Origin of the sequence: Paenibacillus pasadenensis, assembly GCF_023715725.1 — a bacterium.
Lineage (GTDB): Bacteria > Bacillota > Bacilli > Paenibacillales > Paenibacillaceae > Paenibacillus_O > Paenibacillus_O pasadenensis_A.
This window is the reverse complement of the sequence record NZ_JAMBOT010000003.1, coordinates 57,672-114,885: the sequence shown is the minus strand read 5'-3', so window position 1 is coordinate 114,885 and position 57,214 is coordinate 57,672. Positions and strand designations below refer to the sequence as shown.

The 57,214-nt window shown below is 54.7% G+C and carries 55 protein-coding genes, 1 pseudogene and 2 riboswitches (2 of these 58 only partly in view); of the genes and pseudogenes, 46 read left to right on the top strand and 10 right to left on the bottom strand.

All coding sequences use genetic code 11. The features are described from left to right. The 4 genes from M3223_RS09740 to rfbD form a co-directional block, all read left to right on the top strand. Positions 1–706, top strand: the 3' portion of a protein-coding gene (locus M3223_RS09740) for a sugar phosphate nucleotidyltransferase (protein WP_251561110.1). 38 nt of this gene lie to the left of the window's left edge; 706 of the gene's 744 nt are visible here — the last part of the coding sequence; the start codon falls outside the window, past its left edge; its stop codon occupies positions 704–706. 26 nt (positions 707–732) lie between these two features. After that, positions 733–1,278 (top strand): dTDP-4-dehydrorhamnose 3,5-epimerase, encoded by a 546-nt coding sequence (rfbC, locus tag M3223_RS09735; protein ID WP_251561109.1) that lies wholly within the window; start codon positions 733–735, stop codon positions 1,276–1,278. Between the two features lie 105 nt (positions 1,279–1,383). Further along, entirely contained in the window at positions 1,384–2,415 is a 1,032-nt protein-coding gene (gene rfbB / locus M3223_RS09730) for a dTDP-glucose 4,6-dehydratase (protein WP_251561108.1), read from the top strand. Between the two features lie 38 nt (positions 2,416–2,453). Beyond that, complete coding sequence (gene rfbD, locus M3223_RS09725) at positions 2,454–3,296, top strand: dTDP-4-dehydrorhamnose reductase (protein ID WP_251561412.1); 843 nt, start codon at positions 2,454–2,456, stop codon at positions 3,294–3,296. A 356-nt stretch (positions 3,297–3,652) separates the two neighbouring features. On the opposite strand, the gene M3223_RS09720 is transcribed toward rfbD, so the two are convergent. From M3223_RS09720 to M3223_RS09710, 3 genes are all read right to left on the bottom strand, one after another. Further along, positions 3,653–4,714, bottom strand: a complete 1,062-nt coding sequence (locus tag M3223_RS09720) for an acyltransferase family protein (protein WP_251561107.1) — start codon at positions 4,712–4,714, stop codon at positions 3,653–3,655. A 425-nt stretch (positions 4,715–5,139) separates the two neighbouring features. Continuing rightward, complete coding sequence (gene galU / locus M3223_RS09715) at positions 5,140–6,024, bottom strand: UTP--glucose-1-phosphate uridylyltransferase GalU (protein WP_251561106.1); 885 nt, start codon at positions 6,022–6,024, stop codon at positions 5,140–5,142. Positions 6,025–6,304: 280 nt separating this feature from the next. Further along, positions 6,305–7,183: an AraC family transcriptional regulator gene (locus M3223_RS09710; protein WP_251561105.1), complete on the bottom strand. Its 879-nt coding sequence runs from the start codon at positions 7,181–7,183 to the stop codon at positions 6,305–6,307. 252 nt (positions 7,184–7,435) lie between these two features. Here M3223_RS09710 and M3223_RS09705 point away from each other — a divergent pair. The 6 genes and pseudogenes from M3223_RS09705 to M3223_RS09680 all read left to right on the top strand — a co-directional run. After that, a pseudogene (locus tag M3223_RS09705) lies at positions 7,436–7,591 on the top strand (family 1 glycosylhydrolase); the annotation flags it as partial. Between the two features lie 76 nt (positions 7,592–7,667). After that, a complete protein-coding gene (locus tag M3223_RS09700) occupies positions 7,668–7,886 on the top strand; it encodes a family 1 glycosylhydrolase (protein WP_251561104.1) in 219 nt (72 codons plus the stop codon). Further along, positions 7,887–8,996, top strand: a complete 1,110-nt coding sequence (locus M3223_RS09695; protein ID WP_251561103.1) for a glycosyltransferase family 2 protein — start codon at positions 7,887–7,889, stop codon at positions 8,994–8,996. Positions 8,997–9,170: 174 nt separating this feature from the next. Continuing rightward, positions 9,171–10,598, top strand: coding sequence for an undecaprenyl-phosphate glucose phosphotransferase (locus tag M3223_RS09690; protein ID WP_251561102.1), 1,428 nt, complete (start codon positions 9,171–9,173; stop codon positions 10,596–10,598). Beyond that, positions 10,588–11,586, top strand: a complete 999-nt coding sequence (locus tag M3223_RS09685; protein ID WP_251561101.1) for a glycosyltransferase family 2 protein — start codon at positions 10,588–10,590, stop codon at positions 11,584–11,586. The genes M3223_RS09690 and M3223_RS09685 overlap by 11 nt, the downstream gene beginning before the upstream one ends. 116 nt (positions 11,587–11,702) lie before the next feature. Next, entirely contained in the window at positions 11,703–12,419 is a 717-nt protein-coding gene (locus M3223_RS09680) for a serine/threonine protein kinase (RefSeq protein WP_251561100.1), read from the top strand. 94 nt (positions 12,420–12,513) lie between these two features. Here the strand turns inward: M3223_RS09680 and M3223_RS09675 are convergent, their stop codons facing one another. Both M3223_RS09675 and M3223_RS09670 read right to left on the bottom strand, forming a co-directional pair. Then, positions 12,514–13,152: a DsbA family oxidoreductase gene (locus M3223_RS09675; protein WP_251561099.1), complete on the bottom strand. Its 639-nt coding sequence runs from the start codon at positions 13,150–13,152 to the stop codon at positions 12,514–12,516. 95 nt (positions 13,153–13,247) lie between these two features. After that, the gene (locus M3223_RS09670; protein ID WP_251561098.1) at positions 13,248–13,514 is read right to left on the bottom strand and encodes a hypothetical protein; all 267 of its coding nucleotides are present in this window, start codon (positions 13,512–13,514) and stop codon (positions 13,248–13,250) included. Positions 13,515–13,625: 111 nt separating this feature from the next. On the opposite strand from M3223_RS09670, the gene M3223_RS09665 reads away from it, so the two are divergent. From M3223_RS09665 to trxA, 4 genes are all read left to right on the top strand, one after another. Next, entirely contained in the window at positions 13,626–14,498 is an 873-nt protein-coding gene (locus tag M3223_RS09665) for a DUF72 domain-containing protein (protein ID WP_251561097.1), read from the top strand. A gap of 154 nt (positions 14,499–14,652) precedes the next feature. Next, positions 14,653–15,489 (top strand): aldo/keto reductase, encoded by an 837-nt coding sequence (locus tag M3223_RS09660; RefSeq protein WP_251561096.1) that lies wholly within the window; start codon positions 14,653–14,655, stop codon positions 15,487–15,489. A 318-nt stretch (positions 15,490–15,807) separates the two neighbouring features. Continuing rightward, positions 15,808–16,230, top strand: coding sequence for an RrF2 family transcriptional regulator (locus M3223_RS09655; RefSeq protein WP_251561095.1), 423 nt, complete (start codon positions 15,808–15,810; stop codon positions 16,228–16,230). 67 nt (positions 16,231–16,297) lie between these two features. Next, positions 16,298–16,612: a thioredoxin gene (gene trxA / locus M3223_RS09650; protein ID WP_251561094.1), complete on the top strand. Its 315-nt coding sequence runs from the start codon at positions 16,298–16,300 to the stop codon at positions 16,610–16,612. Positions 16,613–16,748: 136 nt separating this feature from the next. Here trxA and M3223_RS09645 read toward each other — a convergent pair whose 3' ends face one another. Further along, positions 16,749–18,092 (bottom strand): 5'-deoxyadenosine deaminase, encoded by a 1,344-nt coding sequence (locus M3223_RS09645; RefSeq protein WP_285891213.1) that lies wholly within the window; start codon positions 18,090–18,092, stop codon positions 16,749–16,751. Between the two features lie 44 nt (positions 18,093–18,136). Next, positions 18,137–18,235, bottom strand: a riboswitch (purine riboswitch). Between the two features lie 194 nt (positions 18,236–18,429). Here M3223_RS09645 and M3223_RS09640 point away from each other — a divergent pair. The 3 genes from M3223_RS09640 (at position 18,430) to M3223_RS09630 (ending at position 28,047) form a co-directional block, all read left to right on the top strand. Beyond that, a complete protein-coding gene (locus M3223_RS09640; RefSeq protein WP_251561093.1) occupies positions 18,430–18,591 on the top strand; it encodes a hypothetical protein in 162 nt (53 codons plus the stop codon). Between the two features lie 134 nt (positions 18,592–18,725). Continuing rightward, the gene (locus tag M3223_RS09635; protein ID WP_251561092.1) at positions 18,726–19,988 is read left to right on the top strand and encodes a stalk domain-containing protein; all 1,263 of its coding nucleotides are present in this window, start codon (positions 18,726–18,728) and stop codon (positions 19,986–19,988) included. Between the two features lie 214 nt (positions 19,989–20,202). After that, a complete protein-coding gene (locus M3223_RS09630; RefSeq protein WP_251561091.1) occupies positions 20,203–28,047 on the top strand; it encodes an S-layer homology domain-containing protein in 7,845 nt (2,614 codons plus the stop codon). A gap of 73 nt (positions 28,048–28,120) precedes the next feature. Here M3223_RS09630 and M3223_RS09625 read toward each other — a convergent pair whose 3' ends face one another. Continuing rightward, positions 28,121–28,267 (bottom strand): hypothetical protein, encoded by a 147-nt coding sequence (locus tag M3223_RS09625; protein WP_251561090.1) that lies wholly within the window; start codon positions 28,265–28,267, stop codon positions 28,121–28,123. Positions 28,268–28,456: 189 nt separating this feature from the next. Here M3223_RS09625 and M3223_RS09620 point away from each other — a divergent pair, with 189 nt between their 5' ends. The 6 genes from M3223_RS09620 to M3223_RS09595 all read left to right on the top strand — a co-directional run bounded on the left by M3223_RS09620 (position 28,457) and on the right by M3223_RS09595 (position 33,665). After that, on the top strand, positions 28,457–29,413 hold the full coding sequence (locus tag M3223_RS09620; protein WP_251561089.1) for a DUF6612 family protein: 957 nt from the start codon (positions 28,457–28,459) through the stop codon (positions 29,411–29,413). Positions 29,414–29,521: 108 nt separating this feature from the next. Beyond that, positions 29,522–29,734 (top strand): WYL domain-containing protein, encoded by a 213-nt coding sequence (locus tag M3223_RS09615; RefSeq protein ID WP_251561088.1) that lies wholly within the window; start codon positions 29,522–29,524, stop codon positions 29,732–29,734. 78 nt (positions 29,735–29,812) lie between these two features. Then, complete coding sequence (gene ychF / locus M3223_RS09610) at positions 29,813–30,913, top strand: redox-regulated ATPase YchF (RefSeq protein ID WP_251561087.1); 1,101 nt, start codon at positions 29,813–29,815, stop codon at positions 30,911–30,913. Between the two features lie 233 nt (positions 30,914–31,146). Next, complete coding sequence (gene prfA, locus M3223_RS09605) at positions 31,147–32,220, top strand: peptide chain release factor 1 (protein ID WP_251561086.1); 1,074 nt, start codon at positions 31,147–31,149, stop codon at positions 32,218–32,220. A 127-nt stretch (positions 32,221–32,347) separates the two neighbouring features. Beyond that, positions 32,348–33,409: a peptide chain release factor N(5)-glutamine methyltransferase gene (prmC, locus tag M3223_RS09600; protein ID WP_251561085.1), complete on the top strand. Its 1,062-nt coding sequence runs from the start codon at positions 32,348–32,350 to the stop codon at positions 33,407–33,409. Further along, positions 33,372–33,665 carry a hypothetical protein gene (locus tag M3223_RS09595; protein WP_251561084.1) on the top strand — a complete coding sequence of 98 codons (294 nt, stop codon included), beginning with the start codon at positions 33,372–33,374 and terminating at the stop codon, positions 33,663–33,665. The genes prmC and M3223_RS09595 overlap by 38 nt, the downstream gene beginning before the upstream one ends. A 440-nt stretch (positions 33,666–34,105) precedes the next feature. Here M3223_RS09595 and M3223_RS09590 read toward each other — a convergent pair whose 3' ends face one another. Further along, positions 34,106–34,942: a MurR/RpiR family transcriptional regulator gene (locus M3223_RS09590; RefSeq protein WP_251561083.1), complete on the bottom strand. Its 837-nt coding sequence runs from the start codon at positions 34,940–34,942 to the stop codon at positions 34,106–34,108. 183 nt (positions 34,943–35,125) lie between these two features. Here M3223_RS09590 and M3223_RS09585 point away from each other — a divergent pair, with 183 nt between their 5' ends. The 23 genes from M3223_RS09585 to M3223_RS09475 all read left to right on the top strand — a co-directional run bounded on the left by M3223_RS09585 (position 35,126) and on the right by M3223_RS09475 (position 56,427). Continuing rightward, positions 35,126–36,007, top strand: a complete 882-nt coding sequence (locus tag M3223_RS09585) for a cell division protein FtsQ (protein ID WP_251561082.1) — start codon at positions 35,126–35,128, stop codon at positions 36,005–36,007. Continuing rightward, a complete protein-coding gene (locus M3223_RS09580; protein WP_251561081.1) occupies positions 36,000–38,174 on the top strand; it encodes an ABC transporter ATP-binding protein in 2,175 nt (724 codons plus the stop codon). Before M3223_RS09585 ends, M3223_RS09580 begins: the two co-directional genes overlap by 8 nt. Further along, positions 38,149–38,958, top strand: a complete 810-nt coding sequence (locus tag M3223_RS09575; RefSeq protein ID WP_251561080.1) for an energy-coupling factor transporter transmembrane component T family protein — start codon at positions 38,149–38,151, stop codon at positions 38,956–38,958. Before M3223_RS09580 ends, M3223_RS09575 begins: the two co-directional genes overlap by 26 nt. A gap of 73 nt (positions 38,959–39,031) precedes the next feature. Continuing rightward, positions 39,032–39,880: a PHP-associated domain-containing protein gene (locus M3223_RS09570; RefSeq protein ID WP_251561079.1), complete on the top strand. Its 849-nt coding sequence runs from the start codon at positions 39,032–39,034 to the stop codon at positions 39,878–39,880. 214 nt (positions 39,881–40,094) lie between these two features. Beyond that, positions 40,095–40,883: a stage II sporulation protein R gene (gene spoIIR / locus M3223_RS09565; protein WP_251561078.1), complete on the top strand. Its 789-nt coding sequence runs from the start codon at positions 40,095–40,097 to the stop codon at positions 40,881–40,883. Positions 40,884–41,156: 273 nt separating this feature from the next. Further along, positions 41,157–42,302 carry an L-threonylcarbamoyladenylate synthase gene (locus M3223_RS09560; RefSeq protein ID WP_251561077.1) on the top strand — a complete coding sequence of 382 codons (1,146 nt, stop codon included), beginning with the start codon at positions 41,157–41,159 and terminating at the stop codon, positions 42,300–42,302. An 86-nt stretch (positions 42,303–42,388) separates the two neighbouring features. Further along, complete coding sequence (locus M3223_RS09555; protein ID WP_251561076.1) at positions 42,389–42,955, top strand: manganese efflux pump MntP; 567 nt, start codon at positions 42,389–42,391, stop codon at positions 42,953–42,955. Positions 42,956–43,014: 59 nt separating this feature from the next. Further along, positions 43,015–43,578 (top strand): low molecular weight protein arginine phosphatase, encoded by a 564-nt coding sequence (locus M3223_RS09550; protein ID WP_251561075.1) that lies wholly within the window; start codon positions 43,015–43,017, stop codon positions 43,576–43,578. Positions 43,579–43,708: 130 nt separating this feature from the next. After that, a riboswitch (ZMP/ZTP riboswitch) is annotated at positions 43,709–43,790 on the top strand. Between the two features lie 133 nt (positions 43,791–43,923). Continuing rightward, complete coding sequence (locus tag M3223_RS09545; protein ID WP_251561074.1) at positions 43,924–44,520, top strand: TIGR01440 family protein; 597 nt, start codon at positions 43,924–43,926, stop codon at positions 44,518–44,520. A gap of 55 nt (positions 44,521–44,575) precedes the next feature. Beyond that, complete coding sequence (gene glyA, locus M3223_RS09540) at positions 44,576–45,823, top strand: serine hydroxymethyltransferase (RefSeq protein ID WP_251561073.1); 1,248 nt, start codon at positions 44,576–44,578, stop codon at positions 45,821–45,823. A 201-nt stretch (positions 45,824–46,024) separates the two neighbouring features. Next, complete coding sequence (upp, locus tag M3223_RS09535; RefSeq protein WP_251561072.1) at positions 46,025–46,654, top strand: uracil phosphoribosyltransferase; 630 nt, start codon at positions 46,025–46,027, stop codon at positions 46,652–46,654. Between the two features lie 61 nt (positions 46,655–46,715). Beyond that, positions 46,716–47,861, top strand: coding sequence for a non-hydrolyzing UDP-N-acetylglucosamine 2-epimerase (gene wecB, locus M3223_RS09530; protein ID WP_285891212.1), 1,146 nt, complete (start codon positions 46,716–46,718; stop codon positions 47,859–47,861). Positions 47,862–48,048: 187 nt separating this feature from the next. Beyond that, positions 48,049–48,270, top strand: a complete 222-nt coding sequence (locus tag M3223_RS09525) for an AtpZ/AtpI family protein (RefSeq protein WP_251561071.1) — start codon at positions 48,049–48,051, stop codon at positions 48,268–48,270. After that, a complete protein-coding gene (locus M3223_RS09520; protein WP_251561070.1) occupies positions 48,263–48,643 on the top strand; it encodes an ATP synthase subunit I in 381 nt (126 codons plus the stop codon). The genes M3223_RS09525 and M3223_RS09520 overlap by 8 nt, the downstream gene beginning before the upstream one ends. Before the next feature lie 10 nt (positions 48,644–48,653). Then, the gene (atpB, locus tag M3223_RS09515) at positions 48,654–49,412 is read left to right on the top strand and encodes a F0F1 ATP synthase subunit A (protein ID WP_251561069.1); all 759 of its coding nucleotides are present in this window, start codon (positions 48,654–48,656) and stop codon (positions 49,410–49,412) included. 98 nt (positions 49,413–49,510) lie between these two features. Continuing rightward, the gene (gene atpE, locus M3223_RS09510; RefSeq protein WP_251561068.1) at positions 49,511–49,726 is read left to right on the top strand and encodes a F0F1 ATP synthase subunit C; all 216 of its coding nucleotides are present in this window, start codon (positions 49,511–49,513) and stop codon (positions 49,724–49,726) included. A 102-nt stretch (positions 49,727–49,828) separates the two neighbouring features. Beyond that, entirely contained in the window at positions 49,829–50,311 is a 483-nt protein-coding gene (gene atpF, locus M3223_RS09505; protein ID WP_251561067.1) for a F0F1 ATP synthase subunit B, read from the top strand. Then, complete coding sequence (locus M3223_RS09500; protein WP_251561066.1) at positions 50,308–50,847, top strand: F0F1 ATP synthase subunit delta; 540 nt, start codon at positions 50,308–50,310, stop codon at positions 50,845–50,847. Before atpF ends, M3223_RS09500 begins: the two co-directional genes overlap by 4 nt. A gap of 24 nt (positions 50,848–50,871) precedes the next feature. After that, the gene (gene atpA, locus M3223_RS09495) at positions 50,872–52,386 is read left to right on the top strand and encodes a F0F1 ATP synthase subunit alpha (RefSeq protein ID WP_251561065.1); all 1,515 of its coding nucleotides are present in this window, start codon (positions 50,872–50,874) and stop codon (positions 52,384–52,386) included. 75 nt (positions 52,387–52,461) lie between these two features. Further along, a complete protein-coding gene (atpG, locus tag M3223_RS09490) occupies positions 52,462–53,322 on the top strand; it encodes an ATP synthase F1 subunit gamma (RefSeq protein WP_251561064.1) in 861 nt (286 codons plus the stop codon). Between the two features lie 136 nt (positions 53,323–53,458). Beyond that, entirely contained in the window at positions 53,459–54,877 is a 1,419-nt protein-coding gene (gene atpD, locus M3223_RS09485) for a F0F1 ATP synthase subunit beta (RefSeq protein ID WP_251561063.1), read from the top strand. Positions 54,878–54,900: 23 nt separating this feature from the next. Then, on the top strand, positions 54,901–55,302 hold the full coding sequence (locus tag M3223_RS09480) for a F0F1 ATP synthase subunit epsilon (RefSeq protein ID WP_251561062.1): 402 nt from the start codon (positions 54,901–54,903) through the stop codon (positions 55,300–55,302). A gap of 327 nt (positions 55,303–55,629) precedes the next feature. Beyond that, a complete protein-coding gene (locus M3223_RS09475; protein ID WP_251561061.1) occupies positions 55,630–56,427 on the top strand; it encodes a tyrosine-protein phosphatase in 798 nt (265 codons plus the stop codon). A 121-nt stretch (positions 56,428–56,548) separates the two neighbouring features. Here M3223_RS09475 and M3223_RS09470 read toward each other — a convergent pair whose 3' ends face one another. After that, positions 56,549–56,902: a hypothetical protein gene (locus M3223_RS09470; protein WP_251561060.1), complete on the bottom strand. Its 354-nt coding sequence runs from the start codon at positions 56,900–56,902 to the stop codon at positions 56,549–56,551. A gap of 180 nt (positions 56,903–57,082) precedes the next feature. After that, positions 57,083–57,214: the final stretch of a YheC/YheD family protein gene (locus M3223_RS09465; protein ID WP_251561059.1), read on the bottom strand. 666 nt of this gene lie beyond the right edge of the window; 132 of the gene's 798 nt are visible here — the last part of the coding sequence; the start codon falls outside the window, past its right edge; its stop codon occupies positions 57,083–57,085.

Genomic DNA, 57,214 nt, shown 5'->3' with positions numbered 1-57,214 from the left:
GCTTTATCCATTGACTAAAGTTACTAACAAACATCTTCTCCCTGTTGGAAAATATCCTATGATTTATCATTCTATTGCTAAGCTTAAGCAAGCCGATATTACTGATATCCTCATTGTGACTGGTAAAGAGCATATGGGGGATGTTGTCAACTTGCTCGGGAGCGGACATGAGTGTGGTGTATCGTTGACATATAAAGTCCAGGACCAAGCGGGGGGAATTGCTCAGGCCCTGGGATTGGCTGAGCAATTTGTAGGAGAGGATCAAATGGTTGTCATTCTGGGGGATAATGTTTTTTCAGACTCTATTCAGTCATATGTCAATAACTTTAAAAGTCAAGGAGTAGGGGCTAAAATTCTTCTTCAAGAGGTTCATGATCCACAACGTTACGGAGTTCCTGAACTGGACAATAATTTAATTGTTTCAATTGAGGAGAAGCCGCAAGCACCGAAGAGCAATTATGCTGTTACGGGAATCTACATGTATGACCGCAATGTATTTAATATCGTAAGGACTTTAAAGCCATCGGGGCGTGGAGAGCTTGAAATAACAGATGTAAACAATGCCTATATCTCTCTGAAAAATCTAACATATGATATCTTGGAGGGCTGGTGGACTGACGCAGGTACTCATGCTTCATTAACTCACGCTAATGAACTTGCTAAGGATATTCTTCTGGGAGAAGAATTTGGTAAGTTGAAATTATAAAATTAATTTAAAAGGCAGGTGCAATCATGAAGGTCCATGAAACAAAACTGCCAGGTTTGAAATTGATTGAACCAGTTGTTCATCGTGATCTCCGCGGTTTTTTTGTAGAAAGTTATAACTGTAATCGTTATCGAGAGAACGGAATTCAGGAGCAATTCATTCAGGATAACCATTCGTTATCGATAGAGGCCGGCGTAATTAGGGGAATGCATTATCAGCTTGAACCGAAAGCGCAGAGCAAGCTTGTTCGTTGTACAGCAGGAGCAATTTATGATGTGGTCGTAGATATTCGTAAAGGCTCACATACCTTTGGTCAGTGGCAGGGTTTCATTTTAAGTTCATCGAATCACCATCAACTATTGGTACCATCTGGATTTGCACATGGGTTTTGTACGCTTGTTCCAAACTGTGAGGTCCAGTATAAAGTTGATCAGCTGTATTCTGCTGAACATGATAGGGGTATTTCCTGGAAAGATCCTGCATTAGCGATTGATTGGCCAGTGATCAATCCAATCCTATCTGATAAAGATCAGTATCATCCTAATTTGGCGGATGCTGAAATTAACTTTTAAGTATCGAGAATCTGAGATAGGGCTGTCCTTCTTTTTAGTATTCAGGATGCACTGATTCTCTAAATATCTGATACTACTCCTAAAGCAGAAGGGTGCGTAGATTTTGTGAAGTTGCTCGTAACCGGTGGTGCCGGGTTTATTGGAAGTAATTTTGTGCTTTATATGGTTGAGAACTACCCAAAATATGAAATTATTAATGTCGATGTCCTCACGTACGCAGGCAATCTGGAGAATCTCATGTCGGTAGAGAATCATCCCAATTACCGCTTTATCAAGGCGGATATTACCAATCGTGCAGAACTGGAGCCTCTGTTCAAAGAGGGAATTGACGTTATAGCCAACTTTGCTGCGGAATCGCATGTAGACCGCAGTATTCTGGAACCAGATGTATTCGTTAAGACAAACGTACTTGGCACACAGACTCTACTAGAGTTGTCTAAACAATACAATATTAAGAAGTTTGTACAAGTTTCGACCGATGAGGTATACGGAACCCTTGGCGAGACAGGCTTATTCACGGAACAAACTCCACTTGCAGCGAACAGCCCTTATTCGGCCAGTAAGGCCGGTGCGGATTTGCTCGTCCGGGCTTATCATGAAACCTTTGATCTGTCGGTAAATATTACCCGTTGCTCCAACAATTATGGTCCATATCAGTTCCCTGAGAAGCTGATTCCACTCATGATCCAGAATGCGCTTCAAAATAAGCCGCTTCCAGTCTATGGTGATGGTCTTAATGTACGGGATTGGTTATATGTTGAAGATCATTGTAGTGCGATTGATCTAGTCATTCATAAAGGTGTGAACGGTGAAGTCTATAACGTAGGCGGACGTAATGAGCGTAACAATATTCAGGTGGTTAAAACAATTTTGGAGGAGCTGGGCAAGCCAGAATCGCTCATTCAGTTCGTCAAAGATCGTCTCGGACATGATCGCCGATATGCTATCGATGCCGATAAAATCCGCAATGAGCTTGGCTGGACGCCAAAACATGATTACGAATCCGGCATCCGCGCGACCATTCGCTGGTACTTGGATAACGAAGAGTGGATGAAAGGCGTGCAAAGCGGAGCATATAAACAGTATTTTGAAACTCAATATGGAGACCGCCTTAAAGAGGCGGAAAGTGCAGAATGAACGGTTTTAATGCACAAGGAATCATAAGTACGGTGAATATGAAAGTTCTTGTCACGGGAGCAAACGGCCAATTAGGTCGGGAACTTACTTTATGGGAAACAGTTGAGGGTATTGAGATTGTCGGTATGGGAAGGAAAGAATTGGACATAACGTCATTAGAGCAGTGTAGAGAGGCTTTTGCAATGGTAGGGCCTGATGTCATTATTAATTGTGCGGCATATACGTCCGTGGATCAAGCCGAATCTGCTGTGGAAGAAGCGTATCAGATAAACGCTTCGGGAGCCAGAAATGTAGCAATCGCTGCTAGAGAAATCGGAGCTAAGCTGATTCATGTGAGCACAGATTATGTTTTTGACGGTAAAGGCAGTAAGCCATATCAGGAGTATGATGCGACAAATCCACAGACTGTATATGGAAAATCCAAGTTGGTTGGCGAGCATCTGGTACAATCACTGCATGATCGTTGGTTTATCGTTCGCACTTCCTGGGTATATGGAGCTTACGGAGTTAACTTTGTAAGCACAATGCTGAAGCTTGGAGCTGAGCGCGATAGCCTTAGTGTTGTTGATGATCAGGTTGGATCTCCTACATTTACGAAGGATCTTGCGGCGTTTCTCTTGGAGCTTGCTGAGACGGAAGCATACGGTATCTATCATGCCTCTAGCAGGGGGAGTTGTACTTGGTATGATTTTGCTAAAGCAATATTTCAAGAGGTAGGGATGTCGGTCAAGGTAAATCCCTGTACAACGGAGGAATTTCCACGTGCTGCCGCAAGACCAGCTTATTCAGTGCTGGATCACAGTGCGATTCGGGTGAACGAGTTTAATGATTTTCCTAGTTGGAATGATGCTTTGAAGAAGTTCTTTAAAAAAGGAGATTAAAATGATGTTATTCAGCAAATAGGCCTCATCACTGTGCTGATAACTGACTAGTATTGACCTCATAAAAGCACCTTCAAGAGAGTAAATTTAGAAATAGCCTCTTGAAGGTGTCCATGTCTCTACTAAAGGAATAAATAATCTCTTGCTAGTTTACAGCAAATTAATTTAATTGTAACAACTAAGCCGAGGTGGAAACAATTGATTCCGGAGGACTAGGTCCTGTTTCTCATTAAGAAAAAAACTGATGTGACGGCATTTAGTATTCTTGTACCTGTAAATTGCAAATCTGAATCCGATGAAAGGAGGATAATTCAAATCTGATGCAGTCAATACTGTCTTTTCTGAATTCTATAAGATTAAGCTTCATATGGGGGATTTACGGGTTTGTTCTCACCTGAAAATCTCCACTTTCTTATGATATAATCAGATAGTAAAGAAAGAGAGAATAATATAGTGAAATACAAGAAATACTGTACATATGTATTGAATGAATATTTCTCGCTGATTAGAAACTTGAAAAAATAACCAACGGGAAGGTTTAAAAAGAATAATTGCATAGACAAAGCGCCGATTCTTTTGAAAATGAATAAAGAAAGAATTTTTCGCGCGGTTAAAAAATTGTTTAAAAAAATAATTATTAATGGCAGAACGACTAAATCTGTTATTATAATGAAATCCAATGTACTTGTATATTCATTTTGATAAAATATTTTAATAGATAGAAATAACAATATAAGGGTTCCAAACATAGCTAATTTTCGGCTCTTTAGTTCATACTTTTGTGCAATTAAACTAAACATACATCCTGCAAAAAAGCCAGTCAATCCTCTTAACATATATCCATTTAAAATAGGATAGTTCCAACTATTTTTTAATGCTATTATTCCAATTAAAACTATCCCACAGTATAATCCAAAAGCCTGTTCCTCATCTTTATATTTGCAGATATAGAAAAATATGCAATAAGATAATAATAAGGGAGCTAGAAACCACGTACCCCCACCAGCTATATCAATACGAAAATCCCCAGTACCTAGGAAAAATCCGCTTTGAAGAAATGATAGATTGTAAAATATTTGATATGCACTGATGTATCCACCTTTTATAATAATATACAAAGAACATAAAGTGATATTAATAATTAAATATGGATATACAAGTTTAGTTCTTTTTCTGAAGTAGTCAAAAAAATCAATGCTCTTAATCTTATTGGAATAATTATATAACATTAGATATCCTGAAAAGAAAAAAAACATTTCTACTGGAATATATCCAATTACAGAAATAACTTCAAATATTTTATTGATGAAGTATAAAGAACTATCAGGTACCCCAATTAGCCCAATTATATGGTAAAGGGCTATAATTATCGCGCCGATTCCTTTCAACGAGTCTATATATCCGATATTTTTCTTCATAGGTGTCCTTCCTGCTAATTCGTCTATTGTTGTATTTGGTTTTATATTGTTTTAAAAAATGTTGGATATATTATTATGATTAATGAGTTGTTTCTATATATGTACATCCACCTATAACAGATAAACGCCCACTATTTTAAGTCGGTGAGTTGCTACCAATGTTTAGATATTTATCGTAAGTATAGTTCTTTAGGTTGATTCTGTAAATACTATTGTATTTAGTAGCCAATTATTAAACTCTGAGACACGACACTGAAAATCGGTCCATTTTCCTCTTTACTATTAGATACCGATCCAAAATGGAGCCTATAAATGAAAATTAACAAATGATTTTTGAACCATATCTTAAGTTTCTTTATGGCAAAATGAAAGAGGCTGTTCTGGAAATGATAGCTAGATCATTTTCAGAACAGCCTCAATTGGAATTAGCTTACAGCCGTTTTATGTGCACCTACAATCTCCCTTAAATATATCATTGTTTGCTCCCGAAGTTCCGGGTGTTGAAGCGCATAATGAATGGTTGTTTGAACAAATCCAAACTTTTCACCGACATCATGACGCTGACCCTCAAAGTTACATGCATATATATTTTGTTCATTACCCAGCAGAGCGATTGCATCTGTCAATTGAATTTCTCCACCTATACCGGCTTCCTGTTTACCCAAAATTTCAAAAATTTCAGGAGTTAGTATGTAACGCCCCATAATAGCTAAGTTTGACGGAGCGTTTTCGCGTGCCGGCTTTTCAATAAAACCATTGGCTTGGAAAAGCTGTGGAGCAAGTTTTTTACCATCTATAATTCCATACCTTGAAACTTCATTCCAAGGGACCTCTTGAACCCCAACTACAGATGATTCATATTGATCATACACATCAATAAGTTGTTTTAAGCAAGGAGTATCGGACTCGACTATATCGTCGCCAAGAAGTACTGCAAAAGGCTCGTTCCCAATGAACTTGCGAGCACACCAAATAGCGTGGCCAAGCCCTTTCGGTTCCTTTTGCCGAATGTAATGAATGTCAGCGATGTTAGAAGGCTTAGTTACGGAATCAAGTAGATCCCACTTATTTTTTGAAGCCAAATGATGCTCTAGCTCAAATGAATAATCAAAATGATCCTCGATCGCTCGCTTGCCTTTACCTGTGACAATTATAATATCTTCTATACCTGAAGCGACTGCTTCTTCAATGATATATTGAATAGTAGGTTTGTCCACGATTGGAAGCATTTCTTTCGGCATTGCTTTAGTGGCCGGCAAAAAACGAGTTCCTAAACCGGCTGCGGGAATAATGGCTTTGCGAATAGTCATGTTTGCAGCCTACTTTCTATGAATTGACTTTTGAATTATACCACAATTTGCGCCATAAGCATGATTGGTGTGGTGGGGAATATAGTTTATTCCATCATTTACATTTAGTATCGAATCGACAAGCAGTACTACAATAAATCCCAACAATGTAGCTCATAAAGTGAGGGAAGTAGAGGTACTAATAATTAATTTTTTTGCTAAATCAGTTTTCTTACTGCATGTTTGCCAAAACAGTTCTAGCTTTATTTAATCGGCGAGTTCCCTGAGGACTTAGCTTACTCTACTCCCGCCGCCGATAACTCCCCGGCGAAACTCCATATTTTTCCCGAAATATCCGATGCAAATACGTATATGTCCCCAACCCCGACTCCTCCGCAATCTGCTCCAGCGTCAGCTGGCTGTTTTCCATCAAGCGGAGGGCAAGCGCCAGCCGGACCTGTTGAGCGTACTGCATAATGGAGCTGCCGGTTTCCTTTTTGAACAGGTGGACAGCGCGCGTTTTGCTGACGCCGACATGAGCAGCCGCATCCTCCAGCGTGAACACCTCGGTAGCATGAGCCTCCACAAAATGTTTAAGCTTGATTGCCGTTAACGCAGCTGCTCCTCCTTGGATTGGAGCTTCCAATATGGCCCGCTCCAGGGAGAGGCATAACGCCTGCAACAGCGCATCTAATATAACGGGCTTTCCGCCGTCAAGCCGCTTGCTCTCCAGCGACAGCTGCTCCCAGATGCCTAAAATTTTGCCGTCATCGGCGATCCGCACACGCTGCGGCCGCGACTGTCGCTGCCACCAGCTGCCCATCCACGCGCCTGAGGCCATCAGGAAGTAGTCCGAGCTCGCTCCTAAGCGTGTACCTGGCCCCGGCGCTTGAATGGAGATTTCATAAGCTTCTCCCGGCGAAAATAGCAATAGATCGCCCGGAACGACGGTGGTCATCCGGCCGTCCAGCAGTACGGATGCCTCGCCTTCGGTCTGCAGCCGAAACAAATACGTTTCCAGCCCGCCGCGCATTGATTGCTGAAATGGCTCCAAATGCCGGGAAAAGCCACAAAGGATGACATTAGCCGAATGACGGTAAACCGCCATTTCATCATCAAGCTGAGCGCGCGGCTCGGACGTGAACTGACGAGGCAGAAGCTCTTTTTCAGTAGTGGACATAGATTGGTTCCTCCTTACGGTTTATGAACGGGATGAAGAGCCTCTATGACTAATCCGACCGTAATCATTAATTCTCAATGGTTAAAGTCTATCTATTCAAAATGAATCCATCATGAACAAAGATATGACCAGATTGTTGAGGTGAAAAACCATCTTGTTTCTAAAGATAGAGCGGATTAACCTCCTATAATGGATTCAATTGTACCTATTCATTCAGAAGGGATTATTATGGCGTGCAATTCTTTTCCGTGAGATTTTGTTTGGGGAACGTCTACGGAACCGTACCCAATCGAAGGGGCTTTTGATGAGGATGGACGAGGGATGTCCATCTGGGATACTTTCTCGCGCACACCTGGAAAAGTAGTGAACGGAAACACTAGCGATACTGCCTGCGACCGCTCTCACCGCTAAGAAGAGGAAATTGGCTGCTGAAGGTATCGGGCGCCGATAGATTTTATAGGCATCAACCTCTATACGGGCGGATATGCTTAGTATAATTATCCAGTGCCAGCTGCTGTTCGACCCCGGCATGCCGCTTAAAGGTTATTACGCCTGTTCGCTACTCAACAACTTTGAATGGGCGGAAGGGTATGCCAAACGTTTCGGAATTGCGTACACGAACGATGAAACACTGGAACGCTGGCCGAAAGACAGTTATTATTTTAATCAAAAGGTCATTTCGGAAAGCGGGTTTGACGTCTAAATGAATACCAAGGATTCGGCGGCGCAGCTTCCGCCGTCTCTGGACATCGGCGGCAGCGGGGCGGCAGGCTCCGCTGCCGCCCGTGTCCAGGGAACGGTAAGCGTCCATATCGTGACATATAACAGTGTGAAGGATATTGAAGGCTGCCTGGAGTGCGTCCGGGCCCAAAGTTATCCCATCGACAAAATTGTTGTCCTGGACAATGCTTCCTCCGACGGCACTCGTGAGCTCCTGCGCCGCATCGGCCAGGGGCTGACGGTCGTGGAGAGCCCGGAGAACACGGGATTCGCCGGAGGGCAAAACAGAGCTTTGGCTATGAGCGGCAGCGATTATGCGCTTGTGCTGAATCCCGATGTGCGTTTGCATCCCGATTATATAAGGCAGCTCGTTGAGCAGCTGGAGCGCCATCCTGAGGCGGGTAGCGCAACCGGCATGCTGGTGCGGCAGCCGGAGGAGGAAGTTGGCGGAGATATGGTGCCGGAACGTGGTGTTGAATCGGACCGCTCATCCGAGTCTATCCGGAGCTTGCCGCAGGCAGTCCGCGACTGGCTGGATCATTTGCCGCAGCATGCTGTCATCGACAGCACCGGGCTGCGGATGGATGTGGCGCGCCAAGCGTTCGACCGCGGCGCTAACGAGCCTGCGTCAGCCTGGCTTGCTGGCGGCGAGACGTTTGGCGTCTCCGGCGCCGCCGCGATGTACCGCCGCAGCATGATGGAGCATGTAAAGCTGCGCGGGGAGTTTTTTGACGAGACCTTTTTTGCGTATAAGGAGGATGTTGACACGGCTTGGCGCTCCCGCCTGCTCGGCTGGAAGGCGCTGTACGTGCCGGAGGCGCGAGCGCTGCATGCCCGGGGCTGGAAGGAAGGCGGACGTGCCGGAGTATCTCTGTTTGTGCGCCGGCACTCTTACGAGAACCGTATTTACACGCTGGTGAAAAACGAGAGAAGTCTGCTCAATCTTCCGGCTATTATCGCAATTGAACTATTAAAATTAGGGTATATCTTAGTAAAAGAACGGGATCTGCTTCCCAGCTGGTCTGCTATTTTTCGGCGGCTGCCGGAAATGAGGGCGAAACGGCGGGAGCTTCGTCAGAAGCCGGTTCGGTAGGGAATGGGCTCTTTTAATGAGGAAATTAATCCTAATTCCAACTATCAATCTGAAAATCCAGTCATTTCTAGAAACATTTTGACGCAAAATGCGTCTAAAAAATAGCTGGCTCTCTCCTTTTTTGGTACAATTAGTGAGAGATTGATAGACTATAACGTATTAGCGGTGATGAGAATGCTTCGAAGAAACCAGCGTTTTCTGACGCAAATGTATGTGCTGGCTGATCTAGTCGTGATGCTGGGCCTGTTTTTGGCGGCGTACTGGATCAAGTTTTACAGCGGGCTGCTGGTCCACTATAGCACGGTACCGTTCAAAACGTACCTGCTCTGGAGCACGGTTTATGCGTTTGCTGCTGTGCTGATCGGCTTTTATACGAGCTTTTACACGCCTAAGCGGCGCCAAAAGTTCTCGCGCGATGTGCTGAAGATTATCCAGGTCCAGACGTTTAGTCTGCTCCTTTTGCTCAGCCTTCTGTTTATTACGAAGGAAGTACATATTTCCCGGCAATTTATTGCGCTGTTTTTTGCGATGAACCTGTTTGGTTTGATTATTTACCGGTTTTCGGTCAAGCGCATGCTCACAATGGCGCGCAAAAGAGGTCTGAACAAGCGTTATGTGCTTGTGCTCGGAGCAGGCAGCGTTGGACGGAGCTTTCACGATAAGCTGCAGCTGTACCCGGATCTCGGCTATGACGTGTACGGATTCCTCGACGATTTCCAGAGCGAGCATGATGCCGCTATTCTTCACCAGTACAAAGGCAGGCAGCTGGCGCCGATCGTTGGCGATTTGGATGAGCTGGAAGGTATGCTGGCCGCCAATCCGACCATTGACGAGGTCATTATTGCGCTGCCGCTAGATGCACATTCCAAGTACGGCGACCTGATCAAAACCTGTGAAAAGGCCGGGGTCAAAACGCTCATTATACCGGATTATTTCGATCTTCTTCCGGCCAAGCCGTTTTTTGATAATTTTGCCGGCGTGCCGCTGATCAATATCCGCGACGTGCCGCTGGACGAGATGGGCAACCGTATCGCCAAGCGCACATTCGACATCGCTTTTTCGCTTGCGGCGCTTATTGTGCTCTCGCCGGTTATGCTGCTTATTGCGGCTGGCATCAAGCTGACCTCGCCGGGGCCGATTTTGTTCCGGCAGGAGCGGGTAGGATTGAACCGCCGCAGCTTCCATATGTTAAAGTTCCGTTCCATGCGCGTCAGCACGGAAACGGACGCCAGCCAGACCTGGACGGTGCAGAACGACCCGAGGCGTACCCGCTTCGGCACGTTCCTGCGCAGCACGAGCCTGGATGAGCTGCCGCAGTTCATTAACGTTCTGCGCGGCGAAATGAGCGTTGTCGGCCCGCGGCCGGAGCGTCCGTTTTTCGTGGACCAGTTCCGCGAGGAAATTCCGCGTTACATGGTGAAACATCATATCCGTCCCGGAATTACGGGCTGGGCTCAGACAAACGGACTGCGCGGAGACACGTCGATTGACGAGCGCATCCGCCACGATATTTTTTACATTGAGAACTGGAGCTTCTTTTTTGATATCCGAATCATATTCAAAACCGTATTGAAGGGACTTATTAATAAAAATGCATACTAATAACCAGACGGCTGCGGCAAACGAACGCTCCACTCCGGCAGTCTCTGGCTCAGAAGCAGCCGGCCCCGTGCCGGCTGCTTTTGCAGGAGACAAGGTTTCTGTCATTATACCGACGCGCAATGCCGGCTCGGAGCTTACGGAGCTGCTGGAGCGCCTTAGGACGCAAACGCTGCCGCCGCATGAAATCATTGTAATCGATACGGAATCTAGCGACGGGACGCCGGAGCGGGCCGTTCGCGGCGGCGCCCGGCTTTTTTCCATATCACGCGCGGAGTTTGATCATGGCGGGGCCCGCAACCGGGCGGCGAGGGAAGCAAGCGGCTGCATTTTAATGTTCATGACGCAGGATGCGATTCCGGACAATGCCCGGCTCATCGAAGAACTCGTTCGCTCGCTGAGCGACAGCGGCACCGGCTACGTTTATGCGCGGCAGCTGGCGCGCCGGGAGGCGGACGTGCTGGAGCGAATGTCGCGGGAATTCAATTATCCTGCGGAGTCGAGGCTTAAAAGCCGTGAGGATCTGCCGCAGCTCGGCCTAAAGACCTTTTTCTGCTCCAATGTGTGCTCTGCGATGCGCAAGGAAACCTTTCGGGCAATGGGCGGCTTTGCGGAGCCGACTTTTTTTAATGAGGATCTGTTTTTGGCCGGAAAAATGGTCTTGGAAGGGTACCAAATCGCTTATAATGCAGAAGCGAGAGTCATTCATTCTCATGCTTATACGCCCATGCAGCAGTTCAAACGGTTTTACGACAACGGCACGTCAATGGCCGAACAGAACTGGATTCTTCCTTACGCCGGCGTGGGCAAGGAAGGCTCGGGATTAGTTAAGGCGCAGCTGCGGGCGTTAATGGAAGCGGGACAATGGAGGAAGGTTCCTGGTCTGGTGGCCGAAAACGCAGCCAAGCTGATCGGCTTCAAACTTGGTATTCACCATCGGCGATTGCCTAAGCGGCTGCAGCGGGTGTTCAGCATGTACCGTCCGGGCTAGCGCAGCTGCTTTATCGCAGCTTCTGCCCTTTTCAAAGGATTTAGGAGATGCAAGGAGAAGATAAAGAGTTTGGGCGCAACAAGCGCTTTTTCCCGGTTTCTGGAGGAGGAGCAAGGATGGACGAGGAGACAAAAAGACGGCATGAGGAGCGAATCCGCAGCGAGCTGCTGCCAGGGCTGGACGTCGTCAGCGAGGAAAGCTGGAATCCGGTCCGTGTCCGTCGCGTGCCGCAGGGCTGGAAGCTGCTTGGCTGCGGCAATTACGCGGCTGTGTTCGCTTATCCCGGTGACAGCCGGCTTGCCGTCAAAGTCTATGCGCCTGGTCGTGACGGATGGGAGGCGGAGCGGCAGGTTTACCGTCTGCTTGGCGAGCATCCCGGCTTCGGCCGCTGTTATGCGTCCGGCAACGACGGCGGCAAGCGGTGGATGCTGTTGAAGCGGCTGCATGGCAAAACGCTCTACGACTGCCTGGCGGAGGGCGTCGCTATTCCGGAGCGAGTCATTGAGGACGTTGATAACGCGCTGAGCTACGCGGTATCCCGGGGATTACGGCCTCATGATGTACATGGCAAAAATGTGATGCTGCAGGATGGACGCGGCGTTGTTATTGACGTCTCTGATTTTCTCAAGCTGGAAAGCTGCACGATGTGGGATGATCTCAAGCGTGCTTATTATGCGATTTACAAGCCGTTGATGGGCAAAAAGCCGTTCCCCGTGCCGGCCTGGATGATGAACAGCATGCGATCCGGTTACCGATGGACGCGCAAAAAAGGCAGGGAGCAGGAAAACCGCGATGTGACGGGAGATGCTCCGGAAGACGGTTCAGTATCCTGAGGATTGGTGCGAAGGCGGGAACCTGTCTGGAATGTTATCCCCATAATGGTCCGTCGGGTGAGGCTTGACCTCCATGACGAGGTGTGGGATTAAATCAGCTCATCAGCTGGCCAAGCCGCCTCAGGAGCAGCAGCAGCTCGGGATGGGGATAAGCGCCGGATAACGCGTACTGCCCCTCGAAGATGAACAGAGGCACGCCGTCCATTCCGAGACGCCGTCCAAGCTCCAGCTGAGCTTCAATCTCGACTTTACCGTCGCCGTAGCTCAGCCTCTCCCGCAGCACGCGGGGCTGCCAGCCTGCAGCGGCGCTGGCTGCGGCGATAATTTCGATGTCGCCGATATTCTCTCCCTCTTCAAAATAGCGGCGGCATAACTCGTCTATAAAAGCGCCCTGATCCAGCGCTGGCGTCAGGGAAAGCGCCTGGTGTGCCAGCCGGGTTGAAGGAAGAAGGTTAATTCGTTCAAAGCGGAATTCCAATCCGATCGCCTGCCCGTCCTTCGCCACATGGCGCTGCGTGCGGCGCATAGGGGCGGTTCCGCCGGAGCGGGCCGCCATCGTTTCCCGGAACGGCAATCCCTCCGGCGGAACGTCGGGATGCAGCAAAAACGGGCTATGACGCACGACTGCCTCCTGGCCGGAAGGAGGCTGCCATTGCTGCAGGGCAAGCTCCAGATGTTTGCGACCCATTCGGCACCAAGGACAAAGCAGATCGTGATAAATTTCAATAAGCATTGAAGCAGCCTCCTTTCAGCCAATGGTAAGGGCTTGTACCCTCTAGTATGAAGGAAGCGGGCCGGAGCTTCAATGCCCGGCGCCGCTGCGGACGATTAGCCGTTCTCTTCCTCGTAGGCGGCGAGCAGCTGTTTGCCCCGCTCCAGCTCGCTGCGCAGCACGAGCACCCGGATGCTCATTTCCTCCTCGGAGGTCCGCGATTTAATCCCGTTATCCTTCAGATAGGCCTGAATCCGGTACACCTTGTCGAGTCTCGCTTTGCTTTCGCTGAGCAGCAGTGCCCAGCGCTTGCTGGAGCTTACCGCCCCATACACGATTAAGCCTGCCGCCAGCACGATAACCGCAGCCCATACATAAGTCATTACCAGCACCACCTCGGCGTTAGTTGGAGATCAATCACGGTTATTCTATTCGTAGAGGCCATCCCGACATGACAACGACTGCAAGCAACACGTTAAAAAAGGAGAGGAATTATGATTGAGATCGGGCTCGCCGGCTGGGGGGACCACGACGCTCTCTACCGCACGCGGGAAGCCGTTAAGGCCAAGCTGAGCGCATACAGCAGGTTATTCGGCACGGTTGAGGTGGACAGCACCTTTTATGCGGTTCAGCCGAAGCGGAATATGGAAAAATGGACAAGCGAAACACCGGAGCATTTCCGGTTTGTCGTAAAAGCGTACCAGGGCATGACCGGCCATACCCGTGGCGTAATTCCTTATCCGGATGAAGAAGCGATGTTCGCCGATTTTAAGCTGGCGCTTACGCCAATGCTGGAGAGCGGCAAGCTGAGCAGCGTGCTGTTCCAGTATCCGCCCTGGTTCAACTGCACGCGGGAAAATGTGCAAACGCTTCGCCAGGGGAAACGGCTGATGGAGGATATCCCTTGTGCACTGGAGTTCCGCCATCAGAGCTGGTTTACGCCGGATATGCGCGGCAGAACGCTTGATTTTATGCGCCAGGAGGGTTGGCTGCACAGCATTTGCGACGAGCCTCAAGCGGGGGAGGGCTCGGTCCCCATTGTGGAGGAAGTGACCGACGAGAGCTGGACTCTTGTCCGCATGCATGGAAGGAACGTATCCGGCTGGCATTCCTCCGGCAAGCCGAACTGGCGGGAGGTTCGTTACTTATACCGGTACAGTAGCGAGGAGCTGCAGGAGTGGGCGGAGCGGCTGCGCCGTCTTGAGGAGCGCTGCAGGCGGGTGGAGGTCATTTTCAACAACAATTCCGGCGGCGATGCGGCGGACAATGCGCGAGAGCTGATGGAGCTGCTTGGCATGCAGCCGCCGCCTATTCCGGAGGAGCCGCCGGAGCGGGACCCCGGCGTTGAGCAACTGGAGCTATTTTAACCGAGCAGCCAGCGGTGGTTTGCGGCAGTTGTTCGCGTAGCCGGAGCTTTTTCTCTTTGAGCGCTTGAGGCGGCTCCCGATTTGTTTGAGTTCATCCAGCAGTGGTAAAATAGACTAGTTCATTTGAAATTTGCGTGGAGGAGGCTATTTTATAATGACGATTCAGCTTCAAGGTTTGAAGGACACGGTAGAGCTTCATAACGGCGTGCAAATGCCGAGGTTTGGTCTCGGCGTGTGGCAGGTAACGGAAGAAGGAGTTGTCGAGCAGGCTGTTATGAGCGCGATTAAAGCAGGTTACCGCAGCATCGACACCGCAAAAATATATGGAAACGAAGACGGCGTAGGCCGGGGAATCCGCGACAGCGGCATTTCGCGCGACGAGCTGTTTATTACGACGAAGGTTTGGAATGCGGATATGGGCTACGAAAGCACGCTCCAAGCATTTCAGGCAAGCCTGGACAAGCTTGGCTTGGACAAGCTGGATCTGTATCTCATTCACTGGCCCGTTGAAGGCAAAATCAAAGACACATGGCGGGCGATGGAAAAGCTGTACAAGGACGGCCGCGTTAGCGCGATCGGCGTCTGCAACTTCCATATTCACCATCTGAAGGAGCTGATGCAGGATGCCGAAATTAAGCCGATGCTTAATCAGGTGGAATGCCATCCGCTGCTGAGCCAAGCCGAGCTGCGTGAATTTTGCCAGCAGCATGGCATTGTCGTAGAAGCTTGGAGTCCTCTCATGCAAGGAAACCTGGGTTTGCCGGAGCTGGCGGATCTCGCCAAAAAGCATGGCAAAACACCGGCTCAAATCGTTCTCCGCTGGGATCTTCAGCATGGCATCGTGACGATTCCTAAATCGACTCACGAGCATCGGATTATTGAAAACGCCGGCGTATTTGACTTTGAGCTTTCGGCAGAGGATATGGCTCTGATTGACGGCATTAACCAGAATAAACGTTTCGGTCCGGACCCGGATAACTTCGATTTTTAATTTTATAAAAAATTCGACTTAGTCGTTTGAGGTATTATCAGTGAAAACGGGTGAAAGACGCAGCGGAGCCGAAGTCCGAGCCCGAAGAAGCGTCAGCTTAACACGTCGGATTTCTCCCATACTGGGAGATATAATTCAAAGAAATCCGAGGTTAACAGCGATCGGAGGGCCGGATTTTGGCGCAGCGGCTACATTTTCACCAAGCTTTTCAGCATGAAAGCAGCCTCAAAAGAACAGACTAAGCCGATAGGGAGGGCCTATTGACAGACCCAACTGTAACTGTTATTATTACAGTACGAAACGGGGTGGCCGTCTCGCATGAACAGTGAATTTACGATTGCCGTCCACAGCTTGGTCTATCTGGCTTATGTGCCGGAGCGCAGCGCCTCCAGCGAGGCGATTGCGGAGAATGTGTGCACGAACCCGGCAAGGGTCCGCAAGGTGATGGGGTATCTCAAGCGCGGCGGATATGTTGCGACGCGTGAAGGCTCCGGCGGCGGTTACCGTTTGACGGCGGAGCCGGCGGAAGTAACGCTGAAGGACATTTACCGGCACATTGCCAGCGGCTCGCTTATGCCGAATTGGGGCTCGGGCGATCCCGATTGCGATTGTCTGGTCGGTTCCAGCATGCAGGAGGTCATGAACGACATTTTCTGCGGGGCGGAGAAACGTCTGGAGGATTATTTCGGGGGACTTACCATTGCCAGCGTGCTGGGCCGCATTCGCCACACAGACGGCTGATTGGACGGGAACACGGGATTTCAGGCAGCAGCTTGAATAATTCATATATCGAGAGGATGATTGAATCATGGCAGCAGTAGCATTGACGAAAGAAAACTTCAACGACAGCATTCAAAACGGCGTAACTTTGGTAGACTTCTGGGCGCCTTGGTGCGGACCTTGCAAAATGCAGCTCCCAATCGTGGAAGAGCTCGGCGCAGAGCTGGAAGGCACGGCAACAATTGCTAAAATCAACGTTGACGAACAGCCTGAAATTGCTTCCCAATTCGGCGTAATGAGCATCCCGACGCTGATCCTGTTCAAAGACGGACAGCCAGTGGACAAAATGGTCGGCGTGCAAAGCAAAGACGCTCTGAAAAACAAAATCCAAGGCCAGCTGTAAGCAGCTGCGACCGGCGGATTGAACGGCCAACCTGAGCGACGGCTCCAGCCGAGCCTGCGGCTTCGGTCCGCTACTTGCAAGAAACCCGCATTCTACGCCTTGGGGCGAGGATGCGGGTTTTTGTTTGCGCCAAGAGTTAAGCCTGAATCGGGCTGCGCTTCAGCAGGCGTTTAATGGAGCGGTCCGCTTCGTGAAGCGTCACTTCTTTGTCAACCGTGAGCATGACGCCTTTATCCATCAGGATGCGGCCGCCAACGATCGTTGTTTCTACATCGGCGCGTGTTGCGGAATAGACGATCCGGGAGATCGGGTCCACGTCGTAGGACGGGAACGTATGGAACTGGTTCAGGTTCAAGATCGCCAGATCCGCTTTTTTGCCAACCTCCAGACTGCCGATTTCATGCTCCATTCCGACTGCGCGCGCGCCGCCGATTGTAGCCATACGGAATACGCTGCGGGCGTTCATCGCGGTCGGGCCGTGGCGCGGCTTGTGAATAAGAGCGGCGAGGCGCATCTCATTGAACATGTCCAAATTATTGTTGCAAGGAGCGCCGTCCGCGCCAAGGCTGACGCTAATGCTTGTATCCAGCATTTCAGGCACGTCCGCAAAGCCGGAGGCAAGCTTCATGTTGGAGCCCGGACAGTGGCTGACGTGAACGCCGCGATCGCGGATGATCCGTTTCTCGTTGTCGCTCAGCCAGATGCAATGCGCCAAAATGAGACGGTCGGAGGCGAGTCCGATATGGTCCAAATATTCGATGTTGCGCATGCCGGTCATTTGCTCCACAAGCTCAATCTCGCCCTGGTTCTCCGACGCATGCGTATGGACGTTGACGTTGTGCTGCTCCGACAGACGCGCCACCTCGCGCAGCAGCTCGTCCGTACAGCTGATGACAAACCGCGGCGAAAAGGCGTAACGGATCCGGCCGTTGTCGTGACCGTGCCATTTTTCCATGAGATCAACGCTCTCCTGCAGGGAGTCGGCTGTCTCCTCCTGAAGCGGCAGCGGAATATCGCTGCCTTTGCGGTCCATCATTACCTTGCCGGACAGGGCGCGGATGCCGCTTTTGGAAATGGCCTGGAACGCCGAATCGGTATGGTGAACCGTTTCCATATCGACAATTGTCGTCGTACCGCTTTGCAGCAGCTCTCCGATGCCGAGCATCGCCGAATAGTAGAGAGATTCCTCGTCATGCGCCGCCTCCAGCGGCCAAATCCGTTTGCGCAGCCAGTCCAGCAGCTCCAGATCGTCGCCTTTGCCGCGGAACAGCGTCTGGCACAGATGGATGTGCGTCTGGATGAAACCCGGAATAACGGTGCGGCCGGTAGCGTCGATGACGCGGTCCGCTCCGGCTGCGTCCAGGTTCGGACCGATCGCCTCGATGCGGTCGTCCTTGATCAGCAGATCGCCTTGAATGATGTCCTCCAGCGCATTCATCGTTACGATCTGAGCGTTGCGGATCAGAATCGTTTGGGACATGGATTACCCACTCCTTCAGAAAATAAAAATAGCCGCGAAAAATACGCCAAGGGCCTATTTTTCGTAGCTAGAAATTTACGGTTTCCGGTAGAGACCCTGAGCCCCATTGCTCAGGATATACGAAAGGATGCGCATTTATGCGGTTGTGTCACCAGAATACTTCAGTCAAGGCAGCGCTGTCAACGTAACGGCACAGGCAGCTATGGGGTAACTTTGGTCAGCGAGACGCATCGACAAGTACCGTTAATCAATGAATCTATGACGCAGGAAGCGTCAGCCGCCGCGATGCGGGGTATAAAAGATCAACACTATTTTGTCCCGCATAGGAGGGATTCAAATGCCATTTTTGGCTGTTCTGCTCATCGTTGTAGGCTTGCTCTTTGGCATATCCGGCCTGTTCGATCTGATCGCCGGCGCGCTGAAGTTCGCCTTTTATCTGATCGCTATTCTGTTCCTTGCCGGAGGCATTATGATGATGTTCAACAAAGCCAAAAGCTGAATCGGGAAGCCGTTTATGCTCGCGCTCCGGCGTGAAGCGGGCGGCTTCTTTTTTTGTGCTGGAACGCCTATCCAGTCTCTCGACAGAGTGATAGAATAATTCGTGAGATTGATAGGGTGAGGGGAGCGGTTGAGTTGAACAAAACGTATAGGGGATGGGCGTCCAGGCTTTGCCTGGCACTCGCGGTGCTGCTTGCACTGGGGGGCGGATCAGGCGCGGCGGTGGCGGCAGCTCCGCAGGCTGCTGCAGATGAGTTCAAGCTGGTGACGCTTGGCGACTCTATTACGGCGGGTTTTGAGCCGGGAGTTGATTATTCCAAGGCGCAGCCATACGGCTACGCGGACAGATTGTACGAGCAAGGGCTGCTGCATGGACGCACGTCGCTCTCTAACTACGGAATCGTCGGACTTAAAACATCCGGCCTGAAAGTGTTCAGCGAAGCGGCAGCGGCTGGAAAAGGCGTGACAGGCGCCGAGATTCAGGAGAATCTGCCCGATCCGCGCGCGGATGTGCTGGGAGCATCGGCAGCAGCGCTGCGTGCCGAGCTAGCCGAGGCGGATGCGGTTGTTATCACGATTGGCGGCAACGATTTTTCACCGCTGCTGACGAAGGCTGCTGAGCTGACGGAAGACCAGCTGAAAGCAGAGGTTGCCGCATTGCTTACGCAATACAACACAAACGTTACGGCTTCAGTTGACGCGCTGCTGAGCGTGAACCCGGCGCTGCGCATCATAATCGCTGATCAATACCAGCCCGTTCCGGTGCTGGGCGGCAAGGACCTTTATAACAAGCTGAATCTGGCGACAGCGGCATTTACAGCGAACCTCGATACGCTTGCTGCTTCCTATGCAGCCAAAGGCTCCTCGGTTGAGGCGGCGCATGTGGCTAAGGAGTTTGTAGGCCGCGAAGGCATGCTGACGTATATGGTTTCCAAACGGGATTTCCACCCGAACCAGAGCGGGTATGCGGTAATTGCAGCTGTGTTTGGCAAAGTGCTGTGGGGAGCGTACACTGAGCTCGCAGCTCCTGCGGCCGGCGCTCCGATGAACATTTACGTCGGCGGCAAGCTGTTGAACACCCCGTATAAACCGGTGCTCAAAAATGACGTCAATTATGTCGCGATTCAGGACATCGTGAATGCGGTTGGAGCGAAGACGGTTTGGGACAGCAAAACATCGACGGCGAACATCAAGTACGGAACCCGTACGGTCGGTGTCCGCATCGGATCTCCAACGGTAACGGTAGACGGTATCGCCGTGCCGGTCAGCTCGCCTGCCTACATGCAAAAGATTGGCAAGGAAGGCAAAACTTACGTGCCTCTCGCCACGGTTGCCGAAGGCCTGGGCTTCTCCGTCGAATATAAAGGCAAGCTGAAATCGGTCTTTATTAATCCGTAGTCTTAACGCGGTTCCAGCCCGCTTCTGCGCTTCTTCTCCAAGATGCGCGGAAGCGGGCTATTTGTATTTCGATATTTAGCGAAAGTCCTGAGCGGATTAGGACTTGTTTCCTATTGATTTGAAGCCATAGCCCTCTACAGCCTTTAATTTTGTCCCACTATACTAAAATTTATGGAAAGTTTTAGTAACTAATAGGAAAGCAGGGATGGGCAGTATGGGCAAGGGGAAGAGGGACGGGCTGCTGTGCGCGGCTGATCCAAAAGGGAGCTTCCAAACGGTCATGTCCGTTTGGCTAATTATATGCATGTTGGCGGCACTGTTATCGGGAACGCCGTCAACAGCTGCGGCACTAGCTGCTCCGGTTGCTCCGGCCGCCTCGAATGGCGGGGCAGAGGTTCCGGCCTGGGCGGCCTCAGACGTGGAGGAGCTGAGCAAGGCAGGGATTTTAAAAGGAGATAAAAATGGGGAGCTGTTCCTTTCGAGGCCGGTAACCCGCGCCGAATGGACGGCTTGGCTCGTCCGTTTGGCGGAGGTGGAGGAAGGTTCGGCTGTGGACCAGGGAAGCCCTGCCTCCAAAGCGAATTTCTCCGATCTCGGCGACAAATGGTACAGCCGAGAAATCGGGCAAGCGGCGGATGCCGGTCTGGCCTCCGGCTATCCGGACGGCACATTCCGCCCGGACGCCTCGCTCAGCCGCCAGGAGGCGGCGGTTATGCTTGACCGGCTGCTCGGCCCGGAACGGGTGGAGCCTGCGCTTTTCCGGGATGAGCATCGGCTTGCGGGCTGGGCGGCAGCCTCTGTAAAAGCGGCAGCGGCAGCCGGGCTGATGCTTGGTTATCCCGGAGGTTATTTTGACGGGGAGAAAAAAATGCTGCGCTCCGAAGCCGCAGCTCTGCTTAATCGTGCGCGGAGCTATGCCAAGCCGCTGCCGGTTCGGGTAGAAGCGAAGGACGAGCAGGGGCGTCCGGCGGCCAAAACGGCGGTATATGCGCAGCGGCCGGGAGAGCGGAGACCGGTTGCTTTTGCCGTTACTGGCGCGGGCGGCATGGCGGAGCTGCGTCTGCCTGTGGGCGATTATGAACTTGTATCGGCAGCGGGAGCAAAGATTTCCCGTCATTCCGTATCGGTACGGCGGTTTAACCCGGATAAGCGGAAGGCTGCCATTTCTCCAAGAGAAGCGGCTGCAATCAAAGGGCGCGTGGAATATGCCGACGGCCGACCGGCTAAAGGGCTGCTGCTGGCGTTTACGGATGAGACGAGCTGGTATGCATTGACGGATCAGGACGGGAATTGGACAGCGTACGCGGAGGCGGGGCGCTTGTATAACGTCCGGATTATGGAACACAAGGAGATTCGTGCAGCCGCCGGAGGAGGACTGCCAGGCTTGTACGACCAAGCCGGCCTCTGGCCTTCTGTTCTGGCTGAACTCGACCGCAGCGCAGAACAGCCGCAAAGCTGCGGCGGCTGCCGCATTGCCGATGGAAAGAGCAAAGTTAAATCGGCTCAAGCCGGAACGTCTACATCCGCCGAAGTCATTCGGCTCGATTGGAACGAATCTGCGCCGGAGCCTACCGGCAGCGCTCCTTCCGCTGGGCCGGGAGGTCCCGAGATTCCCGGCGGAGGCGGACCGCAGCTTCCAACGCCGACTCCAAGCACGTCTCCCGCTCCGACACTGTCGCCAACGCCGGGAGCGACAGGCACTCCGGCGCCAACGCCGGGCGGAACGCCGACGCCTACCATCACGCCGACGGGAGGGCCAACCGGAACGCCAACTGCGACACCGACGGGGGGGCCAACCGCTACGCCAACGTTAGCGCCGACGGTGGAGCCAACCTCGACACCGACGCCAACCGTCAGCCCTGGCTCCATTGCGCCGGAGCTGTCCAAAGGGAGCATGCCTTCGTTTGCGGAATCAACCGAGTTCCTGTATAGCGGGGACTCGCCTGTGCAGACCGGCGTAGAGCCGGGAACGGTTCGGCCGGAGCATGCTGCTGTCATTCGGGGCAAGGCGCTGGACGAATCCGGCAAGCCGCTTTCCGGGGTCAGCGTCAGCGTGGCGGGAGAGCCGCAGTACGGGCGCTCCGAGACTCGTGCGGATGGCTGGGCGGACCTGGCTGTGAATGGCGGCACTTCGTTGACAATTGAGTATGTAAAGGAAGGGTTCATGCCGCTGCAGCGGCGGATCGAGCCCGTGTCCGGCGAATTTTCTCTGCTGCCGGACGTTGTGCTTAAGCCGTATGACAGCAAGGCGACCCGCATCAAGCTGGGCGCAGACAGCGGGATCCAGACGGCGCAAGGCAGCGAAGTGAGCGATGCGGACGGCATCCGTTCGGCCGCTCTGCTTGTGCCGGCCGGGACGGAAGCCGAAATGATTATGGAAGACGGCACTCGCAAAAAAATGGACGAAATGAATTTCAGAGCGACGGAATATACGTCTGGCGAAAATGGCCTGGCCGCCATGCCGGGCGAGTTGCCTTCTTATGTTGGTTATACGTATGCCGTTGAGCTTTCGGCTGACGAGGCGGTCAAAGCGGGAGCCGTCGAAGTGCGCTTTAACCAGCCGTTGTATCTTTACGTAGACAACTTCCTGAAATTCCCTACGGGCGGAGTTGTGCCGATCGGATATTACGACCGCGAGCAGGCGGCATGGATTCCTTCCGACAACGGCAAAGTTATTGCCGTTCTGGACGAGCAAGCCGGCGCGGCAGTGCTTGATACGGACGGGGACGGTCTGGCGGACTCAGCCGAGGCGCTAGCGAGGCTGAACATTACGGAGGGCGAGCTGCGCAAGCTGGCCGGCCTGTACGAACCGGGCGACAGCTTGTGGCGCTCGCCTGTGGAACATTTTACGCCGTGGGACTGCAACTGGCCTTATGGACCGCCGCAAGATGCAATTAATCCGCCGACTGCGGGGCCGAATCAAGAACGACCGAAGCAGGATGATCCGTGCCTCCAGTCAGGCTCTATCATTGGCTGCCAGGATCAGAGCCTCGGCCAGGAGATTCCTTTGCCGGGGATCGGGCTGAGCTTGCACTACACGAGCAAACGGACAGAGGGCTACAGCGACGCCAGAACGCTGGAAATTCCGCTGACGCCAGCCAATTTGCCGCAATCGATGCGCAGCGTTAACCTTACGGTCGAAATTGCCGGGCAGCAGCTTGTCTGGACGTACAAGCCGGAGCCGAATTTGCGGCATGTCTTCCAATGGGACGGGAAGGATGCTTACGGGCGGGAGGTCGGCGGCCGCACGAGTTATAAGGTGACGATCACCTACGAATACGGGGCGCAATATTACGGTTCCTCCACTGCGTTCACGCGCAGCTTCGGGCAGTTGAGCGGAGAACCCGGTGTGAAGATTGGCGCCGTGCGCGAACTGGCTCAGGTGACAACCTCCCGTAGCTGGACAGGGGTGGTGACCGCAGCGAAAAACCCTTATCAGGACGCGGGAATAGCGGGATGGAGCTTGACTCCGCAACATTTGAAAGACAATGTGTCGCAGGACGTGTTTCTGGGGGATGGCAGCAAGCTGGAAGGAAGCTCCGGCGATTATAAGATCGAGCTGGCGCACCGCGTCATCGGGTTCCCGAGGCAAATGTCGATGGCGGTAGCCACTGGTCCGGACGGCAGCGAATACATCGTAGCTCGCATTAGCGAGGTTAGTTCATCGCGCACGGCCATTTTGAAGCGGAAGCCGGGCGGTGATCTGCGGGAAATCAGCGGTTTGCCGGACGAGTTCGCCAGTGCCCAACGTCCGCCAAGCGGTGAAACGATCCGATATTTGCGGGTCGGTTCCGATGGAGCCTTGTATCTTGGCTCAAACGATATTTGGACGGTCGGGGCGCGAATATGGAAAAAGGCGCCGGACAGCGAAGTATGGGAACCGATTATAGGATCGGGAAAATTCATGAATTGGGGCTTCCCCGACCTGGAGGATGGAGAGGACCCGCTGAAGGGTTCGCTTGGCTCTCTCGACGGCATGGAAATTGGAAGCGACGGAACGGTGTACTTCCTGTCCAACACCATTCTGTACAAAGTCGGGCATGACGGCAAGATAGCCCGGCTTGGCGCGAGGACGTTCGATTACGGAGTGGACAACGGCGACTTGACCAAGCCCAATCTGGGAGGAGTGACAGCACTCGCCATGGGCGAGGACGATTATTTGTACGTCATGGATAGTACATCAGAGGGCAGCCGTATCCGCCAGGTCACTCCTGACGGCAAAATTCGGCTCGTTGCCCAATCCAGCGCCAGCGGTTCGCCCGTTGCGCACGGCATGTCGTTACCGGACAAGCCGAAGTTCAATACGACGACGCTGTTTGCCGACGGGCTTGGCAATTTATATTTTATAGAAATAGGAAAACAGGAAACGGAGCTGTATCGCCTGACTCCCGGGGGCGTCTTCCTGAACATTGGAAGAGAGTATTCGGCTAAATACGTTATGCAGGAGAACAGTCTGGAAGCGGTATCCCACGAAGGCATGCTTTATCTGGAGTATGGCGGCGACCTGTCTATGACACTCGATTCTCAATTGTTGAATCGGCTGGTGCCGGATATGCTGCCAATCCGCGACGACAGCGAATCTGTCGATCCAAGCGGCGAATGGATTTATCGCTTCGATCCGGCAAGCGGCAGACATCTGGAAACTGTTCACGCCCTGACCGGGGTAAAGGTGCATGCCTTCCGCTATGACGACAACGGCCGGTTAACGGAAATAGCAGACCGTTACGGCAGCAAAGTATCCATTGAGCGGGACGCGGACGGCAATCCGACCGCAATTGTGGCGCCGGACGGACAAGGGGCTGTTCTGAAGGTGGACAGCGCTGGGGAGCTGGAGTCGGTCGCGTTGCCCGGCGGGGCGAAGTATGAGATGTCGTATGGAGCCAGCGGGCTGCTGTCCCGGTTTGCCGGACCCGGCGGTTACGACAGCCATTATGAGTATAGCGAAGAGGGCTGGCTGACCGCCGCCGTTAACGCCAAGGGAGAGCGCCAAACGCTGACGCGCGAACCGGTGAAGGGTGGCTACCGGGTCGTTCACGTGAAGCCGGACGACAAAGAGTACATGTATGCGGTAACCCGTCAGGATAATGGTTCCATCACCCGCGAAAACACCGATCCGAACGGGGCCAAGAGCGTATCGGTAACGCGGCTGGATGGCAGCCAAACGACCGTTTATCCCGACGGAACGCAGACAGTCAAGCAGTTTGGCCCCGATCCGAGGTTCGGCATGGACGCTCCGCTGTTGGCCCGGTACGAGTACCGTACGCCAAGTGGGCGGACCAGTGTGTTTGAGGAGAAGCGGGAAGTAAAGTATGCCGATCCCGACAATCCGATGTCGCTGCTGGAATTTGTTTCTGTTCAAACGGTGAACGGCTCCGCGACAACGTTCCGGTATGACCCTGCCAAGCGCGAATATTCGGAGACGTCGGAAGCGGCCGGAACGACGCTCACCAAGGTGGATGAATTCGGACGCACCATTGAAATCAGCGAGGAAGGGCTTGCGCCAGCGTTGTTTGCCTACGATGAGCGCGGACGTCTTTCTGCGGTAAGCCGAGGAAACCAGCAGTTGAGCTATGTTTATCTGGAAGAGGACAAGCTGGTGGAAGTGACAGATGCGGAAGGCCGCACGAAGAAATATAGTTACGATGACGCAGGCCGTTTTGTGTCGGTGCTTCAGGACGAGGGCAACCGGTATGAAAAGGCGTTCGACGAGTCTGGCAGGCTCACGGGCATCACAATGCCGGATAGCAGCGCGTATGAGCTGAGCTATGACGGAGCGGGAAGGGTTGCCGGTTTTGCGCCTGAAGGTGGCGAAGCGCTGAAACGCAGCTACTCCCCAGCCGGAGAACTGGAGTCCATCGAGCTGCCCGGCGGCAGAGGAATAATGCTGGATTATGACGTCGGCGGGCGTGTGCTGTCCATGACGGATGAAGCGATCACCCGCATGTTTAAGTATGCCGATTCCACGGACCGGGCGAGCGAGGCTGTCAGCAGCAGCGGCGACCTGAAACAAAAGCTCCGGTTCTTCTACGATGGGGCGTCGATCACCAGAATGGAGCTGTCCGGGGAAGTCAATGGAAGCTTCCAATACGGATACGAGAATTCCTCGCGGCTGTCGTCGATTCTTTTGACCATTCCAGAGCAGCAGGGCATAGGGGGAGATGGTTCAGACGAGGCTCCGGTGACGGCGAGTCCAACTCCTGACGTCAGCCCGGGTCCGAGTCCGGATGTCAGTCCGGGTCCGAGTCCGGATGTCAGCCCGGGTCCGAGTCCGGATGTCAGTCCGGGTCCGAGTCCCGATGTGAGCCCGGGTCCGAGTCCGGATGTCAGCCCGGGTCCGAGTCCGGATGTCAGCCCGGGTCCGAGTCCGGATGTCAGTCCGGGTCCAAGTCCGGATGTGAGCCCGGGTCCGAGTCCGGATGTGAGCCCGGGTCCGAGTCCGGATGTCAGCCCGGGTCCGAGTCCGGATGTCAGCCCGGGTCCGAGTCCGGATGTCAGTCCGGGACCAAGTCCCGATGTCAGCCCGGAACCAAGTCCCGGCACCAGTCCGGAACCAAGTCCCGGTGCTACTCCTGCTCCGGGGCTGGTGTATGAGCTTCCGCTCGGTTGGACCGGAGATGGAATGTTAGCCGGATTCGGCGGGTTCGCTCTGGAACGGGACGGAGCCGGGGGCCGCGTCAACTCGTTGCAAGACGGGGCTCTGGATGTGGATGTAGTCTATGACGAAAGCGGGCGCCACCAGGAAGCGGTATACCGGGTCGGCTCAGCCGAGGTGTTCCGCCTGGGTTACAGCTACGACGCCAGAGGGCTGCTTGCAAGTGTGACCGGGACCGCCCCTGAGGGTGTGACAGAACGACGGTACCGTTATGACGGAAACGGCCAGCTGATTGAAGCGGAGACGCGGCTGCCGGACGGAACCGTGCGCAAGGAGGAATACGGGTATGACGAGAATCGCAACCGGACATCCCGCATCCTGAACGGAGCCGCACAAGCTGCGTCACTCTACGGGGCGCAGGACCGGCTGCTGTCGGCGGGCGGAGATTCGTATGAATTCGACGCTGCAGGATATTTGACGGCCCGGGGCGAGGATCGATTTACTTACGGTTCGCACGGTGAGTTGATGCAAGCAACGGCGGACGGGCAAAATATCCGCTACGCCTATGACGCGCTTGGACGCAGAGTATCGCGCGAGGACGAAACGGGCAAAACGCGGTACCTGTACGGTAATCCGCTGTTTCCACTGCTGCCGACTGCCGTTGTGGAGCCCGGCGGCGCTGTTGCCATTTATTTATATGATGAGAACGGGTTGCTTATCGCAATCGATAAAGGCGAAGAACGATTCTATGTGGTGACCGATGGAGTCGGGACGCCGCAGCGTGTCATCGACGGCAGTGGCGCAGCGGTGAAAAAGCTGTCCTACGACAGCTACGGAGTCAAGCTGGACGACAGCAACCCCGACTTCGCGCTGGCGATTGGCTTCGCCGGCGGCCTGGAGGACGAGGGAACAAAGCTTGTTCGATTCGGCTTGCGCGATTACGATCCTCAATCGGGCAGATGGACTGCGCGCGACCCGATCCTTTACGACAGCGGACAAGCGAACCTTTACGCGTATGTTAACAACAATCCGGTGCAGCTGCGTGATCCATGCGGCATGTTCTGTGTCGGAGGAAGCGCTTATGCCGGCGTGGGAGGCGGAGCGCAAATATGCTTGAGCTCCGAGGGCATGTCGGTATGCGGCGAGCTTGGAGTTGGCGCAGGAGGCGGACTGGAGCTGAATCTGAATCCGGCTCAGGACTTGGCCGATACCGGATTATCTCTGGAAGCCAGCGCAGGAGTGTCGATAGGTCCGGTCGGCATAAAGGCCGGATACCAGATTACCCGGAAGAACGATTGCATTTCGCATGGCGAGATCGGCGGCGCCGATCTCGGTCCGCTGACTATAGATTTTACCAATCCAGCCAACACGGGACTTCGAGCGCCCAATTTGGCTGACTACTTGGACCCATCCGTCGGCGCCCAGGCCAAGCTGGCTGGCAAAGCTTGCGGAAAATGGCTTTGGTAGGCGAATAAACAGCAAAAATCCGGCCTCGTCTTCCGCTTTAAGCGGAAGATGAGGCCGCTTTTTGTCGATTGGCTCAGTCCGTTTTTTTCTTTTTTTTGCCGGTAAAATTAGTGACAGACTTCACATCTTCCACAACATCGTTGACGAATTCCATACTTTGGTTCTTTGCATGCATGGAGGCCGTTCCTTTATAGTTACCTTGATGGTTCTTGTTCTCCATTTCAGCTCACCTCCCATGGCGTTAGTATGGTTCAGCGGGCCTGGGGCCATGCAGGAGGCAACGTTTGCCGCAAAAACTTGCCGATCCGGCACTAGTGTGAGATCGGATTCAAGGGGCTTGAATCAAATTAACTTGAAACAAGCAGAAGCTGACATGGAGTCCATGCGCCATCCGAAAGGAGAGTGCAGCATGTATAACAACTTGAATATCTCCCGGAAAGGGATTGCAAAACGAAGCTTGTCCATAACCTGCGGAATTGCAGCTCTGCTGATCGCCGTCGGCTGTGCGGACAACTCCAAGGATGCACAAACCACGCCGCAGCCTTCCGCAGCGGTGGAGCAGAGCCGTAACACGGCGGACGATCCCGGCGCCAAAGGAGCCTTAAATGCAGGAATTCAGGCCGTCAAAGATACAAGCAGCCTGGAATTGACGATGGCGCTGAAGCAGGACATAACGGTGGATGGAGAGACATCCTCCATGACGATGAAAAATAGCGGAAGTGTTGTGCTGGAGCCGCTGGCGGTGAAACAGAAGACCGAAAACGATTATATGGGCGAAAAATCCGCCGTGGACTCCTACCTGACGTCCGATGGTTACTATATGTACGACCCCGCAGCCAAAGCCTGGAGCCGTATGCTTGCGGACGAGGTGCCTAAAATCAAAGCGACATTGTCCGATTTTCAAATTGCTCCGGCTAAGGAACTGGAACGGATCATGCCGTATGCGGAATCATTCCGCAGTTCGCTCTCGGATGGAAGCCTGGTGCTCGACTATAAAGGGAGCGGCTCGGACAAGGCTGCCGACGCTTTGGTCCGTAATCTTTTGCGCAGCACGATGGGCATTGACGATATGGAAGCCCGCGTCCGGGATTCCATAAAGGTGTCCAAGCTGGACTACCGCCTTGTGTTTGAGGAGAAAACCGGAATGCTGAAGCAGCTGGTCGCGGATGCCGAGATGACTATAGAATACGACCCCGGCAATCCTTCCACGCTGAAGCAGTCGCTTACGATTGATTACAGCAAATGGAACGAGGCCGAGCCCGTCATAGTGCCGGAGGAGGCGAAAAACGCTCCCGAGGTAATGCCTCTGGATCAAGGCTTGATTGACGCTCTCGGCGAAGAAGGGCTGGAGGAATTTAATCCTTAAGTTTAAGGTCAGGAATATCTTTCCTATGTATAAGAACATACATTCGTGCATATAATGAGTTATATACGAATGTATGTTCTTTTTTTTATTAGGAGAGGGGCTGGCGAAATGGATGTCGGCAAGTGGGTCGGGAGAAACGTCGAGCTGATTTACACCGATGCCGGGGGGCGGTTTACCCGCCGTCTGGTGCGGCTGCAGCGGGTTGATGGAAGCTCCGTGGCCGCTTATGATCTGCTCAAGCGCCAGCCCAGGACGTTTCGGCTGGAAGGCATTTTGGCTATTCAGCCGGCGAAAGACGGAACAACCGGGGGGCTTGGCTGAGCGATTTCTTTTTAAATCCGCCAAGGTCATGTATAATGGCTCCTAGATGATTCAGAGAATGTGAAGGAGTTGTTTCCATTGGCGCTCTCATGCGGCATCGTCGGTCTTCCGAACGTCGGAAAGTCGACGCTTTTTAATGCTATTACTCAGGCGGGAGCCGAATCCGCCAACTATCCGTTCTGTACAATCGATCCTAACGTCGGCGTCGTGGAAGTGCCGGACGAGCGGCTGGATAAATTGACTGAGCTTGTCGTACCGAAACAAACGGTTCCAACTGCGTTTGAGTTTGTCGATATCGCAGGTCTCGTCGCCGGAGCAAGCAGGGGCGAAGGGCTTGGCAACAAGTTTCTGGCTCATATCCGGGAAGTGGACGCGATCGTGCACGTTGTGCGCTGCTTCCAGGACGAGAATATTACCCACGTATCCGGCAAAGTGGATCCGCTGGGCGATATTCAGACGATTAACCTGGAGCTCATCCTGGCGGACATCGATTCCGTTGACCGTCGTATTGACCGCACCCGCAAAAACATGAAGGGCGGCAATAAACAGCATGCGCAGGAGCTGGAAGTGCTGGAGCGTCTGAAAGACGCGCTCTACAGTGACAAAGCTGCCCGCAGCGTTGAGCTTACCGACGAGGAGCGTATTCTGCTTCGCGATCTGCATTTGCTGACGATGAAGCCGGTTCTTTACGCGGCTAACGTTAGCGAGGATGAAGTTGCGGATGCGGAAGGCAACCCGTACGTGAAGCTGGTGCGCGAGTTCGCCGTGTCGGAGAACGCAGAGGTTGTGCCGATTAGCGCGAAGGTTGAATCTGAAATTGCCGAGCTTGAAGGCGAGGATAAGGAAATGTTCCTGCAAGAGCTCGGCATGCAGGAATCCGGCTTGAACCGCCTTATCAAAAGCGCGTACAAGCTGCTTGGCCTGTACACGTACTTCACGGCTGGCGTTCAAGAGGTTCGCGCCTGGACGATCCGCAAAGGCATGAAGGCGCCTCAGGCAGCCGGCGTCATCCATAGCGATTTCGAAAAAGGCTTTATCCGCGCCGAGGTTGTTGCTTACAACGATCTGGTTGCGGCGGGGTCGATGAACGTAGCCCGCGAGCGCGGCCAGCTGCGTCTCGAAGGCAAGGAATATATCGTGCAGGACGGCGACGTTATGCACTTCCGTTTTAACGTATAAGGACTCGCTGCTTGCATTGCAGGCGGCAAAAACACCCCGCAGAAGCTCCGGCTTTTGCGGGGTGTTTGCATGTTTTCGGTAACCTGTCGGATACCTGGAACGCGCAGAATTATGCCTAACCGCTTTCTAATCGCTCATAACCGTTTATGGAATGCCGTCATATATGGTATAATGAAAGGCAGGACATTTTTGTGGACTATGCTGAACTTAATTTTATACAGGGGTGAAGTCAGGTGTTAGACCGTTTACAGGCGCTTGCCGACCGGTATGATAAGCTGAGCGAGCTGCTGTGCGATCCTGATGTAGCCAGCGATCCTAAGCGGCTGCGCGATCTTTCTAAGGAGCAGTCGGATCTGCAGGGCGCATATGATGCTTATTCGGAATATAAGGTAGCGCACGCTCAGTACGAGGACGCCAAGGCGATGCAGGCAGAGAAGCTCGATGATGAGATGCGCGAGATGGTTAAAATGGAGCTGGAGGAGCTGAGCGTCCGGCTGAAGGAGCTGGAGGAAGAGATTCGTGTCCTGCTGCTTCCGAAAGATCCGAATGACGACAAAAACGTCATCGTTGAGATTCGCGGCGCCGCTGGCGGCGACGAGGCCGCGCTGTTTGCGTCGGATCTGTACCGCATGTACACCCGCTACTCGGAGGCTCAGGGCTGGCGCGTGGAGCTGATGGACGCGAGCGAGAGCGATCTCGGCGGGTTTAAAGAGGTTATTTTCAAGGTGTCAGGCAAGGGCGCTTACAGCAAGCTGAAGTTTGAGAGCGGCGCGCATCGCGTGCAGCGCATTCCGGTAACGGAATCCGGCGGCCGCATCCATACGTCGACATCGACGGTTGCGGTTATGCCGGAAGTGGAGGAAGTCGAGGTCGAGATTCTCGACAAAGACATCCGCGTGGATACGTTCTGCTCCAGCGGCGCGGGCGGGCAATCCGTCAACACGACAAAGTCCGCCGTGCGCGTAACGCATGTGCCAACGGGCATCGTGGCGACCTGTCAGGACGGCAAGTCGCAGAATGAGAATAAAGCGAAGGCGCTGCAGGTTCTTCGCGCCCGTATTTATGACATTCATCGCCAGGAAGAAGAAGCCAAAATTGCGGGAGACCGCAGAAGCAAGGTTGGCACGGGCGACCGCAGCGAACGCATCCGCACGTACAACTTCCCGCAAAGCCGCGTGACGGATCACCGCATCGGCCTAACGCTGCACCGGCTGGATACCATTATGAACGGCGACATGAACGAGATCGTCAATTCCTTGTCTCTGGCGGAGCAGGCTGAGATGCTGGAGAAGGAAAACCTGGCTTAAACGGGTATAGAAGAAACATTGGGCTTAAATTGCTACAGATGAAACACTTTGCGTAAATCTATAGCTTGATTTCAGAAAGCTTCTCCCGAAAGGGCGGGGCTTTTTGTGTAGGAGAGGGGTAAATCGCATGGACATCGGTGGACAAAAGAGCGGCGAGGCTTATCGTCCGCCTGCGGGATTATCGCTGAGTGAGGCGCGGCGGCATGCTGCCGCATACCTTCATGAGCGCGGAGTTGAAGAGGCCGAGGATAACGTTTCTCTGCTGCTTCAGCATGTGCTGGGCATGAGCCGCGCCGAATTGATGCTTGGCGCGCGCGAAGGCTTCCCGGCGGATAGGGCAGCAGCCTGGTCGGAGGCGGTCAGCCGCAAAGGCAGGGGGGAACCGGCGCAATATATTGCCGGAGAGCAGTGGTTTTACGGCCGGCCTTTTGCCGTATCGCCGGCTGTTCTTATTCCGCGCCCGGAAACGGAGCTGCTCGTTGAGGCGGTGCTGAAAGCGGCCGACCGGCTGTGGCCGTCTGCTGCGAGTAGCGAGGACGCGGCGCAGCAGGCGGGCCATGCCGCTGGCGGCGGCTTGGAAGCCGTAGCTTTTTCTAGCGGCCATGCTGCGGAGTCCGCGCAGGTTGGCGGCCCGGCGGATGCGCCGCTTGTCCTCGATGTCGGCACGGGCAGCGGAGCGATTGCGCTGACGCTGGCGGCGGAGCGTCCCCGGTGGCGGGTATACGCCTCCGATCTGTCGCCGGCGGCGCTTGCTGCGGCGCGCGCCAATGCGGAGCGGCTGCATGCGCCGGTGCGGGCTTTTGCGGAAGGGGACCTGTTGGCCCCCTTCCTGGCGGCGGGCGGCGGGGAGTATGCCGGGCTGGAGCTGGACATTCTTGTGTCCAACCCGCCCTATATTCCCGCCGGAGACTTGCCCGGCCTGCAGCGCGAGGTGCGCGACTATGAGCCGCTCCTTGCGCTTGACGGCGGAGCGGACGGGCTCGACCCGTACCGCCGGATGGCGGAGCAGCTGCGTGAATTGAAGCGGCTGCCGTCTATTGTTGCTTTTGAGCTGGGCATCGGGCAAGCCGCCGAGGTGGCCCGGCTGCTTGAGGCATTCGGCCACTGGAACGATATTTCCGTCGTGACCGATTATGGCGGCATCGACCGCCATGTGGTGGCGGTGCGCACCGGTTCCGGGCACGCTTAGAGCAGAAGCAGAAGCAGAAGCAGAAGCAGAAGCAGAAGCAGAAGCAGAAGCAGAAGCAGAAGCAGAAGCAGAAGCAGAAGCAGAAGCAGAAGCAAGAGCAGGAGCAGGAGCAGAGGTAGAAGCAGAACTAGCAATCAAGCCCGAGGAGTGTCACGAGACGAAAACCGGAGCGGGTTCTCTCCGGTTTACTTATCGCGAAACTTTAACGCAACTCACAAACGTTATTCGGCTTTTTTGCGCCCGTTTGAGCGGCTAACGCAACTGAGAAGCGTTATAGTGTGATTTGGCGGGCTTTTCGGCGTTAAATTGCCTAAATAAGGCCGCTCAGTTGCGTTACGTTTCAGAAAGTGACCAATTTCATCCAATAAGCTCTTACAGTTGCGTTAGAAGTCTGGTGAAAAAAGAGCTCAGTCTAAAATAGTACGAAACCTGCGCCAGAAGCGACATACCTGCAAGATGTTAGAGATAGGGTCAGACCGTCGCCACGAGCCAGTAACAAACTAGAATTGAACCGTCGCCATGAGCCAGTAACAAACTAGAATTGAAATGAGCCCGGCGCTAGAGCGACGAGCCAGCAATAAGCTAGAATTAGGATGAACCATGCGCCAACTGCGACGAGCCAGCTACAAGCTAAAGCCACCTCGACCGCCAGCCTTCGAGCAGCAGCATCAGGCCAGATCCCATCATACCGCGCCGCTACCGCCCGCGCGGTAGCTTGTTTGCGTAGCGGCTGCGCAGCTCCGTCAGCACGTCCAGCCGCTTCAGGACGGCTTCTTTTTGCAGCAGGCCGATGCTCAAAATGAGCTGCTCGATGAGCAGCAGCGGCGCGGTCATGGAGTGGAACTCCCCGAGCTCGCCCCGGCTAACCCAGAAGGAATTGCGCACGGGATGGCCGTACCGCAGCTCCTCACGGTCCGTCAGCATCGCGCCCGGACAGCCCGTGCGGCCGATACAATCCAGAATCACTTCCGTCTCCGGAAGCATCCTCGTAAAACAGAATAGCAAAACGGCGTCGTCGCTTTGCAGCTGGGCCAGCGATTCCAGCAGCTCGTGGCCGCTCCCGGCCATCAGCTGTACCGTTAGGCCGAAGCGCCCCAGCCGGAACGAGAGCAGCTCGCCCAGCGCCCGGGAAGGCCCGGGGGCATGGACATAGATCCGGCGGGCCGCCGTCATGAAACGAGCCGTCTCCTCCAGCTCTTCCGGCCGCAGCTCGCGTGCGGTGAGCTCCAAATGCGCGCTCGTCTGCTCCAGCATGCGAGCCGGGAGGCTGGCGGGATCGAGCCCGGCAATTGTCGTCTCCAGCTTAAGCGAAGGCGTCGCATCCGCTGCGCCGCGCAGCTTGGCTTTGAACGCTTTCATATTGTCGTAACCGACCGTGCGCCAGAAGCGGGATACGGTAGCAATGCTAACTCCGATGCGGTCCGCGATTTCCTGCTCCGTCAAAAACAGAACCTCTTCCGGATTCCTCTCAACGAAGTCGGCCAGCCTCTGCTGGCTTGGCGTAAACAGGCTTTTGTCTCCAAACAGAACCATTTTCCCCATGCCCTCGCTTTGTATTAAAGGTAGTCCTCAGTATATCATTCCATGCTTAGTTTTGTAAGAAAAATTACATAAACAAACTGATCTAATAAAAATTACACTTTGTTGACAAAACAACGGCTTTCTTTTAATACAAAACCTTTAGGATGAAAGAAATCCGCTCTGGGAGGTTGTCCGATGAAAAGCAAAGCCGACCGCTATACGCTTACCTCTTCACAGAAAATGATGATTTTTGTGCTCTCGATGTCGCTCTACGGGTTGTCCAACATGTTTACGGAGCTAATTCCGAAGCTGCAGCTCGGTCCGATTGAGCTGTCCGTGGAATACTTCGCCTTCATCCCGCTGACGCTCTGTATTCTGTTCCATCCGTTATATGCAGCCATCGGCGCCGCGCTTGGTGAAGTTATTTTCGGCGAGCTGATGCTGGGACAGTTCGGCGGTCTCGGCGAGCTGGAAAAATTCCTTACGTTCTCCTTCGCGATGTTTGTAGCCGGTTCGATGGTTCGAGATCCGCGCAGCAGGCTGCAGGTCGGAACGGCTGCGATGACGGGAGTAGTCATTCATCAGCTGTGCAGCAGTCTGGTCGATATCGGAAAAGTCTGGATTGGCGTGGAAGAGTTCGAAGCGGTTCCCGGCTTGGCCGAAAGCGTTGTGCTTGTAGAAGGAGTCGGTTTCCTCAACGATGTGCTGTTCTCCGGCATTCTGTTCGCGCTGCTGCCAACCCTTTATCTGGTGCCTCGTCTGCATGGCAAAATCGAACCGCTGCTTGGCATGAAGCCTCGCGAACGGCGGATGCGTCCTGAAACGGATCGCCGCCGCGTGGCCGTGCTGGCAATCGTCGGAGTTGTGCTTGGACTGATCGCTTTTGGCGCGGAGTCATTGTCCGAAAGCGGATTTGAGTGGGGCTCATGGGACAGCGGTCTTGCCGACCATCTTGGCGATGGAGCAATCTGGGTGAGCATCGGAGCCGCTGTTCTGGTCAGTGCTCTTGTACTTGCGGTCGTTATGCTGCGCAAAAAAACAGCGGCGGATCAGAGCGGAGAATTGCCTCATGGTTAAATCAAGGCTGCTCTCAGCGGCAAATCGGCTTTTCCGGCCCAAGGCAGAAACGCCGCAGTCCGGAAAGCCTCGACAACTAGAATCTGCCGGTTTCGGCGGGAGGGCAGCAGACAGGAAAAGCGCAGAAACGGCCGAATCCGCCGAAATTTCCGAAACGGCCGAATCCGCCGAAATTTCCTCAACGGATCAACAAGCCGCTCCGCTGGCCGTTGATGTGCGGGGCGTCCGGTTTACTTACCCCGGCGGCGACCGCCAGGTGTTGGATGGCGCTTCGCTGCAGCTCAAAGCCGGGAGCTTTACCGCCGTCATCGGCGGCAACGGCAGCGGCAAATCGACGCTGTGCAAGCTTTTTAACGGACTGATCCCCCATTATTACTCCGGCGACTTTGAAGGCGAGGTCTGGATTGAAGGAAGGAATGCCGCAGTGCGCTCCGTGGCGGAGCTGTCGCGGCAGGTCGGTTATGTGTATCAGGATTTCGACAATCAGCTGGTGCGCCCGACCGTTTTGGACGAAGCCTGTTTTGCGCCGCTCAATTACGGCCTGAAGGAGTACCGCAGCATGGGGCGGCAAGCGCTGGAGCAATGCGGCCTGCTGCATCTGCAGGACCGTTTTATATGGGAGCTGAGCGGCGGACAGCGGCATCTGCTCGCCATTGCCGGGGCGCTGTCGATGCAGCCCGCCATTCTGGTCGTCGACGAGCCGGTGTCGCAGCTCGATCCAAGCCATGCGCGCCAGGTGTATGAGCTGCTGAGCCGCCTGCACCGCGAACAGGGCATAACGATCGTAGTTATCGAGCATCACGCCGAATTTATTGCCGACTACTGCACCGAGGCTTGCCTAATGGATGCAGGCAAAATGCGCTGGCTGCTGCCCGTGCCGCAAGCGTTGAACCGGCTGGACGAGCTGGCGGCGCTTGGCATTCAGCCGCCGGAAGTGACGCAGGCTGCGGCGCGGCTGAACGAAAGGCTGACGGAGAGCGGGAGCGGCCTAATGGCGGGCGTTCCCGATGAAAATGACGGGAACCAAGCAACGAGGCTCCCCATTACGCTGGAAGAAGCGGAGCGCTGTTTGAGCAGTTTGCTCGCCGCTGCAGCCGCTGCTCCGGCATCGGCTGGATTAGCTCCCGCAAATCCGGCGACGACATGGCAAGCTTTTGCCGACTCCCGGCCGCTTAACGAAGGACTCGTGAAGGCTGATCGTACTGGATCGGCACGATCCGCACCTGATCTTCCAACTTCAACAAACCCGGTAGAGCATCTGCAATCGCCGGATAACACCCCGCCCGGTCCAGCCTTGCTTGAGCTCAGCAAAATTTCTCTGTCCTATGGCACGCAGCGCAATGGCCGCCGCACCATTTTGGACGGAATCAGCTTGAGCTTGCATGCAGGGGAGCGGGTGGCGGTCGTAGGCGGCAACGGTGCGGGCAAGTCCTCGCTGCTTAAGGCGGCAGCTGGCATCGTCCGCCCGGATGCGGGAGAGCTTTTCCTGCAAAACGGCTCTGCTTCCGGCGTCCCGCTTGAGCAAATGTCGGAGCAGGTCGGATATGTGTTCCAAAACCCGGAGGATATGTTCATCGATGACTGCGTAAGCAAAGAGGTGTCCTATGCGCTTACCCGCCGTAAAGTGCCGGATGCCGAGCTGCGGCTGCATGAAATGCTGCAGGCGTTCCGGCTTCAGGAGCTGGCCGAGCGGGACGCCCGCCTGCTAAGCGGAGGGCAGCAGCGCCGCTGCTCGCTCGCAATCGGAGCCGCCATGCGTCCGGCTGTCATGCTGCTGGATGAGCCGACCGCTAATCTCGATATGGCGACGCGCGAGGATTTGCTCCGCACGCTGCAGGCGTTGAGCTCCCATGTGAGCGCGGTTGTTGTGGCGACCCACGATATGGGTCTGGTGCGGGAGTGGGCGTCAAGGGTGATCGTGCTGAACGGCGGCCGGATTGCCGCCGACGGACCGCCGGAGAAAGTGTTCGCCGACCGTGAGCTTATGGCCCGGGCGGGCCTCACGCTGACCGGCCTTATGGAGCTGACGGATCGGCTCGGTTTTGGCGAAAGGCTGGCGAGGCCGACCCCTGTCAGCCTTGCCGCAGAAATGATGCGTCTCATCAACAGCGGACTAACCCGGGAAAAGGAGGAGCCACGTCATGCAGATTGCCCGCAGATGGCTTGAGCGGCTGTCGCTGGAAAGCTTTCAGACCCAGCTGATGGGGATGGTTTACGGCAGCGGCCATGCGGTTTTATCGCGGCTTGATCCTCGTTGTATGCTGATCTGGTATTTATTTTTCGCCGTCGCTCCTTGGTTTATATCCAGTCTGACGGTGCTCGCGGGCATGTTTTTGCTGCTTGCCGTGGCGACCGTGCTGTCCCGGGCTGCGCCGTTTATTCTGTTTATCCTTTGCCTTGGCCTCATCGGCCAGGTTGGCTGGCTGTTCCTGCTGTCCCTCTTTTTCGGCGGAGACGCCGAGTCGGCGCTGCCTTTGCTTAAGCTGACGCTTAAGCTCAGCGTGGTTTCACTGGCGAGCATTACCGTATTTTCCGGGATGGACCCTGAGCGGATCAGCGACGGTTTGCTGGCGCTTGGCATGCCGGCGGCATTTTCCTTCAGCCTTTCTTACGGCTACAGGATTCTTCCCGTTCTGCTGGAGGAGTTCCGCAGCGTGCTTCTGTCCTACCGTCTGCGCGGCAAAGCGCCGGCCCCCGGCCGATTCCGTTACATTAGGCTGGCCGTTTATTATCTCAAACTGCTCGTGCTTTCCTTTTACCCGTTAATGCTGGCGACAGCAAAACGCTCCCGGACGACGGTGGAGGCGCTGGAGGTGCGGGGGTTCTCCTACGGAATGAAAAATCCGGCCTCGCGGCGGCTGAAGCTGGAGCATCTGCGGACGACGTGGCGCGACGGTGTTTTTCTCGGGGGCACGGCGGCTTACGTCTCGCTGCTGTTTTGGCTGGGATAGAGGAAGGTTTGACCGGCCCGTATCGTTATCAATACTACCGCCATGCATGGCGATTCATAGGAGTGAACCACGGATGCGCATTGATCTTCATACTCACGCCAAGCTTTCCAAAGCGACCGAATTCTCTGAAGCGTACTACCGCCAAATGCTTGAGGAGGCGGCTGCTGCCGGGCTGACCGCTCTGGCGCTTACGGAGCATTTTAACACCCGGAACTTCAAAGACGTTTATGCGGGGCTGGACCGGATGTTTCCCTATAACGGCCATGTGTACGAGGCCAACGGGCTGAGCCTGTTTCCAGGGATGGAGGTCGATATCCGCGAGAAGGGCCATATTCTGCTGATCGGATCCAGGGACGAGGTGCTGGAGCTGAGGGAGAGGCTGGACCTGTATACGGAAAAAGGGCGCTTCATTTCGTTTGATCTGCTCATGGATTTTGCTGACGACTATCCTTTGCTCAAAATCGGCGCGCATCCGTTCCGCGAGAGCAATCCTCTGCTCGGCTTGTCCCGGGAGCAGCTGTCCCGTCTGGACGCCTTTGATCTGAACGCCAAGGATGTGTACCGTTACGGGCTGGAGGTTAACCGGGAGCAGGTAGAGCAGCTGGCGCGCGAGCTTGGCAAACCGGTAACCGGAGGCAGCGATACGCATCAATGCCTGCAGTTCGGCAGCGTATGGAACGAGCTGGAGCGTGAGGCCAGAACGGCGGCGGAGCTGAAAGGGGCGCTGCTTCGCGGCGAGCATAACGTGTTCGTTTCGGATGATCTGGAGCTGAGAGTAAAGGCTGCTGTTATGCTGAAAAAACTGATGAAAAAGCTTGCCGTTCTGGAGGGGGAACTCGTTCCGGCTGCAGCTGGCGAGGATGACGAAATGCCTGTAAACGGGCTGAATACCCGGCGTGCAGGCACAACTCTAGAAGTTTAGTAAAAGAGAGCGGATCCAACGATCGAGCCTGAAGTTAACGGCGGTCGGAGGGCCGCTCTTTTGGCATCGGACAATCTCTCACCGCATTCTAGCATTCAATCCAAAATAATAGAGTAGGGGCGTTTAAAAGAGCGGGGAGCGGACATACTGAGGATAGAAAGCGTTCCGGAACGCAAGCGGCGGTACCGACGGGTGCCCGAGAGGAGCTTGTGTCATGCTTGGATCATCCTATTCTTCCGTTTCTTATTCCTATGTTTCCGTCGGTTCCGCGTCTTCCGCTGTTCGCCGCCCTTATTCCGCTGCTCCGCATGTTTACCGTATGCCGTTCCGCATGTCGTATCTTTATCTGCTCGTCTGCCTGGCCGTGCTCGTCATGAGCTGGGAGTCGGCGCGCAACGATGCGGCCATCGCTCAAGGTGAAATTCCGAACGAAGCGATTCGTCTGCGCATTCTCGCCAATTCCGATTCTGCAGTTGACCAAGCGACTAAACGCGTCGTCCGCGACGCAATCGTGGCCGAGATGAACAGCTGGGCGAACGAGGCTCAAACGATTGAAGAAGCGCGTATCGTCATTCAGTCCCGGATGGGCGAAATTGAAGCGGTCGTAGCGGAGCGCCTGCAAGCGCGCGGCTTCAGCTATGGCTTTAAGGCAGAGCTGGGCATGGCCGAATTCCCGACCAAGGTGTACGGAGAAAAAGTATATCCGGCCGGGGATTACGAGGCGCTGCGGATTACGCTGGGAGAAGGCAAAGGTCAAAACTGGTGGTGCGTGCTGTTCCCACCGCTCTGTTTTGTGGATTCGGCGACCGGTGAAGCGGTGCCGAAGGCGGAAGCGGCTGCGGCTTCCGGGGACGGAGCGGCGGTTCAAGCATCGGCAGCCGTTGATGGCGGCGCGAAGGACAAGGCTGGTGCTGCTGAAGCAGGCCAAGCGCCGGAGGCGAAGTTTTTTATCTGGGAGCTGATCGAGTCTCTGCTCGGTTTCCTCCGCGGCTTGTTCGCTTAAACGGCACAGGGATAGGGAAGGAAGAGCAGGATAGTGCAAATTTATCCGGCATAAACAAGCGACCTCGGTCCGGCAGCGTCTTTTGCGCAGCCGGACATTTGTTTTGCAGGCAAAGGGTTTCCCGATACCGCTGCGAGCATGTTTGATCGCTGCTGGTAACGGCTGCCCGGGAAAGGGCTTGGTGTCGCTGCGGGCGAAGGGGTATACTGGAGGTACGTATGCAAGCAAGGTTACTTGAATGAAATACTAGTCATAGAAGGATTGAAGTTCAGCATGAATGTGAATCAAGCGAACAATTATCATACCCGGGCATGGCCGGACGGGCCGGGCCAAGGGCTGACCGAGGGCGATATTCGCGAGGCAGGAGCGCTGCTTGCAGCGGGCGGGACGGTGGCGTTTCCTACGGAAACGGTATACGGGCTAGGAGCCGACGCAAGGCGGACAGACGCTGTGGAGCAGGTGTTTGCGGCAAAAGGCAGACCGTCGGACAATCCGCTTATTGTGCATATTGCGGATCTGTTCCAGCTGGAAGGACTCGTCTCGGGGCTGAACGAAACGGAGCGGAGACTGGCCGGGCTGTTCTGGCCCGGACCGTTCACAATGGTTCTGCCGGCAGTGCCGGGAGCCGTTTCGCCGCGTGTCACGGCCGGGTTGGATACGGTTGCGGTGCGCATGCCGGATCACGAGCTGGCGCTGAGCCTTATCCGCGCAGCCGGCTGTCCGGTGGCAGCTCCTAGCGCCAACCGCTCCGGCAGGCCGAGCCCAACGACGGCGCGGCATGTGCTGGATGATTTGGAAGGGCGCATCGCCGGAGTTGTCGACGGCGGTCCGACCGGCGTCGGCTTGGAGTCAACGGTAGCGGAATGCGCCGGACCGGGGCTTGTGCGCATTTTGCGCCCCGGGGGAGTGACGCCGGAGCAGCTGCGCGCGGCAGGCTTTGAGGTGGAGCTGGAAGCGGTGGACTCGCTTGTCGCAACGTCGCCGCCGCAGGAGCCGTACCCGGCAGCCGCTGCCTCAGCTGTAATGAGGGCAAATGAGCAACTGGCGCCGCGTTCGCCCGGCATGAAGTACGCGCATTACGCGCCGCGCGGAGAGATGCGCCTCGTCGCAGGGCCAAGCGCTGCTGTGCGCTCGCATATCCAGGCGGCCGCCGATGAGGCCGGCCGCGCGGGACTGCGCACCGGCATTCTTGCCTACGACGAGACGGCAGGCGGTTACAGCGCAGACATTGTGCTCCCCTGCGGTTCTCTGGAACGGCTGGAAACGGCGGCCCAATCGCTGTACGCCGTGTTGAGGGAATTCGATGAGCGGGGCGCCGAAATCATTTGGGCAGAGGCGTGCCCGCCGGACGGAATCGGCCTCGCGCTGCTCAACCGCTTGTCCAAAGCGGCCGGAGGCAATATCGACCGGGTCGGCTGACCGACCAAAGAGGACAATCATAATCATCCCCCTTGTCCGCATAGGCTGGATAGAACAAGCCATCGGAGTAAGGGGAGATTGCGGACATGTTGGAAGCTACTCTGCATGAGGGGCAGCTGCTCACGCTATTAATTATGGCTTTGGCGCTTGGCATGGATGCTTTCTCGCTCGGCGTAGGGATCGGAATGAGGGGCATCCGGCTGCTGGATGTGCTCAAGCTGAGCGCCGTCATTGCATTGTTTCATGTGATTATGCCGCTGCTTGGCATTGTTGCCGGCCAGTACATGAGCCTGCTGCTCGGACATGTAGCTGCTCTGATGGCAGGGCTGCTGCTCATTCTGCTCGGCGGACATATGCTGCTCGCCTCGCTGCGGGGTGAAAGCGATACGCCGTCGTTTGCCGATCACCGGACGACGGGCGGGTTAATGTTGTTTGCTCTCAGCGTAAGTGTTGACTCTTTCTCGGTCGGTATTTCGCTTGGCATGTTTGCCGCCGATGTGCTCATGACCCTATTGTTTTTTGGCTTGGCCGGAGGGCTGATGTCTGTGCTCGGCTTGCTGGCCGGGCGGCGCATCGGACGGAGCCTGGGCAGCTACGGGGAAGCGGCGGGAGGCGCAATTTTATTGACCTTCGGCATTCTGTTTCTGCTTTAGGGCCAGCGTGCCCGGCAGGAGCTGGGAGGGCCGCGGGCTGAAAGGAGGTCGTTGGCAAGATGAAGGTTTCGAACATACTGTTTGTCTGCACGGGCAACACATGCCGCTCGCCAATGGCGGAGGCGATTTTGCGGGATGCCGCCAGAACGCAGGGGCTGCCGCTTGAGGTGCGTTCCGCCGGCGTGTCCGCAGCTAGCGGCAGTCCGGTATCCCGTCATGCCCGCCAGGTGCTGGAGAACAGCGGCATCCGTCATGAAGGCTCATCTTCGCCGGTCAGCGGCGAGCTGATCCGCTGGGCGGATCTAATTTTGACGATGACCGCATCGCATAAATCGGCGCTGCTCCGTTATTTTCCGGAAGCGGCGGACAAGATCCACACCTTGCTCGACTATGCCGCTGGCGACCGGCTCGCCGAGCTGGACCGGCTGCGCAGCGAGCTGGAGCTGCAGCGCTCGCTCGGCAGGGGACTGGCAGAAGCGGAGCTGCGCAGGCTCCGCGAGCTTGAGGCCGGACTTCGTTCCAGTGATATCGCCGACCCGTTTGGCGGATCGTACGACATTTATGAGGCCAGCGCGCAGCAGATCCGCGAGGCGGTCCATTCCGTGCTGGCAAGGCTGCGTTAACCCTTTTAAAGCTGCGCCAAATATGTGCTCGCTTAGCTTAAAGAGCAAGCTCTCCCCGGCGCTTTGCTTCCCGCATTTTGGACGGTTGACAGCAGGCTTTAACGTAAGCTATCATGGGGGCAAGTAAGAAGGATTCCGGTGTAACTGGCGACGAAGTGGGACTAACCACGATGGAGCATCGGAACATACGGCCGGTCGCCTGGGCAGAGAGCATGTGCGCGTTTTTTTGCGTGCACGGCTCTCTTTTCGTTTTTTTAACACTCTCTTGAGGGAGCCGTACTCGTCTAAAAGGGGTTTAATTCGGTATAATAGGACACGTACGTCCAAGACCGGGAGGCGGGTATCATGGGAAGTGAAGCAATGTCGCCGGAGTCAATATCGGCTGGCGTAGAGTCGCTGATCCTTGAGCTGGCGGCGGGAGGCAGGCTTCTGCCGGGACAGCTGCTTGTGTTTGGCGTCAGCACGAGCGAGGTGCTGGGACAGCGGATCGGCACCTCGGGCAGCGAAGGGGCAGCGGCGGCGATTTTTGCCGGCATGCAGCGGGCGCGCGCCGATATCGGCTTCGTACCTGTGTTCCAGTGCTGCGAGCATCTGAACCGGGCGCTCGTTCTGGAGCGCGCTGCGGCAGATCGATACGGGCTGGAGCCGGTGCATGCCGTTCCGGTGCCGGGCGCGGGCGGTTCCATGGCTTCGCATGCCTTCAGGCATCTCGAAGAGGCAATACTGGTGGAGTCGGTTCAAGCGAACGCAGGCATCGACATCGGCGAGACGCTGATCGGCATGCACTTGAAGCGGGTTGCGGTTCCGGTGCGTCCGACTTTGCGGACAATCGGCGAGGCGAGAGTGACGATGGCATTTACCCGCCCTAAGCTGATCGGCGGACCGCGCGCAGTTTACGAGCTGCCGGGTGCGCAAGCGGCGGACGGCGGCAGCTGTGATTAATCCTGTCGGACAAAATTTTAATAGTTTATTTTAATTAGGGAGGACTTGAACGATTATGGAACAACTTCGCAAACAAGACCCTGAAGTGTTGAAAGCATTAGGACTGGAACTGCAGCGCCAGCGCGACAACATCGAGCTGATCGCGTCCGAGAATATCGTGAGCGAGGCCGTGCTGGAAGCGATGGGCAGCGTACTGACGAACAAATATGCCGAAGGTTATCCGAGCAAACGGTTCTACGGCGGCTGCGAGCATGTGGACATCGTTGAAGACATCGCCCGCGAGCGTGCAAAGGAATTGTTCGGAGCGGAGCATGCCAACGTGCAGCCGCACTCCGGCGCCCAAGCTAACATGGCGGTATATCTTGCGGCTCTTCAACCAGGCGACACCGTGCTTGGCATGAACCTGGCCCACGGCGGCCACCTTACGCACGGCAGCCCGGTCAACGCTTCGGGCCTCCTTTACAACTTTGTCGCCTACGGCGTGCAAGAAGACAGCTTCACGATCAACTACGACGACCTTCGTAAAGCGGCGTTTAAACATCGTCCGCGCATGATCGTTGCCGGAGCGAGCGCGTACCCGCGCATCATCGATTTCGAAAAAATCGGCCAAATCGCCAAGGACGTTGGCGCGCTGTTTTTCGTTGATATGGCGCATATCGCCGGTCTCGTAGCGGCAGGGCTGCACCCGAACCCGGTTCCGCACGCTCACTTTGTAACGACGACGACGCACAAAACGCTGCGCGGACCGCGCGGCGGCCTGATTTTGACGACGAAAGCATGGGCAGCCGCAATCGACAAGGCTGTATTCCCGGGCTCCCAAGGCGGCCCTCTGATGCACATCATCGCGGCCAAAGCGGTCGCTTTCGGCGAAGCGCTCAAGCCTGAGTTCAAAACCTACGCCCAAAATGTCGTAAGCAACGCCAAAGTGCTGTCCGAGGAGCTGAGTGCCCGCGGCCACAACATCGTTTCCGGCGGTACCGACAACCACCTGATGCTGCTTGATACGCGCGGCCTCGGCATTACAGGCAAAGATGCGGAGCATGTGCTTGACTCCGTAGGCATCACGGTCAACAAAAACGCGATTCCGTTTGACCCGACGAGCCCGTTCATTACGAGCGGCATCCGTATCGGTACGCCTGCGGCAACGACTCGCGGCATGAACGCGGAAGATATGCGCACGATTGCCGAAGTCATTGATATGACGCTGCGCAACCCGAAAGATGCGGCCGTGCTTGAAAAAGCCGAAGGACTTGTGCGCGAGCTGACCGCTCGTTACCCGCTCTATCCGGAAATGAAGTATTAAGCCGCTGCCAAAGCATGCGGATTAACGGTTATACGGCCCCTGCGGCTGCCGCTTTGGCGGCAGCGCAGGGGCTTTGCCGCGCATAAGAGCCCGGCTGAGCGCCCGGCTGCCAGCGTCTGTGACGATGCTTGATGCGCCGCCCGGTAGGTAATGCTATAATAGGTTGGCAAATTCAAGTGAAAACCCAGGAGGGCAACCCCCATGAGCAATCTGGTCGTCTGTGACCATCCACTCATTCAGCACAAGCTGACGTTTATCCGCGATAAGGACACCAAAACAAAAGATTTCCGCGAGCTTGTCGACGAGGTCGCAACCTTGATGGCATACGAGATTACGCGCGATATGCCGCTCGATACGATTACCGTGGAAACACCAGTCGCTACCGCAAAATCCAAAGTGCTGTCCGGGCGCATGCTCGGCATCGTGCCGATTCTGCGCGCGGGCCTTGGCATGGTGGACGGCATACTTAAGCTGATCCCTGCCGCGAAGGTAGGCCACATCGGACTTTCCAGAGATCATGAAACGTTGCAGCCAACCGAATATTACATTAATCTTCCGACTGACGCGACGGAGCGCCTGCTGATCGTTGTTGACCCAATGCTTGCTACGGGCGGCTCGGCAAATGCTGCCATCGACTCGTTGAAGAAACGCGGTTGCACCCAAATCAAGCTGATGGTGCTGATTGCTTCGCCTGAGGGCGTCAGCGCTGTGCAGCAAGCGCATCCCGACGTGGATATCTATGCGGCTGCCGTTGACGAAAAGCTGGACGAAAGAGGTTATATTATCCCGGGATTGGGAGATGCCGGAGACCGGATGTTCGGCACGAAATAAGGCGCTGCGCGCCTGCCGGACATAGGAAGAGCCGAATAACTCAAGTTAGGGGAGTAAACATTTGGACAAGCTTAAAGTAATGACGATTTTCGGAACCCGTCCGGAAGCGGTCAAAATGGCGCCGCTCGTGCTGGAGCTGCAAAAGCATCCGGAGCAGATCGAATCGATCGTTTGCGTAACGGCGCAGCATCGTCAGATGCTCGATCAAGTTTTGGAATTGTTCCGCATCCAGCCCGATTACGATCTCAATGTCATGAAGGACCGCCAGACGCTGACTGAAACGACGGTCAGAGTGCTGGAGGGGCTGGAGCCGGTGCTGCGCGAGGCTGCTCCGGATATCGTTCTTGTGCACGGCGATACCCAAACAACTTTCCTGGCGAGCTATGCTTCGTTCCTGCAGCAGATTCAGGTCGGCCACGTGGAGGCGGGACTGCGCACCTGGAACAAAATGTCTCCGTACCCGGAAGAGATGAACCGCCAGCTTGCCGGCGTTCTTTCTGATGTCCATTTTGCTCCAACCGGCTGGTCGGCGAACAATCTTCGCAAGGAGAACAAATCAGATTCAACGATCTATGTGACGGGGAATACGGCAACCGACGTGTTCCAGTACACGGTTGATCCTGCCTTTACTCATCCGATGCTGGAATGGGCTGCAGGGCGCCGCCTGATTCTGATGACTGCGCACCGCCGGGAATCGCTCGGAGAGCCGCATCGCAACATTTTCCGCGCGGTCAGACGCATTGCGGATGAGTTTGATGATATCGCCATCGTGTATGCCGTCCATCCGAACCCGGCTGTCCGTGAGCCTGCCCAGGAGATTCTTGGCGATCATCCGAACATTCAGCTGATCGAGCCGCTGGATGTGTTCGAGTTCCACAATTTTTATCCGCATGCATACATGATTCTTACCGATTCCGGCGGCATGCAGGAGGAAGCGCCTTCTTTTGGCGTGCCTACTCTTGTGCTTCGCGATACGACGGAAAGACCGGAGGGCATCGAGGCCGGAACGCTGGAGCTGGTCGGCACCGACGAGACTCGCGTATACGACCGGACGCGCGCTTTGCTTACCGACAGGGGAACGTATGAGCGGATGAGCCAGGCTGCGAATCCATACGGAGACGGGGCCGCTTCCGAGCGGATCGTGCAGGCGATCCTTCATCATTTCGGAAGAGGAGAAAGACCGGAAGAGTTCACACAACGTTCATAGTTTAACGGGGAGGGGCGGTAAGTCCAATAACGACACAGCATACAGTTCTACTGTATGGTTTGGATAGCCGCCAAATCCCGTTATTTCAAGGTTTTTTATCACAAGTTCCTGGAAAGTTTGCTACGATCAAAATTGACAAACCTTCGAAGGCTTGGATAAAATAATGAAGGTTGATTGGAGACAATCCATGACCAAACAAAGCAAGGGAGATAACCCGCTGAAGGCGCTTGCGTTTGTCGGCGTTCTCGGAATCGATGTGGCCATCTGCACGTTGATCGGCTACTGGCTGGGAGCAACATTTGGAGAAACTCCGGGATGGATCATCGCGGGGGTTTTGACAGGGCTTGCAGCTGGAATTGTTTCGGTTGTCTTCATTGTAAAAAAGGTTTTGGGGGACAGCAATGAATGAAGTGCTCAAGGTGACCAAGTCAGCCGTTCTGCTGCTTTTTGCCATCTGTTTGCTGCTCTGGGCTTTTGTTCCGGAATGGCGCACGGTTGCCGCAGGCTGCATGCTTGGCATCGCTGCAGGATCGTTCAACACCTTCCTCCTGCGCAGGCGAGTGGAATGGATCGGCGTCATGGCTCAAGGGGACAACCCCCGGCGGGCAGGCACGGGAATGGCCGGAAGACTTGCGATGGTGCTGCTTGCCGTCATGATTGCTTACCGTTTTCCCGATCAAGTGAACCTTCCAGCTACGCTGGCTTCATGTTTTGCGGTGCCTTTTGTCATACTGGTATGCGCTTTCTTCACGCTTCGCAAACAACGCAGTGGAAAGGGGTGAAACATAAGGTATGCATGAATTTCCCATATTGAAATGGAACGGGCTCAATATCGACCTCTCGGCTGTTATTGCGATTCTCGTATCCGCCATTGTGACCTTTGTCTTGGTTAAAGTGCTGACGCGGAATTTGTCGGTAGCCAATCCTTCAAGGGCGCAAAACTTCATGGAATGGGCAGTGGATTTCGTTCATTCGACAATCGCCAGCGCCATGCCGCTGAACCGGGTTCGCCCGTTTCTAAGTCTTGGACTAACGCTGATTCTGTTCATTTTCATCTCCAACCTGCTCGGTCTTCCGTTTGGTATCATTACGGATATCCATGAGCCGATGTTCGGCATTACAGCCGAATATCTCGCTAGTCATGGCGGGGCGGCGCACGTTGCATGGTGGAAGTCGCCAACGGCGGATCTGTCCGTTACGGCTGGTCTGGCGTTAATCGTGCTCGTTATTGTCCACTTCCTGGGCATCAAGATGAACACGAAGCATTATTTCCAGCATTATTTCAAGCCTTACCCGATCTTCTTCCCGCTTAACCTGATCGAGACGATTGCGAAGCCGGTCACGCTGGCTCTCCGTCTTTTCGCCAACATTTTTGCGGGCGAGGTTCTGATTGCGACGATTCTGATGCTGGGCTGGGTCGGTATTCCGTTCCTGGCAGTGTGGCAAGGCTTCAGTATTTTCGTCGGCGCTATCCAAGCGTTCCTCTTTACGATTCTTACGATGGTTTACATTTCGCAAGCCGCCATTCACGACGAAGACGGCGCGCACTAGATCCGCAGCAGTTCGTGCTGAACCGAAGCAGTCCGCTGGTTCGTTCGGTGTTTCAAATATCCCATTAAACTACCCAATTTAGAGGAGGATTTTAAACAATGGAAGTATTGGCAGCAGCTATCGCAGTTGGTCTGGGCGCAGTAGGCGCAGGCGTAGGTAACGGTCTGATCGTAAGCAAAACAGTAGAAGGTATCTCCCGTCAGCCGGAAGCGGCAAGCAAGCTTCAAACGACGATGTTTATCGGCGTAGGTATCGTAGAGGTTGTGCCAATTATCGGCGTAGTTATCGGCTTCCTCGCCTTCTTCAGCGCTTAATATCCGTTACACATTGACCTAGTTCGAATGGCGGGGAAGGCCTAATTGCCCTCCACGCCATCGTTTTAATTGAGTGCAACTGCATGTGAAAGGAGAGCTGTCATGTCTTTCTATTGGGAGTCTACTGTACTGGCGATTATTGCGTTCGGCATTTTGTACTTCTTGCTGAACAAGTACGCCTTCGGCCCTCTGTTCTCCATCATGGAGCAGCGCCGTCAAATGGTGCTTGAGCAGATGAACGCAGCCGAGAACAGCCGCAAGGAAGCTTCTGCTGAAATGGAAGCGCAAAAGCAGGCGCTGGCGCAAGCTCGCCAGGAAGCCAACGAGATCATCGAAAAAGCCCGCATTACGAGCACGAAGCAAGCCGACAGCATTGTCGATACTGCCCGTGCGGAAGCGTCGCGCCTGAAAGACGAGGCTGTACGCGACATCGAAAGCGAGAAAAACAAAGCCATCGCATCCCTGCGCAGCGAAGTGGGCAGCATGTCCGTCGCGATTGCCTCCAAAATCGTGGAAAAGCAAATCGACGAGAAATCGCAAGAGCAGATTGTGGATAGCTACCTGAAAGAAGTAGGCAGCAAATGAGCCGCGACACCGTCATCGCAAAAAGATATGCGCAGGCGTTGTACGAAGTTGCGGGCAGCCAAGGCATCGTATCGGAAGTGCGCCAACAGCTGGAACTCGTATCGGAAGCATTGGCCTCCGACGCTGACATTCAGCGTTTCCTGGCGACTCCGGGTATCGAGTCCTCGGTAAAGATTGACCTCATCAAAAAAGCAATCGGGGACCGCGTGTCCTCTATTGTTCTGAATACCGTCAAGGTGCTCATCGAACGCGGCCGTTACTCGGCTGTGCGCGACGTGTACGCAGCATACAGCCGGATCGCCGACGAGGCTTCCGGTGAATCCCGCGCCACGATTTACACAGCGCTTCCGCTGCAGGCGGCGGAGCTGTCCAAGGTTGTACAGCAATTCAGCGCCATTTCGGGCAAACGGATTATCGGCGAGCAAGTTGTAGATCCTTCCCTGATCGGCGGAGTTAAAGTGCGCATCGGCGACAAGATTTACGACGGCTCCCTCTCCGGCAAGCTGGAGCGGCTGAGCAAACAAATGAATTTCTAAGCACTGTAGACAGGGGTGAAGAAGTTGAGCATCAGACCTGATGAAATCAGCACGCTGATTAAGCAGCAGATCGAACAATATAAATCCGACATTCAAGTGGATGAGGTCGGCACGGTCATCCAAGTCGGCGACGGTATCGCGCGTGTTCACGGCCTGGAAAACGCGATGGCCGGAGAACTTCTTGAGTTCTCGAACGGCATCGTAGGCATGGCACTCAACCTTGAGGAAAGCAACGTCGGTGTCGTTATCCTCGGTCCTTACACGGGTATTCGTGAAGGCGACCAAGTAAAACGTACGGGACGCATCATGGAAGTTCCAGTCGGCGAAGCTCTGCTGGGCCGCGTCGTAAACGCTCTGGGCGAGCCGCTTGACGGCAACGGCCCAATCGCGGCGACGGGTTCCCGTCCTGTAGAATCTCCTGCTCCGGGCGTTATGGCCCGTAAATCCGTATTTGAGCCAATGCAAACCGGCATCAAAGCGATCGACGCGATGATTCCGATTGGCCGCGGCCAGCGCGAGCTCATCATCGGCGACCGTCAAACGGGTAAAACGCAAATCGCGATCGACACGATCGTAAACCAAAAAGGCAACGGCGTTATCTGTATCTACGTTGCAATCGGCCAAAAGCAATCCACCGTTCGTACCGTTGTTGAGTCCCTCCGCCGTCAAGGCGCGCTGGACTACACAATCGTTGTTACGGCGAGCGCTTCCGAGCCATCCCCAATGCTTTACATCGCACCTTACACGGGCTGCGCGATGGGCGAGTACTTCATGTACAACGGCAAACACGTCCTCGTTATTTACGATGACCTGTCCAAACAAGCCGCCGCATACCGCGAGCTGTCCCTGTTGCTCCGCCGTCCGCCGGGCCGCGAAGCATACCCGGGCGACGTATTCTACCTGCACTCCCGTCTTCTGGAGCGCGCAGCCAAGCTGAACGACGAGCTCGGCGGCGGTTCCCTTACGGCGCTTCCGTTCATCGAGACTCAAGCGGGCGACATCTCCGCTTACATCCCGACGAACGTTATCTCCATCACGGACGGCCAGATCTTCCTGGAGTCGGACCTGTTCTACTCCGGCCAGCGTCCAGCCGTTAACGTTGGTAACTCCGTATCCCGCGTAGGCTCCTCCGCCCAAACAAAGGCGATGAAAAAGGTAGCCGGCACGCTCAAGCTCGACCTTGCCCAATACCGTGAGCTGGCGGCATTCGCCCAATTCGGCTCCGACCTGGACAAAGTAACAAAATCCCGTCTGGACCGCGGCGAGCGCACGCTTGAAATCCTCAAGCAAGGCGTTAACCAGCCGCTTCCGCTGGAGAGCCAAGTCGTATCCCTGTTCGCGGTTACCCGCGGCCATGTGGATGAGATTCCGGTTCAGGACGTTCGCCGCTTTGAAGGCGAGCTGCTGAGCTACATTGGCGCGAACAAGCCGGAGATTCTGGCTTCGATCCGCGACACGAAAGACCTCAACTCGGACAACGAGAAAGCTCTTGTTGCTGCCATCCAGGACTTCAAGAAAGGCTTCTCCCGTTCGGTTTAATAGCTTGGAACGATGATGCCGGTCCCCGAGCCCAATTATGGGAGCGGGGGCCGAAAAGTAAGGTGGTGACAACAAATGGCTAAAGGCATGCGCGAGATTAAGCGCTCGATCAAGAGCAAGCAGAACATGAAGCAGATTACCAAAGCGATGGAAATGGTCGCTGCGGCCAAGCTTCGCCGTTCGCAGGAAGCGGCCCTCTCGGCCCGCCCCTACACGGACAAAATCCGCGAGGTTGTATCCAGCATTGCTGCCGGCGCAGGGAACATCAAACATCCGATGCTCCAAAAGCGCGAGGTGAAAAAGACGGCTTACCTGATTATCACCTCCGACCGCGGTTTGGCAGGCGGCTACAACATCAACGTACTCCGTAAGCTGATGAGCACCATTGCCGACAATCACCGTTCCAAGGATGAGTACGAGATCCTGGTGGTTGGACGTAAAGGCTCCGCTTATCTGAATCGCCGCAGCATCAGCATCGCCGAGGAAGTCACCGGCATTTCCGATGCTCCGAAATACGGCGACATCAAGCCGGTTGCCTATAAGGCGGTTCAAGGCTTCGAGGACGGCCGTTACGATGAGGTGTATATCATTTACAACCGCTTCGTAAATGCTCTGTCCCAGATCCCTACCCTCAAAAAACTGCTTCCGCTCAGCACCGATGAATTCAAAGGTACTGCGGCACAGTACGAGTACGAGCCGGACGCCGAGTCCGTGCTTAGCGTACTGCTTCCGAAATATGCGGAAACGGTCATTTACAGCGCAATTCTCGAAGGCAAAGCCAGCGAGTTCGGCGCTCGTATGACAGCCATGGGCAATGCGACGAAAAACGCGACGAAGATGATAGGCGAGCTGACGCTTACCTACAACCGTGCGCGGCAAGCTGCGATTACGCAAGAAATTGCCGAAATCGTCGGCGGCGCCAACGCCCAAGGATAACCGGAGCGCCAGCGCTTTCCAGCCTTCCTATGGCGGAAAGCCCGGCCTCCTTGCATAACTGCCCCCAAGCAAGGCGACAGATGTTCACCTTGCGTTTTATAGATACGACTATCTTTCAGGTACAGGAGGGACCCCCATGAGCAACGGTCGCGTTGTCCAGGTACTGGGCCCGGTTGTCGACGTACAATTCGACAACGGCCATCTGCCGGACATCTTGAATGCCATTAAGATTGAACAGAAAGCAAAAAGCGCTTCCGAAAAAGATGTGAGGCTGACTCTTGAAGTTGCTACGCATCTCGGAAACGATACGGTCCGCTGTGTCGCTATGTCCTCCACGGACGGACTCGTACGCGGAACAGAAGCAGTAGACACAGGCGCTCCGATTACGGTTCCTGTAGGACCTGCTACGCTTGGACGCGTATTCAGCGTTACGGGCGAGCCGATCGACGGCAACGGCGAGGTTGACCGCAGCATTGCGCTGCCAATTCACCGCCAAGCTCCAGTATTCGACGAGCTGTCCACCCAGCAAGAAATTCTGGAAACCGGCATCAAGGTTATCGACCTGATGGCTCCGTACGCCAAAGGCGGTAAAGTCGGCTTGTTCGGCGGCGCGGGCGTAGGTAAAACGGTAACGATGCAGGAGCTTATCCACAACATCGCTTCCGAGCACGGCGGTATTTCCGTATTTGCCGGCGTAGGCGAGCGTACTCGTGAAGGTAATGACCTTTACCACGAGATGAGCGATTCCGGCGTTATCTCCAAAACCGCGATGGTATTCGGCCAAATGAACGAGCCTCCAGGCGCGCGTCTGCGCGTAGCCCTGACGGGTCTGACGATGGCGGAATATTTCCGTGACCAAGAGAACCGCGACGTTCTTCTGTTCGTCGACAACATCTTCCGCTTCACGCAAGCGGGCTCCGAAGTATCCGCCCTCCTCGGCCGTATGCCGTCCGCGGTAGGTTACCAGCCTACGCTGGCAACCGAGATGGGTCAGCTTCAAGAGCGTATCACATCTACGAAAAACGGCTCCGTAACGTCGATCCAAGCGATCTACGTTCCTGCCGATGACTATACTGACCCGGCTCCTGCTACGGCGTTTGCCCACTTGGACTCCACGACCAACCTGGAGCGTAACATCGCCGCTATGGGTATTTTCCCGGCCGTTGACCCGCTGGCTTCTTCTTCCCGCGTTCTGACGCCGGAAATCGTCGGCGAAGAGCACTACCAAGTAGCGCAAGGCGTTAAAAAGCTGCTTCAGCGCTACAAAGAGCTGCTCGACATCATCGCCATCCTTGGTATGGACGAGCTGTCTGAGGACGACAAACTGGTCGTTCTGCGCGCTCGCCGCATCCAGCTGTTCCTGTCCCAGCCGCTGCACGTTGCCGAAGCGTTCAACGGTATGCCTGGCCTGTACGTGCCGGTTAAAGACACGGTTCGCAGCTTCAAGGAAATTCTTGACGGCAAGCATGACGATCTTCCTGAGCCGGCCTTCCACAACGTCGGAACGATTGAAGACGCCGTTGCCAAGGCGAAGAAACTCGCTCAAGAGGTTTAATCCTCGGCGGATGGAGGTATCGTATGAGCACCCTACTGCTTGAAATTGTAACCCCTGAGCGCACGGTCTACGCCAAGGATGTCAACATGGTCATCCTGCGCGGCGTCGAAGGCGAGATGGGCGTACTGCGGGGCCATGTCCCGACAGTTACCCCGCTCAAAATCGCCGCAGTCGTAGCGAAAATCGGCGGTAAAGAAGAACGCATCGCTGTAAGCGGCGGCTTCGCCGAGATTCGCCATGAGAAGGTTGTTATTCTCGCCGAAAGCGCAGAGCTTCCGAACGAGATCGACCTGGATCGTGCGCAGCTGGCGAAGAAACGCGCCGAAGACCGTCTGCGCACCAACAGCCGCAAGGACGAGGTGGATTTCCGCCGCGCCGAGCTGGCTTTGCAGCGGGCGATGAACCGGATCAGCCTTCGCGGCTAATTCCTAATCAACGTAATGAACAGCTCTGTTGTCCTTCATGGACGGCAGAGCTGTTTTTTTGCGCTGCAACTTGCAGTGAAGTTTGGGGCCAAAGATTGACCTGCCGGCTGCTGGATTAAAAATTATTTTCCCCCAACTGCTGTACGGAATTGAAAAGTTGTTCACAATTCATACAGCTGTGGATAACTTGTTGGCAAAACCAGTGAAAACTGTGCACAACCCTGTTAATAAGCTGTGGGTAATCCCGTTTTTTGAAGGAGGGATGACGTTCGCCGCATCATTCGATAAAATGATAGGAACAGGAAGAGAGCGGGAGCGTGAAAATCGATGATCGATATCCATACGCATATATTGCCGGGCATAGATGACGGAGCACGTCATGAGGAGCATCTGCTGGAGCTGGCTGCCGCCGCTGTTCAGGAGGGTATCACCGATATTATAGCTACGCCCCATCACGCAAACGGCGTATACTGGAACCCGGGAGCAGAAGTAACAGCACTGCTGGAACGGTCCCAACAGCTTTTGACTGAGCGGGGTTTTTCCCTTCGACTTCATGCGGGCCAGGAGATTCGGGTTCATGCCGAATTGCTGGACAATTTGGAGTCCGGAGAGCTGCTGACGCTGGCCGGAACGTCATATATGCTGCTGGAAATGCCGACGGAGGAAATTCCAGCTGAAATGAGCGAGCTTATTTATGAGCTGACGCTGCTCGGTATCCGGCCTGTTATTGCCCATCCGGAGCGGAATATGACCGCACTCAGAGAACCGCATCTGTTGGAGGAGCTGATCCAGGCGGGGGCATGGACTCAAGTAACGACGCATTCACTGCTCGGTCTTTATGGCAAAACATTCGAAAAAGGCGCTTGGTCGATGATGAGAAACGGGCTCATTCATCTTGTTTCTTCGGATGCCCATCATCCCCGCCGCAGGGGATTCCGTCTCGCTGAAAGCTATTCGCTTATTGCATCGCGGATGGGGGGACAGGCCCGCCTGTATTTTGAGGCTAATGCGGCGAGGCTGCTCTCTAACGAACCTTTAGAGCCATCGGGAGAACTGCTTGCCCAGGCTCAAGGTGCAGGTACAAGAGGGCTTCTGCGCGGACTATTCGGCCGTAGAGGTAGATAAAGAAGATTATATTGAATGTTAAAAAAGCGCAGGGATGCTCCCCGACGCTTTTTCGTTGTAAAGCTTATTTTATCAAGAATTGACTCAGGTACGGTGGAGAAGCGAGCAGAACAGAAACATCCTATCCGTTTGTCGGACGGATCACATAGAGCGCCCGCTCGGTATTCACGCGGATGCCGTCGCCTTCCTCTTCCACCGATGCACTGGACTGCAGCGGAATTTCATACGAATCCCCCGGAACGGGTTCCCGGCCGCTGTCGGTGACAATTACAGCCGCTCCATGGAGCAGCACAATGTCGCCGGAAACATACCCGTCCGAACCAGGATTTCGCAGCAGCTCTGCTCCGCCCAAATTCATGCTGATTGTATCTACGTCTCCATCTTCTTCCTTCAAGATATCCATTTCCAGGCCTTTGCGCTGCTCCAACAGCTTCAGCAGCTGCACTGCCTGATCCGTAAAGCTTGCTTTAGCCATCTTCCATCTCCGCCTTTCCCCTGATGGGTGGTTGTATACATGCTATACACCATCCGGCGAAAATGAAGCAGACAAACTGGAACCGAGCAGGCGCGACGAGGGCCGGTCAATCTCAAAGGGCTCAAGAAGCGCATGACAATAGCGGGGAAGAGGGAGAGTTGCGGCTTCGGATTCAGAAGACTAGTCGTCAAATCTGCCGTAGCTGCGGGCATAGTTGAGCATTCGATTGTAGACGGTACGGTTTAGCTGTTTAATAGGACCAAATTGAGGGTGGTTCGTATTCACCTCGATAATCCACAGTTTACCGGAACG

Bases quoted from the DNA above. Each gene is read 5' to 3' on its own strand.
- M3223_RS09595 (WP_251561084.1), top strand. From the start codon at position 33,372: ATGTGGTGGCGGTGCGCACCGGTTCCGGGCACGCTTAGAGCAGAAGCA.
- M3223_RS09575 (WP_251561080.1), top strand. From the start codon at position 38,149: ATGCAGATTGCCCGCAGATGGCTTGAGCGGCTGTCGCTGGAAAGCTTT.
- atpB (WP_251561069.1), top strand. From the start codon at position 48,654: ATGCATGAATTTCCCATATTGAAATGGAACGGGCTCAATATCGACCTC.
- M3223_RS09625 (WP_251561090.1), bottom strand. From the start codon at position 28,267: ATGGAGAACAAGAACCATCAAGGTAACTATAAAGGAACGGCCTCCATG.
- rfbC (WP_251561109.1), top strand. From the start codon at position 733: ATGAAGGTCCATGAAACAAAACTGCCAGGTTTGAAATTGATTGAACCA.
- M3223_RS09470 (WP_251561060.1), bottom strand. From the start codon at position 56,902: ATGGCTAAAGCAAGCTTTACGGATCAGGCAGTGCAGCTGCTGAAGCTG.
- M3223_RS09480 (WP_251561062.1), top strand. From the start codon at position 54,901: ATGAGCACCCTACTGCTTGAAATTGTAACCCCTGAGCGCACGGTCTAC.
- M3223_RS09710 (WP_251561105.1), bottom strand. From the start codon at position 7,183: ATGTCCACTACTGAAAAAGAGCTTCTGCCTCGTCAGTTCACGTCCGAG.
- M3223_RS09560 (WP_251561077.1), top strand. From the start codon at position 41,157: ATGAATGTGAATCAAGCGAACAATTATCATACCCGGGCATGGCCGGAC.
- M3223_RS09590 (WP_251561083.1), bottom strand. From the start codon at position 34,942: ATGGTTCTGTTTGGAGACAAAAGCCTGTTTACGCCAAGCCAGCAGAGG.
- atpD (WP_251561063.1), top strand. From the start codon at position 53,459: ATGAGCAACGGTCGCGTTGTCCAGGTACTGGGCCCGGTTGTCGACGTA.
- M3223_RS09720 (WP_251561107.1), bottom strand. From the start codon at position 4,714: ATGAAGAAAAATATCGGATATATAGACTCGTTGAAAGGAATCGGCGCG.
- M3223_RS09695 (WP_251561103.1), top strand. From the start codon at position 7,887: ATGAATACCAAGGATTCGGCGGCGCAGCTTCCGCCGTCTCTGGACATC.
- atpF (WP_251561067.1), top strand. From the start codon at position 49,829: ATGTCTTTCTATTGGGAGTCTACTGTACTGGCGATTATTGCGTTCGGC.
- rfbD (WP_251561412.1), top strand. From the start codon at position 2,454: ATGAAAGTTCTTGTCACGGGAGCAAACGGCCAATTAGGTCGGGAACTT.
- M3223_RS09630 (WP_251561091.1), top strand. From the start codon at position 20,203: ATGGGCAAGGGGAAGAGGGACGGGCTGCTGTGCGCGGCTGATCCAAAA.
- M3223_RS09520 (WP_251561070.1), top strand. From the start codon at position 48,263: ATGAATGAAGTGCTCAAGGTGACCAAGTCAGCCGTTCTGCTGCTTTTT.
- M3223_RS09670 (WP_251561098.1), bottom strand. From the start codon at position 13,514: ATGACTTATGTATGGGCTGCGGTTATCGTGCTGGCGGCAGGCTTAATC.
- M3223_RS09550 (WP_251561075.1), top strand. From the start codon at position 43,015: ATGAAGGTTTCGAACATACTGTTTGTCTGCACGGGCAACACATGCCGC.
- M3223_RS09655 (WP_251561095.1), top strand. From the start codon at position 15,808: ATGAACAGTGAATTTACGATTGCCGTCCACAGCTTGGTCTATCTGGCT.
- M3223_RS09545 (WP_251561074.1), top strand. From the start codon at position 43,924: ATGGGAAGTGAAGCAATGTCGCCGGAGTCAATATCGGCTGGCGTAGAG.
- M3223_RS09680 (WP_251561100.1), top strand. From the start codon at position 11,703: ATGGACGAGGAGACAAAAAGACGGCATGAGGAGCGAATCCGCAGCGAG.
- M3223_RS09700 (WP_251561104.1), top strand. From the start codon at position 7,668: ATGCTTAGTATAATTATCCAGTGCCAGCTGCTGTTCGACCCCGGCATG.
- M3223_RS09660 (WP_251561096.1), top strand. From the start codon at position 14,653: ATGACGATTCAGCTTCAAGGTTTGAAGGACACGGTAGAGCTTCATAAC.
- galU (WP_251561106.1), bottom strand. From the start codon at position 6,024: ATGACTATTCGCAAAGCCATTATTCCCGCAGCCGGTTTAGGAACTCGT.
- M3223_RS09675 (WP_251561099.1), bottom strand. From the start codon at position 13,152: ATGCTTATTGAAATTTATCACGATCTGCTTTGTCCTTGGTGCCGAATG.
- glyA (WP_251561073.1), top strand. From the start codon at position 44,576: ATGGAACAACTTCGCAAACAAGACCCTGAAGTGTTGAAAGCATTAGGA.
- M3223_RS09570 (WP_251561079.1), top strand. From the start codon at position 39,032: ATGCGCATTGATCTTCATACTCACGCCAAGCTTTCCAAAGCGACCGAA.
- atpE (WP_251561068.1), top strand. From the start codon at position 49,511: ATGGAAGTATTGGCAGCAGCTATCGCAGTTGGTCTGGGCGCAGTAGGC.
- M3223_RS09665 (WP_251561097.1), top strand. From the start codon at position 13,626: ATGATTGAGATCGGGCTCGCCGGCTGGGGGGACCACGACGCTCTCTAC.
- M3223_RS09615 (WP_251561088.1), top strand. From the start codon at position 29,522: ATGGATGTCGGCAAGTGGGTCGGGAGAAACGTCGAGCTGATTTACACC.
- M3223_RS09685 (WP_251561101.1), top strand. From the start codon at position 10,588: ATGCATACTAATAACCAGACGGCTGCGGCAAACGAACGCTCCACTCCG.
- M3223_RS09525 (WP_251561071.1), top strand. From the start codon at position 48,049: ATGACCAAACAAAGCAAGGGAGATAACCCGCTGAAGGCGCTTGCGTTT.
- M3223_RS09555 (WP_251561076.1), top strand. From the start codon at position 42,389: ATGTTGGAAGCTACTCTGCATGAGGGGCAGCTGCTCACGCTATTAATT.
- M3223_RS09640 (WP_251561093.1), top strand. From the start codon at position 18,430: ATGCCATTTTTGGCTGTTCTGCTCATCGTTGTAGGCTTGCTCTTTGGC.
- M3223_RS09690 (WP_251561102.1), top strand. From the start codon at position 9,171: ATGCTTCGAAGAAACCAGCGTTTTCTGACGCAAATGTATGTGCTGGCT.
- M3223_RS09500 (WP_251561066.1), top strand. From the start codon at position 50,308: ATGAGCCGCGACACCGTCATCGCAAAAAGATATGCGCAGGCGTTGTAC.
- upp (WP_251561072.1), top strand. From the start codon at position 46,025: ATGAGCAATCTGGTCGTCTGTGACCATCCACTCATTCAGCACAAGCTG.
- M3223_RS09475 (WP_251561061.1), top strand. From the start codon at position 55,630: ATGATCGATATCCATACGCATATATTGCCGGGCATAGATGACGGAGCA.
- M3223_RS09580 (WP_251561081.1), top strand. From the start codon at position 36,000: ATGGTTAAATCAAGGCTGCTCTCAGCGGCAAATCGGCTTTTCCGGCCC.
- spoIIR (WP_251561078.1), top strand. From the start codon at position 40,095: ATGCTTGGATCATCCTATTCTTCCGTTTCTTATTCCTATGTTTCCGTC.
- M3223_RS09645 (WP_285891213.1), bottom strand. From the start codon at position 18,092: ATGTCCCAAACGATTCTGATCCGCAACGCTCAGATCGTAACGATGAAT.
- M3223_RS09585 (WP_251561082.1), top strand. From the start codon at position 35,126: ATGAAAAGCAAAGCCGACCGCTATACGCTTACCTCTTCACAGAAAATG.
- trxA (WP_251561094.1), top strand. From the start codon at position 16,298: ATGGCAGCAGTAGCATTGACGAAAGAAAACTTCAACGACAGCATTCAA.
- M3223_RS09620 (WP_251561089.1), top strand. From the start codon at position 28,457: ATGTATAACAACTTGAATATCTCCCGGAAAGGGATTGCAAAACGAAGC.
- prmC (WP_251561085.1), top strand. From the start codon at position 32,348: ATGGACATCGGTGGACAAAAGAGCGGCGAGGCTTATCGTCCGCCTGCG.
- atpG (WP_251561064.1), top strand. From the start codon at position 52,462: ATGGCTAAAGGCATGCGCGAGATTAAGCGCTCGATCAAGAGCAAGCAG.